Raw genomic sequence first — 57671 nt, 5'->3', positions numbered from 1 at the left:
CCAATAAAACGTGTTTCTTAAAGTGTATTTCTTTAGTTTTCTTATTCTTTACCTGCGCTATTGCATCGTTGCTAAACAATCCGATTCCGGCGAGCAAACATGCTATTAGGGGTTTATTAATATTCTTCATTTTTATATGTTTAAGATGGATAATTTAATATTTGGCCTTTATTCTTTTACGCTAAGCAAGTACTTAAGCAATGCATCAAATTCTTTCTTAGATATGGTTTTACTGAACTGATCTGGCATCAGTGTATATTTAGAAGGTTTTCTTTCCTTAATTTCATTCTTAGGAACAGAAAATTCTTGTCCACCAGGATTAGCAAATACCAATACTTCACCTTCCTCTCTACGATACAAACCTGTTAGTACCTTTCCATTTTTTAGCACAATGTTATAGGTTCTAAATGCTTGTGAAATATTACGATTCGGATCTAAAACCTTTTCAGTTAATGCCTTTTGTCCCCAGTTACCAATACCATCAAGCTGAGGCCCGATCATACCCCCATTTCCTTTAATCTGATGACACATGCTACAGTTTTGCGTAAACATTGCTTTGCCGGATTCAACAGAAACTGAAGCAGGATCAAAATCGGCTAACCTTGCGAGAATTAATGCCTTTCTGGTTTCGCTTTCTGATGCTTGTCCTAAACTCATTTGATCCAATTGCTTCTGCTGCTTAGCGCTTATATTTGCAGCCAATCGTTCTTTTACTGATAATTCAGATAGTAGATCAAACTTCACATCGCCTTGTTTAACTGATTCTAACAGATAACCAACTCCTTTTTCTGAAATAACCAGCAAACCTGCAATTACGATTTGCAGATTGCGTTGACTTCCTTCAAATCCTTTCTGCAATAAAGCATATTTATCTTCAGAATCATCTTGTGCTATTGCCTGAGCTATCTTTTCTTTCATAAGCTGGCTTTCGTCCAGGCTTAAAAACACGTCAGAAATCAATGCTTTGTTCTTTGCAGGATTTAGCGTCATTAAAGCCATTGCCGCAGCAGCCCTTGTTTTGTAATCAGCCCAGTCAGCGGTAAACAACTTCTTCATTTCAGGTTCCAAATCCTTTACTTTGTAGGCATTAACTATTTCGGCAGCAAGCGTATAACGAGATGCATTTTCCGCAGGCCCTTTATCAGGGATTTGTAGAACTGCAGGCTTTATACCTCCAATACCAACTGATCCTGTTTTAGTGCTATCTACAACTTCAATAAAGGCCTTTTGCCCTTCATATGCCTTCAGGTCAAATTTTACAGCATTCATAAGATCTTTATTCTCCATTTTGGTTTTAAACACCGCACGATAAGCGGCCACTATCTTTTTAGATTTAGCCAAACGAATTCGAACAGTATTTTTTGAAACCCCAACTTTAGATTCGGTATTGTGTACATCATTATCAAATACACTCAACTCTAATGATGATGGCAAAACAAAATCCGGAGAAACCAATATACCGGTTGGAGGATACCATTTTATTTCGCTCCAAATCATTTTAAGAGCGGGGATTTCGGCAACAATAGCACCATCCCTGGTAGCCCAAGGGTTTATTGGCTCACCTGTTTGTTCCAAAGGTTTATTGCTCCACATATTGCCAGTTGCTGAGATATTTTTCAGTGACTGTTCTGCTAAACTAATTCCCCAATTCTTCATTGGAGCCACCAATGTTCCACCTCTCTGCTGTAAACCTTGTTGCATGGTATTGAATAGCGTATACTGAACATCAAGGTTACCCGAAAACTTCTTCTGAATAAAATCTATCGGTTGCTTTAAGTTCGTAACGTCCATATAACGGCCTATAAATTCTAAACTCGAAAGCAATTCCGCATTGGATAAATCATGATTTTGCAAATATTTCATTGCAAATAATGCGGCCTCTTTAGATGGAACATCTCTTATCACCTTGATCAACACTTTTAATTGCTCTTCATCCCAGTTCTGAGCATTTACACTTTTCATAACCTCAGCATTCTTCAGATTCTCTCTAATGGCTAGCAAAGCAGTGTACTTTAAATGACTATCCTGCTCAGCTGCCCCGGTATGCAATGCGACCAAAGCTTTCACGACTCCAATTTTTGGATATTTACCCAAAACTTCAGCTGCAATGCGCTGTACATGAATACTGGTGTCTTTTAGTGATTTTAGAGCAATATCCTGTTGCTTTGATGAAACAACTGCTTGCTCTGTAAGTATCCTAAAGCCATGTACTCTAATCACAGCCTCTTTATGATTAAGCGCTTTATCTAACATTTCAGCACTTAAAGCTTTTAAACGGAACAGTACCCACAAAGCCTGCACATACGTTTTAGAATCAGTTTTTGATGATTTGAGCTTGCTGATTAACGGATCAACAGCCTTATCACCATATCCCTCTACAATTTGGTTAGCAATCATCATCCTTAAATTAAGCTGAGGATGATTTAAATTCTTGATGAGTTCATTAATGCTGGCCTTAGACCAATCTCTAGGCTTATTATCCTTATGCTTTTTATCGCCTTTATAGGTAATCTTCCAAATCCTTCCACTTTGACGATCGCGCAAAGGGTGATCTAAAGGCACTTCATAATGGCCTATTATACGGTTGTAAAAATCCGCTATATATAATGCCCCATCAGGTCCTGTTTTAATGTTGACTGGTCTAAACCATGGATCGGCGCTGATCAGAAAATCCTCCTGCCGCTTGGCTTCTGGAGACGAACCCGTAAACGACATTGTATTTCTGTTGATTCTGCAGGTAACTACATCTCCTGAGAAAAAGCTGTTCCTATATTCTTCCGGGAATTGTTCCCCTAAGTAATAAACCAAGCCAGAAAGAGCCGTAGAGCCCAATTCGTAACTCATCATTTCAGGTGCAAATCCCATTGCTGGAGATTTTTTACCAAAATGCGGATATTCGGCGCCTCTTATCAGTTGGTAAATAGGCTTAGAATGGCAGTCTACCGAATAAAGATAACCCCACTCATCAAATGTATAGCCGAAAGGATTTACACGGCCGTATGAGGTTTGTTCTACCCTGCTTCCATCAGATTTAAAACGGAATGTATTACCTGAAACCATAGTTATAGAATCACCATCTGTACCAGCTATTGTTGATGTGTTGGTAAAACCATGGCAAGCATATATCCATCCATCAAAACCTCTAATAAAATTATTAACCATTCCATGAGTATCCTGGTGGCCAAACTCGCCAAGAAGTACCTTTTTTTCATCAGATCTTCCATCCCCATCTGTATCAGTAAACTGGTAAACATTAGGAATACTAAATGCAATAGCACCTTTTTTTGAAGGTATTATACCTATTGGTATATTCAAATCTTGTGCAAAGGGAGTAAACTTATCTCCTTTACCGTCTCCATCGGTATCTTCAATAATAGTTATTTTATCATGCCCCTTTTTCGGAGCAGCTGCCATTGGGTACTCTGAAGATTGTGTTACCCATAATCTCCCCTTTTCATCAAACTCCATATTTATGGGTTTGCCTATGTCGGGTTCAGAAGCAAAAAGTGTTATTTCAAATCCTGGAGGGAGTTTAAATCCGGCTCGTTCTTGTTCAGGTGTCTGAAATTCGGTCGTACGGATATGCTCTGCAAACTGCTTTGGCTCTGGGTCGGTTAGCCCCTTCGCTGTTCCCTGACTTGTCTTTTTAGACATATTACAGCCGTAGGAAGTAAGCAGAAAGCAAAGCATCAAAATGCTCTGTTTCAATTTCATTTGTGTTTAGTTTCCATCAAATTACAATTATAAATCCATTTAGCAAAGACGACTAAAAAAATATGGCGGCGAGTTAATGTGGTAAAGTATTATTGAGTAGTTTTATCTTCAAATGAAAATTACGCTTGATTATTTCCTAGCCATTACCTAAATATTAGTCTAAAGAATGAAAAAAACCTATTTATTGCCTTTTGCTTTATTGGTATTACTTCAAAGCTGTCAAAACAATACCAAAGTAAATGAAACTAACTCCCCCTCAAATGACACGATTGAGAACATTGATTTTAAAGTAAAAAATGTGTTACCTCACGACAAAACATTATTTACTGAGGGTTTAATTGTACATAATGGAGACCTGATTGAAAGTACCGGCTCACCTGAAGAATTTAAAGATTCGAAATCACTAATTGTGAAAGTGGATTTGAAAACCGGTAAAATGGAGACTTTAGTAGAGTTGGATAAAACCAAATACTTTGGCGAAGGTATCACTATATTAAACAATCTTTTATATCAGCTTACTTATAAAAACCAGGTTGGTTTTGTTTACGATGCTAAAACCTTTAAAAAATTACGTGAGTTTACCTACTCTAACCTTGAGGGATGGGGCTTAACTAATGACGGCAAGTATCTTATTATGAGTGATGGGACTAGTCAGCTAACCTATCTTAGCCCTAATGATTTAAAGCCTATTAAAACCTTAAATGTTACTAAATATGGCGAGTCACTAGATATGCTAAATGAGCTGGAATTTATTGATGGCTATATTTATGCTAATATATGGCTCGCAAATTCAATAATTAAAATTGATCCTTCAAATGGTAAAGTTGTAGGCAGATTGGATTTGACCAGTGTTTACACCAACGAAAAACATACCAACCCTAATGGAGTAGAAATGAACGGCATTGCTTATGATGCCAAGACAAACAAAGTTTACATAACCGGTAAAATGTGGGAACACATATATGAAATAGAATTCCGTAAATAGATTGATTCCTATTCTGATAAACGAAAAAAGTTCCAAATTGCGATTGCATCTTTGGAACTTTTTTTGTTTATCGTTTTAATTATTAAAGTCTGAATGAAATACCCAGATTTATTGAATAATCTGCAAAAGCAGCATCACCATTTACAAATGTGGTGTTGGTTGATCTAGCTCTATCTGTAACACTTTGTGTTCTTTTTCTGTATATAGCTGCCGGTACAGAAGCATAGATATTTATTTTACTTAACTGATAGGTAAGACTTGGCTCAACAGATATTACATATCCTGGTCTACGAAAATCTCCACTACCACCTATAACATCATGGATTGGAATACCCTCAATACGGCCACCTGCAGAAATAACCAATTTATCTACGGCATAGTTTGCGCCCACTCTGGCCATAAACTGATCTGGAACACTACTTATTGCCTCATTGGCTAAACTAGGACTTACCAATTCGCGGTATGTTCTAACTCCATTATTTTGACGTGGATTGCTTAAGTAAAAAGCATTGGCATACAATCCTAGATTGTTTTTTATATTAACAAATGAATTAAGCTCAAGGGTAAGACCTGTGCCTCCATCACCTAATTGAATTGACTGATCAACAGTACGTAACTCTGGTCCACCACCAGGTCCTACGTTCTGCCAGTAATCTTTGTAGTCGTAATCTCCTGTTGCGAATTTTATTCCTAATCCGACCTGAACATTTGCCTTTGGACTTGTAGCAGGATTAAACAACCAACGATAAGCGGCAACACGAATGTCACCTAATCCAAAAGAATGCATGCTATGTCTTTCTTTCCTTCCATGCTCATACAATGATGATCTGGCATTTGATATAATAGGCACATCTACCATCATAGACCAACGGCTATTAAATATTCTTATTAAGGATAGATCAGTAGCAAACTGGTGGTTAATTACCTCAGTTCCTAGTTCAATACGTTCTTTTTGATAGACATCACCTTTAAAGTGTTTGTTTGATTTAAAATAACGGGTATTGGCATTAAAAACCCAGCTTCCACCATCAGAAGTCAGTGAGCTGTCTGGATGCTCAGTCATTGAGCAAACGCCTCCAGTACTGCGGATTGCTACGCAGCCCTGGGAAAAAACTTTAGCGGAAATTAACAGAATGGTGAGCGTGGTAAAGATTTTCTTCATAATTGATTTTTAGATTATATAATTTATTTGATTTGGTTTCTTTTTAAGACTGTTTTGCTTGTTTTGCTTTCAATTTGGAAACTATCCATTCTCCAACACCGTTACCAGTGGTCATACCATTATCTATTGCATCCATAAAATGGATACCTCCCCAATACCTACTAATAGCTCCTTCTTTTGCAGCTTCTTTAAATGAGGTAAATTTTCTAGCAGGCAAACCATATGCTTCCTCAACATTATCAGTATAATGATAATTATCACCAAAATAGTGAGTTAAGATAACCGAAGATGCTGCAGAGATAGAAGAATGTCCACTCAAATACTCTGGAAATGGAGGGGTCTGTAATAATGGTTTCCATTTAGGATCTATATAGCTTCTGATTGCTGTTTCCGGACGTATTCTATTGCTTCTGAATTTTTCATCCCAGCAACTGATAAAGCTATCTGTTAAGCCTGCAGCTACTATAGTATAGACTTCCATAGATTTAGAAAAATTAAACTTTGACTGTTGGCAGGCGATTCCTGCTATACCCATCCAATGAGCTCCCGGCGATATTTTTTTCATACCGGTTAACAGATGTCCATCACTTTTTAATGCAAAAGGATTACAATCCCAAAATGCAGCTATAGCCCTGCGTTCAGGAGTTAATCCCGCACCGCCATCGACATAGTTACCCAGCATTAATTTATAAAATGCTGAATTTTTATCCTTAGAAAAAGGAACAGGAGGTACCGGCTTAAATTGAGAACAAGAATCTAAAGCGAATGGACGGATTGTATTAAAATATGGTTCTACCGGTGCAAAATAGCCCGGAGGCGTAGGATACCAACTTCCTTCTTTTGTTAACGGAGTATAACGTGGATAATTGCTGATTCTATTATATCTGTCTGCTTTTGCATATGCCAGTATCTGCTTACTGATTTGCTGACCATACAGTTTAGAATTCTCCATAACATCATCAGAGAATCCTATTTTTTTGCAGGAATCTAAAAATACTTGTTCATACTTTTCAAATAAACTTCCTGAGGGTTGCATTTTCTTTGCAGTCGCGATCATCGCTAAAATGGCACTCAGTTGATAAGAATGCGGACCTGGAACAGATGGCTTAACAATATCAGGATAATCATTCAATACACCTTTCATTGAAATGCAATTCGAATCATTCTGCACTACAACCTCATAACCGGAAAGGCTGGCATAGGTAAAAAATCTAGCCGCTAAAGGTGGATTTGTTACGTCATGAATCATAAGTGCTGTCATTTCATCCAGAACTTTCGCGATGTCCTTGTTACTTAATTCAGGTGACTTTTCATGCTTGCTACATCCAATGAAGCACACTATGCATAAACTTAAGAATAGTAGTTTTCTCATACTAATTAACAGTAATTCTATTGTTGTTTTAACTGGTAGGCTTTTGCTCCTACTTGATTGATACCGAAGACTAGTGTGTGGTTAATCTCTATTGCACCTCTAACATCTCCTTGAAGCTTAAATCCGGATATGTATTGTGGGATATAATTAAATCCACCTTTTCCATTCCCCTTTAATAACAAGCCATAATTGGCATCATATTTTCCAAAACGAAGTCTGGCCTGATTCATATTGCCACACAATACCAAATCCTTATGGCCATCTCCATCATAATCAACTGTTGTTATGGTATAGACCGGAGACATTTGAACTTCTAATGGTAATGTTTTCTCTTGAAAACGACCGTTTGTACCACTTTGAAAATAGGTGGTCTTAAGACAATTAGCTTTCAGATATTTAGCTCCTTTTAATTCATCAGCAGTAAAAACATCTTTCAGAGTGGCGTCTGCATAGCTTTTATAATCAGGAAAGCGTGGCCGCATGATACTCATCTGATCCAATAATTCATCTCTTGTGATGTATGGATAGCTTTTACCCATAATGTAGAAACAAAGAATAGGATCTATAGCGCCATTATCATCAAAGTCTTTATAATGCATTTCTGCTGGCTCCGCATCACTAACCTTACATTGACTATTTAAGCCGAGATTTCCGACTATTAAATCTGGTTTTCCATCCTCATTAAAATCACCCACCTGTAGTTTACTCCACCAACCACTATACTCTTTATCAAAATAATCTTTGGTCTTATTGACCAATTTCCCATTCATATTAATGAAAGCACTTACAGGCATCCACTCTCCCACTACAACCAAATCTTGTTTTTTATCACCATTCAAATCAATCCAGGCGGCATCAGTAACCATCCCTAATTGACTCAATTCCGGAGAAATAAGATTTAGTTGATCTACAAAATGACCTTTACCATCATTTATTAAAAGATAACTCTTAGGCGCCTCGGGATATCTGCCTGGAACAACACGGCCACCAACAAAAATATCAGGATGGCCATCTCCATTAAAGTCAACTACACGTGCACAGCTTTTACTTTCGCGCATTTCCGGTAGCGAGTTGGCCGATTTTAAAAGATTTCCTTTGCCATCATTAATATACAAGCGATCTTGCAATAAAGGATCATTAACCGCAAAACTATGATAGCCACCACTTACGACATATAAATCAATAAACCCATCACCATTGGCATCAAAAAATACAGCGTCTGCATCCTCACTATCTTTATCACCTTCAAAAGGCTTCTGATTTTTTATAAACCTGCCGTTTTTTTGTTGAATGTATAATGCACCCGGCTCATTCTTACTCCCGCCTACATAAACATCTTCTAATCCATCTTTATTTACATCTCCTTTAGTTATACAAGGTCCTGCAAAAGACTGTGGATTGGTCATTAAAGGCTGGCGCTTGAAATCATTAATGTCATTTTTACTTTTAGCAAAATCTATAGGTGACTGCACTTCTTTAAAAAATGTAGGCTTAACTACTGGTTTCTGATTATTTAATACTGCATCCTTTTCATTTAACGCTAGCAATTGGTTGCTTTTAACTTTAGTTAAAACCTGTTTTTTACCACTTTGCCATACAATAGAAACCGAATCAATTGTGGTTGTCTTACCCAGACCGTAGTGTAAAATTGAAGAAACACTGGATAAATAGCCTTTAGAAGGCATTTGCTCTAAAGTCTGCTGCTTAGCACCTGAATAAACAGTGATTTTTGCGCCGATCCCTTCCGTATTCTGTTTTAATCCGGCTAGTTTTATTTTAAGATAATGAGCTGTTGAATCACCTTGATTCTGATAAATAAATGCTGGTCTATTGATATTATTAACGATCAGATCCAGGTCTCCATCATTATCGAGATCAGCATAGACAGCCCCATTGCTGTTAGAAGGTATATTTACTCCCCAATCAAAGCCTTTATTTGCAAAAGTAAGGTCTCCATTATTTTTATAGATATAGTTCTTTACATCAGAAGAAGGCAGCTTGCTTAACATATCTAAAATATGTCGAGGCTCTACCTCACCATTTATACTGTTAAAGTAATTTGCATTATACTTTACAACATCCATATTGGTGAAATCATGTAAGTATCCGTTGGTTACAAAAAGATCCTTCAAACCATCATTGTCAAAATCTGCAAATAAAGGCGCCCAGCTCCAATCGGTATTAGAAATACCGGCCAATTGCCCCATTTCGCTAAAAGTACCATTACCATTATTTACATGCAACATATTGCGCATGAACTGATAGTAAAGACCATTACGTAAATTAAGGTTAAAGGATTCATAATTATCAAAGCCCTGAAGCAATTTTTGGCGGCGGTTTTCTTCCGGGAGCATATCCAAAGTATAGATATCCATCAATCCATCATTATTGATATCTACTATATTATTGCCCATCGAAAAAATAGAAATATGCTGAACAGATGTCTTAAGTTGATCTGTAAATGTTCCGTCTCTATTATTTATATATAAATAATCTCTTACGGCATAATCATTTGAAACATATATATCAGGCCATCCATCTCCGTTAACATCTCCAATACCCGCCCCTAATCCATAAGATAATACAGAACTATGTAGTCCAGCTTTCAAAGTGACATCTTTAAAATGTCCGCCATCATTTCTAAAAAGTTTAGTTCCGGATATATTATCAGGAGTTCTTTGAAGCTCTTGAATAGTAACATCATCAAGATCAGTAAGCATTCTGATATTTTCATTTACCAGTAACATATCCAGATCTCCATCTCTATCATAGTCAAAGAAATAAGATTGAGTGCTATATGATGAATCTGCTAGTCCATAAATCTCAGCTTCTTCTTTAAACTGAGGTATCCCTTTATCACCTAGACCCTTATTAATGAACAATTGATTTTTTCTATTTTCACCTGGATAGCTACCCGAATAACATACGTACATATCCAGAAGCCCATCACCATTAACATCGGCCATATTAACACCATTCTTCCACCCCTCAGCTCTGCCTGAAACCCCTGCTACATCCGTGACATCCTCGAATTTCATATTGCCTTTATTTAAATAAAGCTTATTAGAGGTCATGTTACCTGAAAAATACAAATCTTCCAGCCCATCATTATTCAAATCTCCGACAGACACACCTGCACCATTATAAAAAGCAGGATAATTGAAAACATTTCGATCAAAATTCTCGACTATAGTATTTGCGAAAAAGATATTGGTCTGCGTTGTATCCAGTAATTTGAACAGTGGATTTTCAGCAACAGTATTTCCTATCTCTTTAGCAGGCTGTTTACAGGCCGACAGTGCTAAAAGGAAAATAACAGAATAGTAAAGTCTCTTCATATTTTCGTGATAAGGGTTAACCACGAAAGTCCTATGCATGCCATAGGCATGTAACAATTTACACAATTACACATGGTTCTAATTTGGTTTATTTTGGTTTGGTACTTAATAAAGTTAACTCACACTAACATGTTTTAGCAAGCGTGAATGTAACATTATCATGGTTTCAATAAAGTTATAACTTTTATGTATTACTTTGTAATAAAATTAATACTTTGTTTTAAACACCTATAAAACAGACAATTAAAATTTAATAGTGTAACAAATACACTAACATAGGATTATCAGGTGTATTATTCGTGAAAAAATGAGATCAACATACTTCTTAATCGGACACGTTTTCTTTAAGAAAAAAATATAAACATAAGACTACAAAAACAGAAAATTAACTTTTAATTAACTCTCTATCCAAACTTAATATGAATAACTCAATTGTCAATTAGACTTTTATCAAAAGGCCTTTATTTGGTGTTATGGAATCATTTTACTCCTGCATAGTTATTTAGTTTTACAACACCTATTAATAGCCAAATGAAAGGTAAAAAGAAATTGATCAGTAAATATTAAAACGTTCTAAATGAAAAAAACACTAAAAGTATTAGGTTTCCTTATTCTCTTTGTATTAATTATTGCACTTGCCGGAGGCACCTATATAAATCTGGCTTTACCAAATACCGGCAAGCCATTATCAATAAATATTGAAAGAACACCTGAAAGATTAAAAAGAGGAGAATATCTTGCCAACCATGTAGCAGCCTGTATGGATTGTCACAGCTCCAGAGACTGGAGTCTCTATTCTGGTCCTATGAAACCAGGAACCCTGGGTATGGGTGGAGAAATTTTCGACGAAAATACGGGTATGCCCGGTCAAATCTATTCTGCAAATATTACACCTCACTCACTTGCAAACTGGACAGATGGCGAAATACTAAGAGCAATAACTACTGGAGTTAACAAAGACGGTAAAGCTTTGTTTTCTTTAATGGGTTATTCCCGTTTCGGAAAAATGGACAAAGAAGATATCTATAGCATTATAGCTTATGTAAGATCTCTTAAACCTATAAAAAATCAGGTTCCTGAAACAAAACTAAACTTCCCTGTTAATTTGATAAACAAAACACTTCCAGAACCAGCAAATTTCCAAACAATTCCAAATGAAAAAGATAGCGTGAAGTACGGCGCATATATTGCAAACGCAGCTGGTTGCGTAGATTGCCATAGTAAGCGTGAAAAAGGAAATATTGTTGCTGGTTCAGAATTTGGAGGTGGAATGGAGTTTATACAACCATCAGGAACTTTAACCTCTCCAAATATTACAATGCATAAGCAAAATGGAATTGGTTCATGGTCCAAAGAGGCTTTCGTACAGAGATTTAAGCTATATACCGATAATACTTACAAACCTCAGCATATGGGTAAAAATGAATTAAATACTCCAATGCCCTGGACTATGTATGCAGGTATGAACACAAAGGATATTGAGTCAATCTATGTCTATCTGAAAAGTTTAAGACCTAATGCAAACAAAGTAGAAGTTAGGTCAAATAAGCACTAAAAGCATTATACACAAACGTTTGCGCAATTTTAAGTAACATCCAAAGATCGGGTTTCCCAATTTGTTTCTTTACCTTCAATTTATTAAGCCTATTGTTTTCTAATGAACAATAGGCTTAATAAATTATAAGAACAAACCAAAACACAACCCACACAATGAAAAAAAAATCTCTCTTATTTTTAGTGCTCCTTGTGCTAGCAAAATTATCTGTAGCCCAGCAAGGCATTACAACGCCTATCCCCTCTACCAAACCCGGAAAATACCAGTTAGAACAAATAAATCGCAAATATGGTATGTTCATCCATTTTGGAATTAATACTTTCCATGATGAAGAATGGACAGATGGAACTATGCCTCCAAGCTCCTATAATCCTTCGGCAATTGATGCAGAACAATGGGTTAAAACCGCCAAAGATGCCGGAATGAAATATGTAATTCTCATTACCAAACACCATGACGGTTTCTGCCTTTGGGATAGTAAGTACACAACTTACGATGTTAACAGCTCGCCTAATAAAACCAACGTTGTAGATGCAGTTGCTAAAGCATGCAAAAAATACAACATAGGCTTAGGCCTATATTACTCTCTATGGGACAGGCATGAAAATGGTAAAGTTCAAGATGCTACATTAGATAAAGCTTACAATGAGTATATGGTTAATCAAATCAATGAATTGATTGCCATCGCTCAAAAAAATAAAACTAAAATTGTAGAGTTTTGGTTTGATGGAGGCTGGGAGAAACCAAATACCAGATGGCCTGCAGCTGATCTTTACAAAGCGATTAAATCAAAAGAACCTCAATGCCAGGTAGGAATTAACTGGACGATAGGTGCACCCGGAAATTCTGACCAACATGCAGTACTCCCTGATCAGCAAAAAGAGGGATATCCTATTAGATATTTCCCAAGTGATTTTAGATTAGGCGATCCGTGCCTTCCGGCAACACCAGATCCTAAAGTATTTTCTCATGACAATGAGAGCTATTACATGCCCTGGGAGTCTACCATATGCGTAAGCTCAAAATGGTTTTACAATACCAAAGACACTACTTATAAATCTATTGAGAATTTGGTACAGGATTATAAAATAGCAACTGCCCAAAACAATATCTTAATATTAAATACTCCTCCTAACAGAGAAGGAAAAATAAGACAAAAGGATATTGATGTGTTAATGGAGCTTAAGAAAGAAATCTCCAAACCAAAACATAAGTCAAAATAATAGCAATCATATAAGATAAAGCAGTACTAAAGCTCTGGGAAGCTTTCAGTACTGCTTTTTTTGTTTTGAGTATCAATCAAAAACCACAACGGCCTTCACTAAACCATCTTCAGCGTCAATAAGGCTATCAAATTTATCCTTTACTTCCTGAAAATTTAATTTATGCGTGATGTAATCTAATGGTTTTATCTTTCCATTTTTGATACATGATATTACATGCTTAAAATCAGCAGGCAAAGCATTTCGGCTACTCATCAACGTTGCTTCTCTCTTATGAAATTCAGGATGGCTAAAGCTTATTTCCTGCTTTTGCAAACCTATTAATACAAAGCGAGCACCATGTGCCATGTATTGAAATGCATTGTTTATTGCTTTCAGATTACCAGTACAATCTATTACAACTGTAGGCATATCGCCATTGGTTATCAATTTCAATTGCTCAACAACATCATCGGAAACTGCATTTATAATATGTTTTACGCCTAATTTGTCTCTGCAAAACTCAAGTCTTTGAGTGTTAGTATCTAATGCAATAACCTCTGCCCCTGCTATTCTAGCGAAATCCATAGTCCCCAAACCTATAGGACCTGCACCTACAATCAAAACATATTCACCTTTACGAACATTTGCCCGACTAATTCCATGTGCACCAATCGCCAGTGGCTCTACAAGTACCAATTCATCCTCAGTCAGCCCTTCTCCGTTTATTAATGAATAATCAGGAACAAGAATGTATTCACTCATTGCACCATCTATATGCACACCACAAACCTTCATTGTTTCACAGCAGTTCGTTTTTCCATTACGGCATGCAATACAATTTCCACAATAAAAATATGGGCTAATTGTAACCTTTTCCCCTACGCTAAATTCACTTGTTAGCGTTGTTTCTACAATTTCAGCAGCAATTTCATGTCCCAATATTCTGGGATAGATAAAGAAAGGCTGAACACCTTTATATGCATGGTAATCCGTACCACAAATTCCAATTGCTTTAATCTTGAGTAAAGTATGCCCTGTTTTTAAAACCGGAAGCTCAGTCTCTTTATATTCAAACTCCCCAGGAGTACTACAAATTAATGTTTTCATCTAATAACAGGTATTGCGATCAATTGCTCTTCTTTCATGGCTTTCCAGAAATCTAATGGGATTTCTTTATTTACCATCATTACATTTTCTTTTATTTTTTCTGGCTTAGTTGTATTCAAAGCAATACTACTTACCCCTTCTACATTGAATCCAAAATTGAAACACACTTCGGCAGGCTTAACTTTAAATTTATGACATAACTTAAAAAAACTATCCCTCCATTCATAGAGCGCCTTACCATCCGAACTGTTTCTATCTACTTTCTGATAGTTATAGAAATCACTACCAATTAAAAAACCTCCATTAAATACAGCAGAATTAATAACAGTAATATTCTTTTTCTTTAAATCAGCAATAAAAGCCATTAAGTCTTCAGGATGCGACTTTACAGTCAAACTATTAGCAATCATTACCCAATCAAGTTCCACATCATTGACAATACGCTGAATTACCTTCCAATTCTTAGCACCGATACCAATTGAAGTTATTGCCTTTTGTTTTTTTAAATCAGCGAGCGCCCGGTAGGCCTCAAGAATATCATGATACTTTTGTTTTTCTTCGATTTCATTCGATGCAGTAGCCAAATATTCATCGGGATCATGAACAGATACCATTTTTGCAGAATAAATGCCTAATAACCGATTGCCTTGATTGAAACATTCTAAAATACCATCATAACTAATCTTCTGCACTGCATCATTTTTCAGATTCACCCAAACTCCTTTCTCAAAAGTCGGTTCCTGAGTAAGTAGTTCTGTTTGATACCAGCCTAGCTTATTACAAATGATCACATCATCTGGGTGAACACTTAAATCCGACAAACATTTACCCAGAGTTTCCAAAGCCATTCCTGCTCCATATTTACCTGCAGTATCAAATAATGGCTTATCAAATGAATGCTCGATGCATTCATTCACAATATCTCTCTTTATTTCATAGTCTATTGCCTGATACAAATTCCCTAAACTACTTGTACCAAAAATTACCGGGGGCATTAGATCTTTATTTTTCAATTCCTTTTTTACAGATAACATCAAATGACTATATAGTTGACATTATAAAGGACGCTTCTTTTGAGTAAAAAAAAGATTGTGTGTTTATCCATTCATTAAGCTATTTTAACATAATAACTATTAATATGATTTTTTAATGAGTATTTTAGCTATAATAGCTTAAATGAAACCTCAGCACCTGAAAATACCCAATAGTGCGGATCACTCTTTCAGTGTCAGAAAAGACATGATCCCCAACATCAATAACAGATGGCATTACCATACTGAAATTGAATTGATCTGTTTTCATAAAGGATCAGGAACTCAGTTTGTTGGTGACAATATCAAAAGATTTATGCCCGGTGACATTGTTTTGGTCGGAAGTGACCTTCCTCATTACTGGCGATACGACCCTCCATACTTTGATGATGCGAATTCAAATGAGCCATATTCAACAGTAATTCATTTTTACGATAACTTTATGGGTGAACGTTTTTTACACCTTCCTGAAACCAAGCCCATTAAAAATATTCTTGAAAAAGCGAAAAGAGGTATCCTGATAAAGGACCAGAATGCAAAAGAAATCGCCCCTTACATCGAAAAAATCTATCAAAGCAATGGAATAGCTAAAATAATAGGTCTGCTAGAGTGTTTAACCGCAATATCAAATCTATCGCAAATTGCACTGCTATCTTCTATAGGTTTTAAATACGATTACAGAGAATCTGAAAATGAGCGCATGAACAACATTTACAACTTTGCATTAAACAACTTCAGAAAGAAAATTCAATTGGAGGAAATTGCTTCAGTTGCTGATTTGGTTCCAAATTCCTTTTGTCGCTACTTTAAAACACGCACAGGAAAGACATTTTCTAAATTCCTTGTCGATATTAGAATCGGTTATTCATGCAAGTTAATCCTCGAAAATAAAATGGATATTAAGCAAATATGCTTTGAATCCGGCTTTCACAATTTCTCCTCATTTCACAAGAGCTTTAAAATGATTACAGGAAAAACACCTAAACTTTATCGTCAAAGCCACATGCTAACATAAATGATTAATAAGGTAGTACAAACATTGGAGTCTCCGTAACATTTAACAGAAGTTTCCCGTTGGTGACCTTTACATCTTCTACTTTCATCGAGTCCTGACCTGCTGTAGGATAGTAGATACGGGCATTACTAATTGTATTCAAATTTAGTGTGTACTTAATACTGCTGCCATTTTCAGAAGGTTTTACTAATACATAAGCCTGTTTTCCATTAAAACTATACTTATCAACTAAAGGGTTAGAGTTAATTGTGCCAGAATAGGAATAATTTCCAAGCAGCTTATTCACCTGATAGAGATAGTCCGCAGCGGGTTTTCTGGTATGATCTTTATTTAGCAATCCTGAAGAGCTGAATCGCCCACCGTTAGCGAAATCATAATCATAGGTTTGATAAAAGAATACACGAGAAATTCCATTTCTAACATACAAGAGAGCAGATCTCAATATCCAATCGGCCTGGGTTAAAAGAGCCGTTTTGTTTCCAATGGGGATGGCTTTTAGTGGACTTTGCTGGTTCACATCATATCCTGTTTCTGACATCCATACCGGCATATCTTTAGCGTATTTATGTGCGACTTGCATAAATGTTTGCGCAATTGAATCTGCTCCTGATAACTCTGGTGCAGAACCACGGGTAGCTTTATTCCCTTGAGATGAATTTTCATCATCTGAATATAAATGATAATTAATTACATCCCAGCACAAATTAACGGAGCCGTCAGCCCTATACCCACGATTATCTTTACACCATTTAATCATTTCTAACACATAATTTGCATCGGGCTTAGCCAGACCTGCCATAACAACCTTCATATTGGGGTCTGCGTTTTTAACACCCACTCCCGGCCCCATCGTATTCATATGCCCATCATAAAATGCAGAGAGATTTGCTGCATATTGTCTACCATTCTGATATGCTTTTTTCCCTTTCCACCATTTATCACGCTCATTATCACACTCAATATATTTTATAAGATTAAGCCCTTTTTTTACTTCATTTATTTTATCGTTATACCAACGTGGTTTTGTGTAAACACTCAAGAGGCTGGTATCTACATTTACATTGCTACCATATCTTGCAGCAAATTGAAAACCCACTTTAGCTTGCTCGATATATGAATGAGGGTCTGAAAAATCTTTTCCGTAGCGTACGGGAACATTTTCATTATCACGCTCTCCAACAGGATATGTTTCCTGCAACCATGCTGGAATTGTTTTAAGACATGCCAAGACATCAATTCCTTCAGATTTACATGTTTCATATAAGGCATCATAATTCCAGCCTCCACTAATTGTAGGATTAAAACTGTAGCTTCCTTCCTTATGCTCTAACTTTTCCCAATCCATATAATGACGAATTGCAGTAAAAGATTTCATACCAGCAAGCAGCTCATTATTTACAACAGTTGGATTATTACCATGCTGAAAATCCCATTCAAAGGCATTTACTCCAAGCACCTGCTTTAAAGGAGTGGATTTATTGAATTTAGAGGAAAACTTATAGGGCTTCAACGGAACTAAATTCTTTTTTACACAGCACAAATGAATAAGTAAGAAAAAAGAAAGAAAGAGTAACAGCTTGAATTTCATGATCATGATTTACTCCTAAAGTATAAAAATTTAATTATTAAATCGCACCAAAGAAGTAATTACCTATCTCTTAATGAAATAGTTTATCGGCCATGAAAACTATTAAGGGTTGGCGTTTTCCATCTGATATATCCAAGTAATGCACATTGATCTGCTACGATAGTTTCTATCCTAGCCGGCACATCATTTACAATTTTCCAGCGAATACTATACTTAGTGTTATAACCAATATAGATTACCAAATCTTCGAACATCGGCTCAATTGTCTCCAGTTCATTGAGGTGGATATCCCTCAATTCCATAGCCAAACGACGCAATCTCTCATTCATCACTTTGGCTAATGGCGCAGCAGGAACGGTTTCAGATTCTATAATTGGAAGCACAGTAACTTTCATAACACTAATTGAAATACTACAAATATTAGCAAATATAAGGATATTAAAATTGCCAAGTAGATTGAAATGTTCGGTTCATGTAATTTTTATAATTAAAGAAAATAATTAATTTAACCAGATGAAAAGAACCACTTTATATGTATTCCTGTGTAGTATAACCCTAAATTTATCGGCCCAGGAGAAACAAATAAACACAGTAACCGAATTAAGTAAACTCAGTTCTATAAAAGATTTACCCTCCTACTGGGAGAATACCGAAGTAAAACAGTTCTCATCATATGACACAACAGGTAACAATGATGATGGATTTAGTGGCAAATATTCCTTTATCCGTAAAAATGCAGACAGTTCATTAGTAATATTTGAGGCAAAAGGAAATGGTGTTATTAATAGGATTTGGACGCCAACTCCAAACAATGATATGCTCGACTTTTATTTTGGCGGGGAAACAAAACCAAGTTTTTCAATTCGTTTTTCAGATCTGTTTTCAGGAAAATCATTCCCTTTCATCTCTCCGCTAACAGGTAATGAACTTGGCGGTTATTTCAGTTACATTCCAATTACCTTTAAAAATGGGTGCAAGATAGTTTCAAGAGGAAAAAAAATGGAATTCTATCAAATTCAATACAGAAGCTATCCAAAAAACTATCAAGTTAAAAATTTCAATCCTAATTTAAATGAACAAGAAAAAGAAGCGCTTAAAGCACTTAGTCAGGATTGGAATAACATCACTAAACCACTTGGCAAATTAATTCATACCGAAGCCATTTTAACACCTACCAAATCGGTAACTATTGCAAATGTAAATCAAGGGGGAAGAATAACAGGGATAAAATTACATCATGCGGATTCTTTCAGGGGTTTAAATAAAGACGTTTTAATTAAGATGAGCTGGGATGATGAGCGCCCTGCCCTATTTATGCCTGTTGCTGACTTTTTTGGTTATGCATTTGGAAAAGAATCTATGCAAAGTCTATTAATAGGCTCGGCTGATAATATCAATTATTGCTACTTCCCAATGCCATTTCAACAAAAAGCAAAAATAGAGCTCATACAACTTGAATCAACCAATGGAGCCGTATCAACTCCAGTAAAAATAGAGGCAGAGGTTTACGTGGAGGATAGAAAGTATAACTCTTTAAAGGAAGGCAGATTCTATGCTTTTTGGAATCCCGAAAAAAACACTATCCCTGGCCAGCCTCATTTATTTCTTCAAGGAAAAGGAAAAGGACATTATGTGGGCACGATTCTCCAAGCCCAAGGCCTTAACCCTGGAATGACTTTATTCTTTGAGGGAGATGACGTAACTACAATAGATGGTGAAATGAGGATGCATGGAACAGGATCAGAAGATTATTTTAATGGAGGTTGGTATGCACTACTTGACCGTTGGGATAGAAAAATGAGTTTACCACTTCATGGCTCACTTGATTATTCTTTACCTTTTGCCAGAACCGGAGGCTACAGGCTCTTCATTTCGGATAAAATGCCATTTGAAAAAGAAATAAAACACACTATGGAACACGGGCCTGAGAATAATAACAAACCAGGAGATTATACCTCAGTGGCGTTCTATTACGCAGAAAAACCAATTAATGAAGGCTCTATTTTACCTACCCATACCTTAACAAAAGTATATATTCCAGATACACTTATGGTTTATCCGCAACTGATGCAATATACCATTGGAGGTGCAGTTAAAATAGATGGAAACGTTTTACACTCTACAAATGGCGGTCAAGTAAAAATAGATCTTAGTGAACTTCCTAAAGGTTCTTACAAACTGTATGCTGATGTTGAAAAATCGACTGATGGTGCAGAAATCACCGTATGGCAAAGACAAAAGCTAGTAAGTGAACCGTTTTCTTACTATGCTGAAAAACGCGAATCGTCTCCCAATTCGTACATCTGCGACATTAATCTAGACGACTTTAAGAATGCTATAACCCTACATTTTAAAGCCGATGATAAAAAATCAATTGTTAACATACATAGGTTAATATTAATCCGCCAGAAAAACTAGACTATTAAACTTAAGCACATTTCTATTATATTGGGCATTTCCCTAACACACAAAACGAACCAAATAACAATGAACATGAAAATTACACGTTTCAACATCCTGGCACTCCTCCTTACAGTTTCATCTTCTTATCTATCCGCACAAAACCTAACCTCTCATCCAAGCAATCTTTTTGCAGAAGATGATGTTAAACTTGTGTCTTCCGATTTCAGTTTTACAGAAGGCTGTTCAGTCGATAAAAACGGGAATGTGTTTTTTACAGATCAACCTAATGATAAGATATGGAAGTATGGCACAGATGGTAAACTTTCAATCTTTCTGGATAAAACCGGAAGAGCCAATGGAACCTATTTTGACAAAAAAGGAAATTTGGTCACCTGTGCTGATGAGTATGGCCAATTATGGTCAATAAGTCCCTCAGGTAAAGTAAAAATCATTTTAAAAGATCTTGATGGCAAACAACTAAATGGACCAAACGATATTTGGATCCATCCAAATGGAGATATGTATTTCACAGACCCATATTACCAGCGTGATTACTGGAAAAGAACTTCACCAGATCTTAAAAGTGACGACGTTTATTACCTTGCTAAGGGCAGTAAAAAAGTAAAAGTTGCAGCTGATGGCATAGTTAAACCAAATGGCATAGTGGGAACGCCTGATGGAAAATACTTATATGTATCTGACATCAATGCTGGAAAAACCTACAAATACGCCATTGAAAAAAATGGTGAGCTAACAGGGAAGCAATTGATCATTAATAAAGGATCTGATGGAATGACACTTGATGAAAAAGGAAATGTATACCTGACTTTAGGCCCGGGGGTCTATATATATAATCCTGAAGGCAAAATGATTGCTGAATTAAAAGTACCAGATGGACCAAGCAATGTTTGTTTCGGAGGTAAGGATAGAGACGTCTTATTCATTACAGCACACAAGACCATACACACTTTAAAGATGAAGGTAAAAGGAGTAGAATAATAAAAAAGAGAGGATGAATTTTAAAACATCCTCTCTTTTTTTTATTTACAAAACCGCTTTACTAATTTAAAAAGTACCACTTAAAGAAAATCCCATAGTATGCTGCTGATAAGATGGTGCAACAGTATAATTGAAATTCCCCTTTCCGGTAATCAATCTTTTCAGTTTAGGATAAAGAAGATATGATAATTTAGTTGATAGAATACCAAAGCCGGCACCAGCCACTACATCACTAACCCAGTGTTTATTGTTGTACAGCCTCAGGATACCAGTAGCTGTTGCAACAGTATATCCCGCATAACCATACCATGGCGAAACATCTTTATATTCCTGATTTAAAAATTCAGCTGCAGCAAACGCATTGGCTGTATGTCCTGAAGGAAAAGAGTTATACGCAGAACCATTAGGCCTTAACCTGTGTGTAGCTTTCTTTAACACAGATACACTGCCGCCCATAATTGCAGCAGATAAAACATATATCCCAGTAGCATCAAGTAAAGAATTTTTACCTTTTATGCCCATTAAATTAAGCCCATAAACTGCTACCGCCGGAGCAAACTGCATGTAATCATCAGCATGTGCTGCAAATAATGGATGGTCTTCCTGCAACTCATTTTTTGTGGTATAATCCAATCGCCTGATCACATTATCACCAGCTAGCGACACCACACCATAACCAATAAATACCGCTGGAATAATAAAGGCAGTAACTTTAGGCTTGTAATCATTTGTAACCCTTACTGTGCTATCTGATCTACTAATGACAGCTTTTTTTAGTGTATCTTGACTCTGGGCAAAGATAGCCCCTGGCATTATAAGCAGTGCCAGTACACTTAACAATTTCCTATACATCATTTAATTGTTTTAATCCCTTCTAAGAATTTCGTATTAAAGATGAGGGCTAATTTTGGAGAAATACTGTAGATAAAATTTAGAAATCATGGAATGTTTTCTATCTTTAACACAACCACCTATAAATTAAACCATTATGAAAAAGCACCTAATCTTGCTCCTATTTGCAATTTGCATTTCCTTTACAACTGTTCAGGCACAAACTAATTCTCTAAGCGGAGCATGGGAATTCAATGATGGATCAGATCAACATCAGCTTTTTTTTGAAGATGGCTATTTTATACATACAGTACATCAAGCCGACAAGTTTATAATGTCGCGTGGCGGCAGCTACGAAACAAGTAATGGCACTATTAAAGCTAAACTATATTTTAATAGTTCCGATTCATCCACTGTTGGAGAAGAGTTAAATATTCCCTTTGAAGTTTCTACCAATAAGCTATCTATGGATGTTCCAGCTGGCCATGTGAATTTTAACCGGGTAGATGATGGAAAAGCGCCATTAGCAGGTGTTTGGCGTATAACCGGCAGGATGCAAGAAGATGGAAAGGTAGCAGACATTCACCAAACAGGTTCCCGTCAAACCTACAAATTACTTACAGGAAAGAAATTTCAATGGGTTGCAATAGATCCTGATAAAAAGGAATTTTCCGGAACCGGAGGCGGTTCATACACTTTTAAAGATGGAAAATATACAGAACAAATTGAGTTTTTCTCAAGAGACAACAGCCGTGTAGGGGTTTCATTAGTGTTTGATGGAAAATTACAGGATGGCAAGTGGCACCATAGTGGATTGAGCAGCAAAGGCGCAAAAATCTATGAAATATGGAGCAAAGTAAGTGAATAAGTAAAATCTAACAATCATTATATGCAAAAGTACCTTGCCATTTTCCTCTTGGCATTTTTCTCATTACAAGTTAAAGCACAATCTAAATTAAATGTTGTATTAGCTGGCCTTAGTCACGATCACGTAAACCTAATTATGGACAGCTATCGTAAAGGCGAAGTAAACATCATAGGAATTGCAGAAGAGAATCCGGTTTTGGTTGAAAGGTATAAAACACGTTTTAAACTTGCTGATTCAGTCTTTTTTACCGACTTAAAAGAATTATTAAAACATCGTAAACCTGATGTAGTACTAGCCTACAATGCTATTGAAGACCATTTAATGGTGGTAGAAGCCGCAGCTCCTCTCGGAATTTCTGTGATGGTAGAAAAACCCTTAGCCGTATCTGTAAAACATGCAGAACGTATGGCTGCACTTGCCAGGCAATATAAGATACATTTACTAACCAACTACGAAACCACATGGTATCCGAGTAATCAGGAAGCATATAACCGAATTAAACAAAACAATACCATAGGTGATATTAGAAAAATAGTAGCCCACGATGGTCATCAAGGTCCTAAGGAGATTGGAGTAAGCAAAGAGTTTCTGAGCTGGCTTACAGACCCAAAGAAAAATGGTGGAGGTGCCATTATTGATTTTGGTTGTTATGGTGCAAATCTTATGACCTGGCTTATGAATGGAAAAGCTCCCATTTCAGTTACAGCAATAACACACCAGATTAAGAAAGATGTTTACCCAAATGTTGATGATGATGCAACCATATTACTTGAATACCCTACGGCTACAGGAATAATTGAAGGCTCCTGGAATTGGCCTTTTGGTATAAAAGACATGGAAGTATTTGGCAAAACCGGGTACATACAGGCCGTAAACTCCAATACTTTACGCACTAAAGAAAATGGAAAACCAGACTATCAACTTGAAGAGGCCAAAACCCTATCTCCTGTTTATAGCAATCACCTTAACTATCTATCTGCTATACTAAGAAATGAGATAAAACCAGATAATGATTTATCGTCATTAAGCAACAATTTAATTGTAGTAAAGATTTTGGAGGCGGCTAAACTTTCAGCGAAAGAAGGGCGCAAAGTCATCTTAGCAAAATAACATGATAGGTTATTTTACTGATTTAGCCAATTTTTAAACGCCTCAGCCCTTTCTTCACTTACCACTACTTCTACATCAGCAGGTTTTGGAGAAAGGATAATCCTAACCCTATTTCTGGAAAGCTTATACATTTCCTTAATGGAATTGATATGGATAATGAACTTGCGGTTGATTCTAAAAAAATCAGTAGCATTAAGATTAGGTTCTAAACTACTTATCGTCTCTTCTATGATGTAGTTTTGCTGATCTTTAGTTACCAGGAAAAGATATTTATCTTCAGCCATAAAGTATGCAACCTCATCTGCAGCTACTGTTTTAATCAGCTTGCCAACTTTAACCATAAAGCGGTTTCGAGTCTTCCCAAATAGTTCATCTATTTTCTGAGGTAATACATTTGGCTCTTTAGTTTTTAAAATACCATTCAGTTTAGTCAGTGCAGCTCGAACATCATCTTCATCAAAAGGTTTTAGAAGATAATCTATACCCTGATTTTTGAAAGCTTTAAGTGTGTATTGATCATAGGCTGTCGTAAAAATAACAGGACTATTAATAACTACCTCTTTAAATATTTGAAAACTTTCTCCATCTCCAAGATGAACATCCATAAAAAGAAGATCAACTGTATTGCTTTTAAGCCAGTTTACCGCATCCTCAATTGTACCTAAAATACCAAGAACCTGAAGCTTAGGGTCAATATGCTTAAGCATATTCTGCAACGTAGTTGCAGCCAGCTCTTCATCCTCAATAATCAGTACAGTCATGCTTAAATTATTAGGGAGTAAATGTAAAAAAAAACTCCGGCCTGTAAAAACAGACCAGAGTTTGAAGAAATTATTGAAATGCGATGTTATTATTTCAGTTCTGGGTTATTGGCCAAAGCTTCTCGTGGAAATTTAACCGTATACCTTGGGTCATTTTTAAGCAGTAAGTAATCTTTTCCGCTTACAGTATGTTTGATTTCTGGTTGTCCATAACGTCTTAAATCATACCATCTGTGACCTTCAATGGCAAATTCACGCTCGCGTTCTGCCAGGATTTCTTTCATTAAATCTTCGGGCGACAAAGCTGAGATCCGGCTTGCTTCCGTTTGGTAATATGCCGGTTTTAAGCGTTTTGCTTTCAGCGCAAGCAGGCGTTCTAATGCCAGGTCTTTATTGTTGGTATGCAATGCAGCTTCTGCAACAATCAGGTACATTTCTGCGTTACGGAAAGTGATTTTTAAAGCATTGGAATTGCCTTTTATAGAAACGTACTCTGAACCGGATTTGCTAAAGTACTTCGAGAAACGAAGATCGTCTGTCTGATTGTAGATACCAAGTAAATGGGCTGAGATAAATGATGCATTAGAAGTTCTGGAATCCATTACGTCTTCCATCGACATGATGTTTTCTTTAGACAGGTAGTTGTTTGGCAACAAACTTCCGGTAACATTGAGGTCTTCTAATGCGCTGTTTGTTTGCAGCACGCCTTGAGCAGCGGTAAGGGCTTTATCCCATTCTCCTCTGAATTCATATATCCTGGCATAAAGTGCTTGTGTAGCCGTTTTTCCGAAACGATAATTTGTTCCACTATCCCATTTATCTACATTTAGTAATTGCTCGCCAGCGGCTAGATCAGAGAAAATCTGTGTATAAACACCTTCTATAGTGGCTAAAGGGAATTTTTGTTCAATGTCTATGGTTGTTGCAAGCGGTACGCCACGGTCTGTAGCTGCAGTTGCTTTGTCATAAGGTTTGGCATATAAATTAAGTAATTCAAAATGCGAATATGCTCTTAAAATATAGGCTTCAGCTTTAATCTGACTGGCTACTGCCGTAACACCTACTTTATTGTCAATATCTGCAATGACCTGGTTGGTAAAAAAAATAGTTTTATAAAACTGAGCATATGGAAATGGAGCAGTTAGTCCATCCGGATTAGCATCCTGCCAGGTATAGATATCACCTACAGTTTGAAAATCCTGACTATATTCATCCAAGGTTAATTCGTCTGTACGTAAAGCAAGCAAGGCTTTGTGCTTAGGGAAGTTGGCATAAGCAGAGGTCATTAAACTTCTGAAATCTTCTGCAGTAGTTGGAATTACCTTGCCTGTAGGTTCTATTTCTAAGAATTTTTTACAGCTACTTACAGTTAGTGTAAGTAATGCTGCGCTTAATATGATTAATTTCTTCATTTGATTTAACATTAAAAAGTTGCATTTAAACCAATAGATACGCTTCTTGTGATGGGTTGAGCATAAATATTACCATAAGTTTCCGGATCGAAATAACCTTTGTAATCAGATCCGAATACGAACATATTTCTGCCCTCTACGCTGATTCTTAAAGTATTTGCTTTCACTTTTCCTGCTATTTTAGCTGGAAGGCTATAGCCCATACGGATGCTATTGATCCTGATGTAGCTCATTTTTTTAGCCCAGATGTCAAGGTTGTTATAAGAATAACCAGGGTCATTCCCATTTAACCAGCTGTAAGCCATCCAACGACTACCATCACCTGTATCGTTACCAATGATTGCCGGTAAGTTACTGCCGGTATTGGTTGGACTCCATGCGTTTAATACTTGTTTGTTGTAATTCTGACCGCGGTCTAATGATGCAGGATTGTAAGGTGGCGTTTCTATAACCCACTGACTTAAGTTAAAGTTTGCTGCAATAGCTAAGTCAAAGTTTTTGTAACGGAAACGGTTAACTAAACCTCCTGTGTATTTCGGGTCACGGTCTCCAACATAAGTAAATAAGTTCTGATATTCTTTATCACTCAGATTACTTTGTGCCAACTGGCCCGGGAAGAAATCTGCATATGGATCATACAGTTTGTAGAAATCCTCCAGGGAAACTACTTTGCCGTCTTTAACAAATTGAGGAATTCCATTGGCATCCAATCCTGCAGTTTTAATTACAAACAATGGATTGATAGAATAACCTTCTTTTGAAGGGGTTAGTGATTTTAAACTTACTTTTTCTCTGATCACCTTGCTCTTATTATGGGCAAAGTTAAAATCTGTCCACCACTGGAAGTTTTTGGAGCTGATGTTCCTGGTAGAAATGGTCAATTCAAAACCTCTGTTTCTAACTTGTGCCCAGTTTGCATTGGTAAAATCGAATCCATTTTCTAAAGATAGTTCCTGAACACCAATCAGGTCTTTACTAGATCTGTTGTAATATTCTCCAGTTACTTGTACCGCATTGTTAAATATACCAAGGTCTACAGCTGCATTAAACGTTGCTGTTTTTTCCCAACGCAGTTTTTGATTTGGCGGATTGCTTACATTGATAGTCGGTTCTGTATTTCCAGGTAAAATAGTGGTCTTGTCATATACACCAACTACATATGGAGAAGTGTTTTTATCAATATTCCCCTGAATACCATAAGATGATCTTACGCGTAAGTTCGAGATCCATTTTACATCCTTAACGAAATCTTCTTCTTTTGCATTCCATGCACCGGATACAGAATAAATAGGTAAGTATTTGTATTTAGGGTCTACGCCAAACAGGTCAGATCCATCATAACGTACGCTGCCATAAACTGTATATTTTCGATCATAGGTATAAGAAAGGGTACCGTAGAAAGAGGCATAGGCGTTTTCAAGCAAGTTCTTTTGGTAAGCCCTATATGGGCTGCTTAAACCATTAGTATAGTTTGAATTTGGAAATATAATCTCCTGGCTAGTTAAGGTACGGTCATTATAACCAAATCCCCTGGTCATAATTCCCTGATTCCTTGTTCTACGGAACTCAGCTCCTGCTAAGGCTTCAATCTCATGCTTTTCATTAATTACTTTATTAAATTCAAAGATGTTTTTCCAGTTGTATTGAAAGAAAGAAGTATTTTGGTTCTGAATTACACCACCTTGTGGCAAGAAATATTCGTATTTTTTAGTAGCAGAGTTATAATAGCGGGTACCTTCACGGAACTTTCTTACGTAATAGGTGTCCTGACTGCCATATTTTTCAGAACCGTTTTCTTCAAATTGCAAGCCCATTTCTGAACGGAAATTCAGTTCTTTAATGATTTTGTAGTTTACATCAAAAATTCCTTTAAAGCTTTTGCTGTTTAGGTTATACCTGGTGTTTTCACGCTCTTCGATAATATTAAAAGGAACAAAAACATCACCCGTTAAAGTTGATGACCCCTGGATATCCGGGTCATATACATAGGCACCATTTGCATCTTTGATGCTCAGGTATGGGTTTGCATTTCTTACATATCTTGATGGATTTGTGAATGCTCCGGCTTCTGTTAAGTAATTTTTTTGATTGGTTACTGATCCAAATAAGGCTGCGCCGAATTTTAGTTTCGGAGAGATTATAAAATCTGTTTTTAAGGTAGTATTGTACCTCCTTAAACCTGTACCAATAGTTGATCCTTTTTCATCATAAAAGCCACCTGAGAAATAGTAATTGGCCTGGTCTGTTCCGCCAGATATTCCCAGAGTGTATTGCTGGTTTACCGGAGATTGATACAATTCTTTACCCCAATCGGTATTTACATTTTTCAATGCATTGATCTGCTCTTGTGTGCTGGTTTTAAGACCTGAAAATCCACTGTTGCGGTAAGTTCCCAGTTCGCCTGTTTTGTTTAATATTCTCGCAACGGCACCCAGGTTATCTCTATAAGTTAGATCTGCTCTTGAAGCTAGTCCAAGTTCAAAATCAACTTTTTCTGCTGCATTCATCAGGTTCAGCTTACTGAAATCAGGACGTTCTCCAATAAAGGTATTGGCACTGAAATTTATAGTTGCAGGACCTTTTTTACCTTTTTTGGTCGTAATTACAATCACTCCATTTGCGGCTCTGGCACCATAAATAGCGGTTGCAGCGGCATCTTTTAAAATGGTGATGTCTTCGATGTCATCTGGATTTAAACCAGCGATCGGTAAATTACGAAGCTGATCGATATTTTCTTTGTCCATAATGTTCTTCGGAAGGTCGGTACCTTCTAATGGTAAACCATCCAATACCCACAATGGATCTTGTGAACCATTTAAAGATACAGTACCCCTGATGCGAATTTTAGGCGCAGATGAAGGTCCGCCGTTTAAACTGGTTACGGATACACCTGCAACCTGTCCTTGTAACATTTGGTCGATACCTGAAACACCGGTTTGGCGGATCTTATCGTAGTCCAACTTGGCTACTGAACTTGTGTTTTTACGTTTAGCAATATCGGTATATCCGTTTACTATAACTTCTCCAAGTATATTGTCACCATTTTCAAGCGTAATATTTACGTTGTTTTTACCTTTAATGCTAACCATCGCTGAGTTATATCCAAGATAACTTACGCGAATAGTTTCTGTTCCCTCAGGAACACTTAAAGTAAACTTACCATCCACATCAGTAACTGTACCGATAGCTGAATTCTGGATTTGGCCAGGTACTCCCGTTTGTTCTCCAATGGTCGATTTTTCCACGAAAACTGATGCTCCAGGTATTGGCAACCCATCGGAGCCAGTCACCTTTCCGGTAATTGTTTGCTTTTGCTGGCTAAATCCAGATAGACCAAAGCCGAGCAAAAGAAGTAATAAAAGTATTGGTTTGTTCATTATATATAGTTTGATTGAGTATACATTAGTTCATTTTAAGACTCTGGCGAATCCGAAGAATCAAATCCTGATAATGACCTTTTGTACCCTCATCACCAGTGTATTTGTATTTTTCCAATAAGGATAAAATTTGAACAAGCTCCCCGCGTTTTGCTGCTGCCACATCCGAAGTTCTACTCATAGAACTAACATAAATGGTCTTCAAAGCGGATGCAGTACTCACATCTGATGAAGGCGCAAAGTTCGGAATTTCTTTTTCTATTCCCAGATCACAACCTGCAGGAAGGTTCATGGTTGTGTCATCCTTTAGTGTTTTTTTAGTCACTTTTTCCAGCATTTTATCTGTGCTTACCAGCAACACATCAATATAGTTCTGCTGTAGCAACCTATCTGTAATTGAAAGCTTTAGCCCTTTAGTTGTTTTAGTAAAAACAGTAGTCCTGATTTCTTTTAGTAATTCTGAAGCAGTGAACACTTTTTCCTTTCCCTGAAGCAATTCCATTTCAAGCATTCTAAGCAAGCGTTCTTCACCTACCAGACTATAAAGCAAGCCATACTGAAACTCGCGTCTTAAGTTGTAAGGACCATACTCAAATGGTCCGTACGGAGTATCTTTAACAGGAAAAGTTTTGCTTAACAAAGCTTTATTAAATAACCAGTCTGGCATATTAAAAACTTCTTCTTTCAGGTAATTCAGAGATTGTTTCTGTATTGCAACAGGAACTGGTGTATAGGTATTTTTACCGTCACCACTTACTGTGTTTTCTAAATAGTAACCACCAATATTTCCTGCAACATGCTCTGCATAAGTTTGCCATTGACCTAAAGCAGCCATATATAGCTTACCGGCTTGATAATAATCTTCACCATCTGCTGCAGACCATTTAGCAATTTGAGGGATTAAGCGCTTTAGATTAGCTAACCCATAACGACTTGCTTTTACAGCATCATCACCCAGATCTTCAGACTGAGAACGTGGATCGACAATATTTAAACTGCTCTGTTGTTGACCGAAACGATACATTGGATCGTTCGCATGAGCTTTAATCCAACGGCTTAACGTAGGTAACTCATCATGAGCATCCTCAACATCCAGCCATCTGTAACCCCATGCAATTGCATACTTATCATAAACACCAATCTGAGGGGTAATATTGGTAACCTTATCTTCTGGCTGCGCTACATAATTAAAACGTGCATAATCCATAATAGAAGACGCTGTTCCCCCCATCCTATTCGTAAATGATGGCGATCTTAAAGAATCTACCGGATAAGATGCAGAAGCACTCATGTTGTGCTTTAAACCTAATGTATGACCGATTTCATGAGATGATACAAAACGAATTGCATGTCCCATACGCGCATCTGACAGTTTATTGCCTCTGGCTTCCTTATCGATAACACCCGTTTGAACGCGCATCCAATATTGCAGAGATGTCATTACATTATGCCACCAGATTACATCCGACTCCAGAATTTCACCAGAACGAGGATCAACAACCGCTGGGCCCATTGCATTTGATTTTGGTGACGCAGCATAGGTAATTTCTGAGTAACGAATATCGTCACCATCATAATCCGCTGTATCTGTAACTTCCTTAGCCAATATGGCATTTTTAAAACCCGCTTGCTCAAAAGCCTTTTGCCAATCAACAACCCCTGCAATAATTTCCTTTCTCCATTGCGGTGGAGTTGATGGGTCAATATAAAATACGATTGGCTTAACCGGTTCTACCAGTTCACCTTTCAAATAGCGTGCACGATCTTCAGGCTTAGGTTCCAATCTCCATCTCGTGATTAATTTTCTAACCTCCATTTTATGTTGCTTATCAGAAAAATACCATCTTGGAGTATCAAAAAAACCTACTCTATCATCAGAAAAACGAGGTTTCATAGGAGTTTCAGGAAGTAATAACAGGTTAGTCGTTACTGAAACACTAATTGGAATACTATTTTGACCTTCAGTAACTCTAGTACTTAATAATGCTCTTACTACAATGTTTTGAGGGAAACTTTTTATACGTTCAATAGCTGATAATGATGTTTTTGGTGCGGTACCTAGCCCTATATCAGTAAATACATCATTAAAGCTTTTCTCGGTGCCATCAAAAACTTTGTTCATTTTAATAACAACAGCCGATGAGTCAGGTGAATAAGCCTCTATTTTAAATGATTCAATTACGGACCCCGTAAAATTATCATTTACCGAACGGGTAATGGCATCACCCTTAACAGACTCTACCTGAGGAACTATGGTTTTAACCCATACTGTTCCTGCAAGTTTATTTCTGGAAAATCGGATTACCTTATTTTCAAAGTTCATTCCTTTGTTTAAACCTGATTCGTTAAGTGCCAAGGGCACAGAAGAGATCTTGTTAACCAACAAAAAGTCTTTGTTCATCAGGTTCAAAGGAACCTCAAAATAGTAATCAGACTCAACCTGGTGTACCTTAAACAAACCATTTACAGTAGTAGCTTTTTTAAGCAATTCAGCATAACTTTTCATGCTCTTGCTTTTGGTACTATCACTGTCCGACTTTTTCTTTAAAGAATCAGTAAGTGTTTTTTTTACAACGGGTTCAGCTTGTTTTTTAGGTTTTTGAGCGTAGATATTCGCTCCACATAAAATTAAAAAGAGTACTATTGAAACGAATTTCAAAGGTTTTTTATCCAAAATCATGCACCAAAATCCCTCTTAATTAGCAGATTATGAAATTATGAGGAGTGAGTGCGCAACTATAGGAAGTGAAAGCGCAGTTTTAAGGAGTGAATGAAATATTAATTAGAGGTAAGAAACACCTGTACTCATCTCCCACTATGCCATGCTTTAAACGGAGTTCACCAAAATGGGTATAAGCCTGCTGAAGATAGTTTAATCCCTGCTTGCTTGAATCCTTAACATCATTCCGTAATTGCAAATTATTAACAACCCAAATACCATCTGTATCACTCTGTATACTAATCTTTAATGGATTTGTTTTGGAAACAACATTATGTTTAACAGCGTTTTCTACCAGCGTTTGTAAACTCATGAAAGGTATATACCCATTAGCATGAGCATCAGAAATATGAATATCTAATGGTTCTAAAGCATCACCAAAGCGAATTTTTAATAAAAAGAAGTACTCTGTAGCAAAACGAACTTCTTGAGAAACTTGTGCTAGCCCATCAGGGGCAGGATCAAGCAAGTAACGATACACTCTTGAAAGTTTAACAACAAATGATTTTGCCAGGTTAGGTTGCTCTTCTATTAGTCCGTTCAGGGAACTTAAGGAATTAAAAAGGAAATGAGGATTCACCTTTTCCTTAAGCTTATCCAGTTGCAAAATTGCATTCTCCTTTTGCTGTCGTTCTGAAATAAGACTTAAAGCTTGTTTCTCCATCGACAATTCCTTTCTGTTCATTTCGGCCTGCTGGCGTAACATAAACTCTTTTTGCCATTTGGTTTGTGCCCAGGCAATAAGCAGTAAAATGATAAAAGCCGACGAAATAAACATAAACAAAACATACTTTTCAATCACCTTAACATCCTCATCTACGGCAAGAAAAGGAGTATCAACAACCATCACCCAGCTCATCCCTGAGATATGTAATGGAGTATAATATCGAACCACCGGAATTTGCAAATAATCAGAAGTTACCGTTTCGTAACTACTAATACTATCTCCTAAAACCGTTTTACCTGTTAAAGGCGTAACCGGTTCAGACATCTTTGTTCCGATTAACTTTTCTTCAGGATTTGTAATGTAGTAACCTTCCTTGCTTGCAATAAATGCGTATGCCCTACCTGTAGTATCAACACTCCACAAATAATGCTGCAGCTGCTTAAGATTAATATCTAACCCAAAAATCAGGACAGATGAGTCGGCCAGTTTATGCTTTGATCCAACAAGCCAATGCAATGAATCATCCTCATTAATCAGTTTTCCACTTCTTAGGGTGGTGTCTTTACTGGCCATCTCGCTTTTGATCCAGCTACGCTGATATTCCAAAACAGGTTTCTGTTTAAAAATATTCCCTGTTTTACTAATTGCTTTAAAAGTGGTATCACCATTATGTGCAATAGCATACCAACCATAATTCATCTTTGGATGACTCAATAATAATGATCCAAAAACCTGTTCTAAAGAATTAAAATCACTTGTAGAAGAAATCCTATTCATAATGGCTTCAGAGTTATTTAACCCCCTCATGAAGCCATTAAATTCATTACGAACAACGCTAGATTTCAGTTGATAAACCTTAGTCGCCATATCTATACTGATCTGTTCCGTGCGACTATTGAACTTTCCGGTCATAAAAAGCCCGATCAAGGTAAAGCATAGGAATATAAATATTCCTATTACTATAAAATACCTGGAACTGTATATGGCTAACTTCATCTAGGCAAAGATAGCAGTATAAAATTCATCCTATTTAAGCAATTTAACTTCATAAAGGTCATTACGCCTATCTTTAAGTATCCTAACGGTACCAAAATGATGTATTTCATCTAAAAGGTGAAGATCAACATCTACTACAAGCATCATTTCGGTATTAGGCGTAGCTTCTGCTTTAACTGCATTGGTTGGGAAAGCAAAATCAGAAGGCGTAAACACGGCCGATTGAGCAAACTGAATGTCCATATTATTTACCTTAGGTAAATTACCTACACATCCTGCAATTGCCACATAGCATTCGTTTTCTATAGCTCTAGCCTGAGCACATCTTCTTACGCGGGTATAACCATTTTGAGTATCAGTAAGGAATGGCACGAACAAGATTTGCATACCTTGATCTGCATAAATTCGACTCAATTCCGGGAATTCAACATCATAACATATCAAAATCCCGACCTTTCCACAGTCAGTATCAAATACCTGAATTTTATCACCTCCTACCATACCATAATACTTTTGCTCGTTTGGGGTGATATGAATCTTCCTGTATTCTTCTGTTTTACCATTTCTGTGGCATAAATAAGTAGCGTTGTATAGCTTATTATCTTCAAGGATTGGCATGCTGCCAGAAATGATATTTACATTGTAAGAAACGGCATATTCTTGGATTTTTACTACGATTTCTTCAGTAAGCTCTGCCAGCTTGCGCATTGCCTCCATTTCTGGCAAATCATTGTACGGCTGTAAAAGCGGCGTATTGAAAAACTCCGGAAACATAATAAAGTCAGATTTGTAGCCACTCACTGCATCTACAAAGAACTCCACCTGTTCATAAAAAGATTCCATGGTAGGAAAAAGACGCATCTGCCATTGAACCAAACCGATGCGGATGGTTTTTGCAGAACGCGCAGAAGCATCAACTCCTTGATAGTAAATATTATTCCACTCAATTAGAGTTGCAAATTCTTTAGACTCGTGGTCGCCGGGAAGGTAATTCTTTAGTACCTTTCTAACGTGAAAATCATTAGATAGTTGAAAAGTAAGCGTAGGATCATACAATTCTTTAGCTTTCACCTTATCGATATATTGTCTTGGGCTTAACGTATCGGCATGCTCATGATAACCTGGTATACGTCCACCGGCAATAATGCTCTTTAAATTTAAGCTTTCACAAAGCTCTTTTCTAGCCTCATAAAGCCTACGTCCTAAACGCAATCCACGATATTCCGGGGATACGAAAATCTCTATTCCATACAAGGTGTCGCCATTTGGATCATGGGTCGAAAACGTATACCTACCGGTTATCATCTGATAGGTGTGTTTGTCTCCATACTCATCATAGTCTACTATAATAGATAGTGAACAGGCCACTACCTTATCGTCAACCGCGATACATAACTGGCCCTCAGGAAATAGTTTCAACAGCTTTGCTATGGTTTGTTTGCTCCATATTTGGCCACCAAGGGTATCGTATGCCTGCTCCATAGACTCTTTGAGATCATTATAATCCTCAAGTGTCAGTTTTCTAGTTTCAATATTCATGAGTAAGTAGGGTTATAATTGCTAGTGCACATAAATAGTGCCTGAAATTGTATTGTACAACGGAATTTGGTAATAGCCAAAGCTATATTCCAAGAACTTCTTACTATCTTTAGCAAGATGCAGAAGGCTTAATTTCCAATCAGATTTAACGCTTCTAAACTATTCAACCAAATATTAAAATGCTAAAAATTAAAACATTAAGACTAATGTTCACTTTTTACCTAAGCTATTTCACTACAGCTTTTGTACTAACTCTGGCATCTGCATATATGTTATCTAAACTCGGAACAGAAGCTTTTACATTGATATTTTGGTTCAAAATGGCTACCTACGGTGTAATCATTTATTATATAAACAATTACAAAAGCAAAGAATTCTATTATTATCAAAATCTAGGTATACCAAAACTTACTTTATGGATTAGCACACTAACCTTTGACTTCCTCCTATTTATAACTCTTTTAATTTACGTAGCTTCTAAATGATACATAAACTTGAAGTTGATAGTGTTTTCCTTGAATTTGGTGAAAGACGAATTTTATCTGATGTATACTTAAAATGTGAAACGGGAAAAATAACCGGTTTACTAGGCAGAAACGGAAATGGCAAAACCTGCTTAATGAACATTATTTATGGGAACCTAAATCCCAATAGCAAATCTATTCGTTTTGATGACTTAACAGTTCCAGCAGCCTATAAAAGACCAGACCTTCTGTTGTATCTTCCGCAATTTAATTTTATACCTCAAACATTAAGTTTAAAAAGAGTATTTGCTGACTTTGAACTTGATTTCTCCGAATTTGAATCTCGTTTCCCGGAGTTTAAATCTAGAAGGAGCAGTTCATTAAAAAGCCTATCAGGGGGAAATAGAAGGTTGGTGGAAGTATATATTGTGCTAAAAGCAAAATCTAAGTTTGCCATGCTGGATGAGCCTTTCTCTCATTTAAGCCCTGTAATGATTGAGGCTGTTATGGAATTAATGAATGAGGAAAAGATGAATAAAGGACTGTTAATTACAGATCATATGTTCAGAAACATAATAGAGATCAGCGATAATCTTTACGTATTAACTGGAGGAAAAACCCATTTAACAAAAGCAATTGAAGAGCTTGAATTTCTAGGATACGCAAAAGTTTAACTTTCAAAATCAAGGATGCTACTCCTCCAGCTCCGTTATAAGAATGACATCACAAAAAAGGCAATCTTAACGGAGAGGAGTTTCGCATATCTAACTACAAACTGTACAATAAGGATTTAAAAAGTGTACTTAACACCGAGACCACCACTTTCAGCAGAGAAACCGCTGCTTCCGTAGGTGTCTTTTAACTGGAAACTAGGCTGCCAATCAGCGCTAATTGCTATTGGCAAACTGCCTATCTTATATTCCAGTCCTAAAACTCCGGCAAGGCCAAAATAAAAATTACTGCCCTCCCCATACTGATCCATATAATCAGAGATTTCGTCTTTAAAAGAGAAGGCCCCTGCATAAACGCCACCTCCAGCATACCATTTTAAGCCTTCTACACCCTTTATATCATTATGGTATTCATACAATACACCTAAACCTATATCCGCTCCTACACCTGTGTATCCTCTGTATTTAAAAATTGCTTCTACCGCATGCTTTTCTTTAAAAAAGTGTTTTCCTGTAAGGGCAATACCCCACAAAAACTTTAGCCCTAAAGCTGTTTTATAAGAAGTTTCTACTTTTTCTTCTTTTGCCGACGTACTCATTTTAACGCCTTTTTCTCCTGTTGAGGTCCCAACCGTTTTCACATCTTTTTCTGAGGTTCCAGCAGATTGGCTTTCTGCAATTTGTTTTGTTTGCGCAGTTGAAACTGTTTGTGTGGTCTCATTAACTTGCGCAGTTGACTTTGCTGTTCCTGCTTTTTTCTGTACTATAGTTTTATTTGGTTGCTTTTTGCCAGCTTGTTTTTTTGTCTGTGCCTGAACAGAAAGCCCCAAAAAAAGGATCAATAATAGAATAGGTAATTGTTTTCTTTTCATTTTAATTAGATTGTTTTTACTTGTTATAGATTGTTCTTACCCGCTAAAAAGTAACGGAGAGGTTGATTAAACTTATTTTTGTAATTGTGCACTTTAAATAAGGGCTTAAATAGAATAGACATTACAGTCAAAACACCAATAGGAATTTTGGCCAGACGAAAAGTTTGATTGTATTTTTTTAGTAGGAATACGAGTATTGGTAATGAGGGGACCCCTGCATCATTAGTTTTGCCAGTATTGGCCAATTGAGTTAATGTGGTAAGGAAATGCTCTGTATCCATTGCCGGATATACCTTCCAGTTCACAAGAGCATCCATGAGTCCCTCGTTCCACATACTATGCCTAACTCCAGGTTTTATTTTAATAGTAGCCCCGCTCCTGTATATGCGACTTTCATTTCCTATACGAACGGTAAGCTCTCCCTTAAGTACCTTGAAATATTCTTCCTGATGAGGATGGAAGTGTACGGGAGGCTCTTTAGAAAACAACGGATAAAGAGATTCCATCTCAAGTAACTCCCCGTTTGTATCTTTGGCAGTCTGTATAAACCTGATGACCTGTCCGGTAACTCGATTTGCTATTTCCTTGTTGTTGAGAGACATAGTTCTAAATATCTGTTTAGCAAAACAACAGATATTTCATCAACAAAAGTATTCGGATAACACCCGTTTTATTTAGAAGTCAAATTTCACTCTTGCGCGGATTCCCCATTCAGAAACCATTGGGTTATTAAGATAAGTGAAGCGTTTTACCATATCTACTCGCAGTATTTTAAAAATATTACCTACACCTACACTACCTTCAATATATGGTTCTTTACCTAAAGAATTTGTAATGGGTACACCATCCTGATTAAGTACAAACTGCATTGTGTTATTGTTAAATGCAGGGTTATTTTCATTTCTCAAGCCACCGTATAATGCCTTAAATGACATTACTTCTCTAAGCTTCAGTTTTTTTAATAATGGCACCTTATTAAAGAAGAATCCATTAAAGTTCTGATCAATATTGATACTTGTGTAATGATCACTAACAAACTCTAAAAAGTTCATTAAGTTATAGGATTGCAGCTGATATGCATAAGTTTGATTGGCTCTGTGAATGTCCAATAGCGGAAAAGGTACTTTACCTAAAATATAACCTCCCTCAAGTGTTACATCAGTATACCCAAGTTGTGATAAGTAAAAACGCTTATCAACACTCCCCATAAAGTTATGGTAGCTATAATCACCACCTAGCACACCTTTTAAGCCAGCGGTATACCTGAAGTTAAAAACAGGATACTTACTTACAAATGGAGTACGATAGATCTTACTTTGATAAAATTTCTCATTCGGTGCATATCTTAACTGAAGTGATATTTCTGAAGTATTGATCTGATTACTTTTAATCAAATTATTGTCGCTTGAAGTGGCAAAATATAATGATCCCGCAGGTGATTGATTCCATTTACGCAAACCAACACTATAAGAAAAGTGGTTTTCAAATTCATGTACATAATCTACTCTGTAAAAATCATTGTACAACATCATATCGTTTGTACCTCGCTTAAAGGACAACAAAAAGTTATCTTCTTGAACAAACTGTAATTCCTGACCAGGTATTTTTGTATCTCTTTGGAAACTTGCTCTTACATAATTCTGTGGAAATGAATAGATCGACTTATTGTTTAAAGAATAAGTTCCGCTCAGAAAATACTTCCATTTTGTATCATTAAACCCATAAGCGGCATAGGTTTCGAAATAATAGCGTTTACTAAGTGCAGGAGTAGTTCTTCCCCCTAAACGTAAACGAAACCCTTCTACACTGTTAAAGCTGTAAAAAGTGTTTACCGGCCCCATTTCAAAAGGCCCAAAATCTTTATAGCCTGCAAAGAAAAGTGTAACCACATCCATTGTTCTCTTAAATGATGGAATGGTTTGCAGTGTATCTAAATTATGATATACTTTTAAATTTGTCCCAGTAAGTGCCTCCGGGCGATTATCTGCCCAAAACTGCTCTGATCTGTTCCCTGCATCGGCAACTACAACAGGAATTGCTGAACCGTGATAGGTAGTATCAGGGTGTTCTTTATTAATCAAATAATCTTTAAAATTTACAGTTCTCTCACCGGTAAACCCTGTTCCTCCTTTTTTACTTAAACCAAAATCAACGATCAGATTACTTTTGCTAAGGTGATAGCGTTTATCCGGATTTTGCTCAAAATCAAGCTTAGCCTCTAACGCTCTAACAAAGTTCAAATTGATATCCTTATTTACAGTAAGGTATGCGTTCTGAACAGCATAATTACCATCTAAGGTGATGTAAAGCTTACCTTCAAACAATAAATCTGTATTGTTTCTTGGCATAAAAGAAAGCTCAACAAGTTTTGGATTATGGTTTTGAATCGTATCTGTAATGAAGAACTTATAAAAAGTAGGTGCCCCATCAGCAATTGGACTTAGCAATTGATTACTTACAACAGAAATATTATTATCATAGATATCTATATCCTGATACATTCTATCAAAATACGCTGTTAAGCCCTGATTATCAATAAACCGTTCATCAAAATTAACTCGTTTATCGGCAATTACAATGGTTTTTAGTTTCTCAGGACTTTTACGGAAGTAATTGTTTGAAAGCTTCTCTTGCTGAAATACCGGAAGCGTAGTTTTACCTCCTATTTTGGTAGAGTCTTGCTCTTGAAATAGGAATTTATAGTTACGGAATATCCTTTTGTTTTTAAACTTATCAGAAAGATTACTCATAGAAAACATCATTCTTTCGTATTTCTTATATTCTACGAAATCATAATGATCCATACGGTTCTTCGATTTATTGGCAATCACTTGCCTGATCAGCTCTACCGCAGGGTTATCTTTGTTTTTATATTTTGGTCTTTTGCCAGCTGTAATTACCACCTCATCCATTTGGGTGGTTTCGCTTTGCAACTGCACATTTATAGTTTGTGTTTTACCAGGAGTAATTGTTTTAATAACAGATTTATAACCGACATAGCTAAATTTAACCTGTGTATGGTTATCACTAATCGTGATACTATATTGTCCATCGGCATCCGTTCTGCCACCCTTTTCCGTTCCGGTAATTAAAAATGAAACATAAGGTAAAGTTTCTTTGGTTGTAGCATCAGTTACAATACCATTAACAACCGTTTGCTGGGCTTCTGAAGTAAAAGCAAATGTTAAGAGTAAAACAATTGACCCTATATATTTAAAAAATTGATGTTTCATTATGTAATTCATTTACCTTAATCCTGCTAACGCAATGGTATTTACCGGACATACTCATTCAGGATGTCGACAAAGGTACATCTCAACTTTTGAATATTATACTAAAATAGTCAGGATAAACTCTTAAGGTAAATGTTATGACATCAAAATGAAAAAGCAAAATAGAGAATACTGTAAATAACTGATTATCTGAGCTGAATAACAAAATCTGTTTGTCCAGGCAGTAAGGTTTTTAAGGAAAATACAAAACCGTGATTGAGCAATATCTCCCTAACCAGAGTAAGGCCAATACCCTGACCATCTTTCTTTGTACTAAAGAACGGGCTAAAAAGCTGCTCACTTAAGTCCTCTGATATTCCCCTTCCATTATCAGAGATTGTCAGTTTCTTTAATTTAGTATTTAAAGCAAAGCGAACAATACCCTCTTTTTCAATAGCTTCTACTGAATTTTTAACTATATTAATCAGTGCTTGTTCCATTTGCTGAGAATCAGCTGATATGTAAAACGGAGTATTTGGTAAGTCAAATTCAAAACTAGCACCATTTTCCTTTGCTTTGATATGCATAAAATCTGAAACTGAATAAATTAAGGCTACAAGGTCAACCTGAAGCTTATTTACCGGTGTCAACTTTACGAGGTCTGCAAAGTTTCTCATAAACAGATTTAGGTTCTGGTTTCTGGCCACAGCTACATGCATCGCATTCTTTAAAGATGATTTATCAGCAGAAGCCCAAATATCATTGGCATCTAAAGCCATGTTAATGATTGAATTTACTGGCCCAATTGTATTATTAACTTCGTGCGCCATCATCCTGATCACTTTACCATAAGCATTCTTTTCTGCTTCAAAAATCTCTGCGGTTACTTCTTCGATCATCACAAACATGCGAGGAAAACCTCTGTCTATAAAATGAGATTTCTGAACCTTGTAGGTATTTAAACTACCTATCCTTATAGTTTTAGACTCTCCAACCTGAAGTGGTTCAAACTGAGCTAAAAGTAGTTCAGGGTTTACACCTAGTATTTCTTCTGCTTTTGGGTTAATTTGCTTCACATGGTTATCATAATCAAGTATAACGATACCTGTGGGCGAAGTATGGATCAGTTTTTCAAGAAAAAAGTGCTGCGCTTCCTGCTTTGTCCTTTCTTCCCTTAAGGCATCCATCATTTCATTATATACATCTATCAGCTCATCTGTTTCTTGTTTTCCAGTGGGTAAAAACTTAACATTAAAATCACGGTCATTGATTGCACTTATCCCCTCTCTCAGGTAATTTAAAGGCTCTACAAGCTGTCTATAAAGACCAATCGAGATCACCACCGAAATGATAACCAAAACTTCAGAAACTATAAAAATCACCTTATTCTTTTCCAGAATAAGATAGCTAAGTCCTAAAAAGACAAGATGAAGAATGACAATAAAAAGGATATACTTAGTCTTTAGCTTCATTAAGTTTAATCTTCGGCTTCATTAAATGGAATCTGATACTTCTCAAGTCTGCGGTATAGTGAGTTTCTTGTTATTCCAAGAGAGGCAGCAGCTTTGGTAATCTTATTTTGATGAAAGCTCATTGCTCTCTTAACCATTTCAATTTCCATCTCCTCAAGTGTAATACTGCCTACACCAGGCATTTGTACACTTGCTTTTTTTGTTGGAGATAGTTCTAATTGTGCTTTAAAATCATCAATACCAAGTTCGTTATTTTTACATACTAAAATGGTTCGTTCTACCAGATTTTTTAATTGTCTTATATTACCTGGTAACTCTAATTGTTGCAGCCATTTCATTGCATTAGCCGATACCGATAACAATGGGCGATTGTAAATTTCTTTAAGGTTATCAATAAAGAAATTTACCAATAAAGGTATATCACCAGATCGTTCACGTAAAGGCGGTAAATTAATGGTGATCAGGTTGATGCGATACAACAAGTCTTCTCTGAAAGTGCCCGCACCGACCATTTCATTTAAGCTTTTATTAGTTGCGCACACCACCCTGACATCCACGACTTTACTACGGCTACTACCCAATACTTCATATGTTCTGTCTTGCAATACTCTTAATAGCTTAACCTGACTACCTGCCTCGAGCTCCCCTATTTCATCTAAAAAAATAGTTCCCTTATTTGACATTTCAAATCGTCCGGTTCTATCAAAACGGGCATCAGTAAATGCACCACGAACATGACCAAACATTTCACTTTCAAACAAAGAGGAAGATATACCTCCAAGATTAACCTTCACAAAGGGCTTATTCCTACGCAAACTGTTCTCATGGATTGCTTCGGCTATTAGTTCTTTCCCCGTTCCACTTTCTCCTAGAATTAGCACCGACGCATCAGTTGGTGCTACCTGACCTATGGTTTCCAGTATATCAAGCATTCGCGGATCCTCCGCAATAATCTGTTTAAAGTTATACTGCTTATCTAGTTGTTTACGACTGCTATTCTTTGTTTTAGTAGTGTTTAACTCAAGTAGTGTTTTAACTGATTGCAGAACGTGTTCATTATTCCAAGGCTTATTTATAAAATCGTTGGCTCCAAGTTTCATACCCTGAACAGCCAGCTGAATACTTGCCCAACCTGTAATTAGAATTACAGGAACACTAGCATCAATCTGTCTAATGCTACTCAGCAATTCCATCCCTTCCTTTCCGGTAGTATCAATGGAAAAGTTAAGATCAAGAATAATCAGTTCAGGTATTTGCTTTTTGATGATATTTAAAGCCCCTACAGCACTATCAGCTTCCTGAACTTTATTACCTCCGCTTTCAAGCAATAAAGTTAAAGAAGTCCTTACAGCAATATCGTCATCTACAATCAGTATCATATACAAAGTTAATATAGTTATTATTCTTCATGCAATGCAATTGCAGGATGTATAGCAGCAGCCTGCTTACCAGGATATAAAGAACAGAATATCACTAGCAAATAAATAAATGCAATCGAAAGCAGCAGCGCAATAATGTAAACAGCCGTAGGCACATTAAATACATTCAACAAAGGAAACTGCAAAGCAAAAAATGAACCTACGATAATGGATAATGTTGCCAACATCAATGACTCTGAAACAAGTTGAAATGATACAGAAGATCCCGTTGCACCAAGAGCCCTCCTTAAACCTATTTCTCCCCTGCGTTGGCTAATGTTATACCATAACACTCCAAACAGACCAAGAGCTACGTTAATGATAAGAAAGCCCGCTACAGTAATACAAATAATCATCGGAATAATTGTGTCTTCATTAGTTGAATCACGCATGTCTTCAAGATGCTGAATCTCCAAATTTGAATTCTGTATAGTTCTGGCCAGCAGTTTATGCAAACGGCTTTCGAAAGCAGCATCTGCATCGGGGCTCACTTTAATCAGAATAGTCCCTATCCAGCCAAAGGCTCCACTATCCAGTCTTTTGTAAAATCCTTTTCCAGCTGGCAAGAAGTCTCCACTGGCCTTTACATCCGCCACCACCCCAATAACTTTCCAGGTTTCCTTTTCATTGTCAGCTCCCACAACAGCACCTACTGCTTCTGCATCACCAAACATTGCTTGCTTTAAAGTCGAATTAATAACAACATTTCTCTTCTTACCAATTTTGTCTTCTTTATTAAACCACCTACCAGACAACAACCTCATGCCCAATACCTTATGATAATCATCCTCAATCATATAATTATCTATAGGAGACAATTCCTTGCCTTTATAGGTAAAGCCAGTAGTTGAATGGCTATTTGAATAAGGATAATTAGAAACTGAAAAGGACAACTCTTGAACTTGAGGTAATGCTTTTATTGTACGTCTTACGTTCTCATAAAAAGTTTCAAGAGAATCTACGTTAGAAGTTTTTAATGGGTTACTATATTGAATAGACCACACCTTTTCATATTCAATCCCGTTAGGCTTTATATAATTCAAATAATAAAACACCAATAGAGAGAATACCGCAAATATGACCATAAAGGACACCAGTATTTCCGACAGGAACAGAAAATTCTGCTTCCTTTTGTTCCAGATCAATTTAAATAAATGCTTAAACATGATAATTTCTTTTAAATAATGATTCCTTATTGTGCTTTCAAAGCACTAACTACATTTAATCTTGACATTCTCCATGCAGGATATACTCCCGAAAGCAATCCAAAAAACAGACAGACCACAAATCCAAAAAACAATACTGTAAAGTTTATTGATAAATTGAGATTGGGAATAATATTAGACTGATTAAAGAGGTAAATTGATATTACAGACAAGACAATACCGATGACACCCCCAAGGAGAGTTAAAATAACATTTTCAACAATAAACTGATATACAAGAGTTTTTGAGGACGCACCAAAAGCTTTACGTACACCAATTTCAGATGAGCGCTCCATTATTCTTGTGATGTTGATATTAACCAGATTTATAGTTGGAAGTAGCAAAAATAATAGAACAAGTAAACTGCCGTAAGTTAGTAACCTGCCTATACCTACATTTTCATTATTGCCTGCCAATGACCTCGCCAAATGCTCAATTGTATTATCTGCATGTGCATATAACATATCATACTCCTTATCGCCAGTAGGAACCTTTGCAAGCATTCGGTAATACTCCTCCTTCATTTTAGGAATATCTTTTTCTGATTTGGCTAATAATATTGCACCAAAACCTCCCGTTAAGCCCACATCTTTGTAACTCCCCTTGGAAACAGTATATGGCAAGTACAGATCTCCGTAAAAATTACGTATACTCCTAGGCATATCCTTTACCACTCCAATTACTCTATAATTTACATTATCTGCCTCAATGTACTTCCCTACAACAGATTTCTGATCACCAAAGTAATTCTTTCTGGTTGTTTCACTAATTACTGCCACACGCTCAGCGTTCTCCACCTGCTGCTTTGTGTAAGGTTTGCCTTCCATAAAAACATATTCAGCAATCTCCCAATAGGTAGCATTAGTATATTTACTCTCTATAACAAGCTTTTTATTGTTCACATAAGCATTAACCTTATTTGAATAAGTAAATATTCCAATTTTCTCAGGCACTTTTAACTTTGAAACATAACGATCCAGAAAATAAAAAGATGCCGAGCTACTGTTTATCCAATGCTGCTTAGAGCTTTCCAATGTTACTTTCGTTATATACAATGATCTATTCCTTTTTAAATCAGGATAGCTTGGACTAAGCGCTTTATCTAGAAATGCTGTTGCTACCATCAATATGGTAAGAGTAAAACTGATACCAAACAAGCTGATAAAAGTGAAGAACTTTCTTCTTTTTAGTACCACTATGGCTATTTTAAAGTAATTTTTAAGCATAACTATAAGGGTTATTGAACTTGAGAACCATCAAACAAACGTACCAATCGATGCGTTTTATGTGCCATATTTTCATCGTGGGTAACCATCACTATGGTTGTTCCATCGTTCTTATTAAGATTGATCAGGATATCCATAATTTCATTTCCCATTGCACTATCCAGATTTCCTGTTGGTTCATCTGCAAGAATGATTTGTGGCCGACCTACAATTGCTCTGGCAATAGCCACACGCTGACGCTGCCCTCCGCTAAGCTGGGTAGGAAAGTGTTTGATCCTATTGCTCAACCCAACTTTCGCAAGAGCTTCTGTAGCCAATTCTCTACGCTCTTTAGCAGAACCTGCACGATAAAGCAGTGGAAGCTCTACGTTATCCAACACTTGTAAATCGTTGATCAAGTGGTAACTCTGAAATATAAAGCCCAGCTTCTGATTCCTGAATTTTGCTAACTGCTGATCGGAAAACCTAGTAATATCCTGGTCAGCAATTTTAATACTCCCTTTGGATGGCTCATCCAGCAAGCCCATAATATTAAGCAGCGTACTTTTACCACAGCCCGAAGGTCCCATTATCGATAGGAACTCTCCTTTTGCAATATCTAAGCTAATGCCATTAATAGCCAGTGTTTCTACAGTATCGGTGCGATACACCTTTTCAATATTTTGTAAACGTATCATAATGTATAATTAGTGATTAAGATTTATTTATAAGTTATTTTTTCATTTTTTTCGAAATCATACAACGACAGGTACCTTAGCTGGTAGTAGGCTCCCCAAAAATCTCTTAATGAGGCTACATAATCCCTTTTAGCCCTATCACTTTCCTGAAATGCTATACTCAGATCTGTAATACTCAGATTACCTAAAACGTAGCGCTCACTTGCAATCTGATATTTTTCAGAAGCAATCCTATCAGCCTGAGCAGTTAACTCCAATTGTTCTTTCATCATATTAAAAAGCGTTACCTGGGTTACTATCTGCTGCTTAAAAGTTTGCTTATCCTGCTCTACCTCATAAATGGTAAACTGCTGATTAGCCTCTGCCGTTTTAGTCCTCGATTTAGATCTACCCCAATCAAGCACAGGGATAGCTAATTGCAACTGAACAGATTGTTGACTTTTAGGTGATCGGTAAACGTCTAATATATTACTGCCTGCACTAGAGAATCCCAAATTAGCCTTTAAAGTAGCTGTAAGCCCATTTTCCCCTTTAGCCTTTGCAACATCTCTTTTTGCCTCCGCAATCCGTCTTACAAAAGCTATAGCATCAGAACGGTTTTCAAATGCTTCTATCAGAACTCGTTCAGAAGATACCTCAACACGTTTTACCGCCTCTGGCATTGTCAACACAATTCTATCATCTCCTTCTATCCCTGCGTAACTTCTCAAATTGAGTGTTGCAATTTCCATATCTCGCTTTGCAGTCCCGACTGCTTTTTTAGCATTTACCTGTTCAAGCTGTAATTGCAGTATCTCATTTTTGGAGATTTTGCCTAATTCAAACTTCGTATTGGCTATGTTTAAGATGTTTCCTGTGTTCGTATAATTAGTCTCGGCAATATGAAGGTTCACTTGAGCAAGTAGCAAATCGAAAAAATACCCTGTCACTGTTACAGAAATTTGCTCCTGAGATTCTATGTAAGCTTGTTTACTCTCATTGTATTTTAGTGGTGCTATTCTTTTATCCCATTTAAGACTATTAAACTGCAACAAAGGTTGTATATACCCAATACCATATGGAGTACCATTATACAACACATTATCCCGGTCAAAATCAGTAAAACGTTGCAACTGGGTGGTACCATAAATAGTACCACCTGTTGCGGCCAAACTCTGACTAAAATCAAGCGTCAGTGAAGAGTTATCATTTCTTATCGGTTGAAAAGCTACCGTACCATTTGGTTGAAGTACTTGCGAGTATGTTTTATTATATCCTGGTAAAATACCACTTAATGCTAACTGAGGCTGATAATTAGACTTAAATGTTCTCCACTCCCAATATTTGGTTTCTTTAACAGTAGTAGCTTGCTTTGAGGCAATAGAATTGGCCTTAGCTTTTTCTACTACTTCATTTAAAGTTAGCCTTAAGGTATCCGACTCTACATGGGTATGTACACTACTCTTTTCGATGCTCAAGGCATTAAAACAACTTAAGATCATTAAAGCCGCTGTGAAAATGATTTTCATATGCTTATGATCAATTAGTGATTGAAATTTCTTTTGAATACTCGTACTTACTCATATCAGAAGTGATCACTGTCTCCCCTGCTTTTATACCACTTATTACTTCTACATAATCAAAGTTACTAAGGCCGGTTTTTACGCTTCTTCGTACAGCTTTCCCATTATTTAATACAAAAACCACTTGTTGATTTGAACCTTTAAAAGCTGCTCCATTAGCAACACGAATTACCTTGTTACGCGTTTCTGTAATCAGGAAAACATCAACTTTCATATTTGGTCTAAGCAATTTATTGTTCTTTTCATCCAGCTGAACTTCAAACGAAACAATTGAATTATTTACTGCCGGAGAAACACTGGAAACCGATCCTCTAAGTTGAGTATCATTTATTCTGATTATGGCAGACATGTTATTATGAAGCTGATCTAACATGTTATCAGATATACTGCCTGTAACCTTATAACTACTCAGATTTGCGATTCTAGCTAAAGACTCACCTTCCTTTATACTAGCCCCAATGTTTTTATTTACCCAGGTTACCACACCAGCTCGTGTGGCAATCACATTGGCCAGATCAAGTTTGCGCTTTAAGGCTTGCTGATCACTCTTTTGAATAGCCAAAGCAATTTCAGCCTCTCTGATCTCTATTTTCATAGTTTGCTGCTTGTTTTTAATCTCATTTTCAAGCTGCTGCTTTTCAAGCTCTGCTACTTTTAAATTTAACTGAGCCTGCTCAATGTCTTCTTTTGTGCCTCCGCCTGCTTTATACAGCCGTTGCGCACTTGCAACTGCATCTTTAAAATTTGCAATACGCAGTTGCTTGATGTTGTTATTGGAATTGATATCGTAAAAGGTTTTCTCGAGATCGAGCTTTAGTTTTTTGATTTCATTTTCTTTGGATTCGATCTGAAATTTTAGTTTATCGAACTCAGTTTCGGCCGATGACTTATCCAAAGTAAGGATAGATTCTCCCGCTTTAACCTTTGTACCTGCATCCATTAGAACATTTCGTACTGCAGCATTTATAGGGCTGGTTAGTACTTCTTCAAATTCAGGCAGTACTTCCCCAGTAGCATTTATCGTATTTTCTATGTTACCTGTTTCAGCCACCCCTGTCGTAAATTCAGCAGTTGCTATTGATGGTTTAATATAGGCGCGTAAAGTGAATACGCCTGCGACAATCACGCTCACTATTATCAATACAATTATCCTTGTCTTCTTCTTTCTTTTTGCGGTAACTTCTTCTTCAATTGGTTTGTCCATCTGTGGTTTATTTGAACAAACCATTACAAGCCGAATACCAAACTTAAAAAACTTAAAGACAGTCAGTTACAAAAAACAAGAACGCATAAAAACGCCCGATACCAAACTAAATGTTCGATATCGGGCATTTTTGTATAATACTCATTAAATACTATTTAAATAATTCTCAACTATAGGGATATCTGCTTCTGCCCAATCCTGATCTAACAGTTCCGATGGATTTAACCATTGATATGATGCATGTTCTCGCATCTCAATAGCACCTCCAATTATCTTGCAAACAAAAGGGATCAGATTAATTGAAAACTCAATATAATGGTGGATGTTGGAGGGCATTTCAAATAGAGTCATAATATCTAGATTTAACTCCTCCTTTATTTCCCGTACCAGGCAATCAGAAGCTGTTTCACCCGGTTCAATTTTTCCTCCTGGAAATTCAATCTTAAATGGCAATTTCATAGTAGCACTGCGCTGAGTAACAAGTACCCTACCGGTATCATCTACTATTATTGCACAAGTAACATTAATCATGATTAATTTATCGCCATTTCATTAAGTCCATTACTCTATTAAACTCATCGTGTAAAGGAGCCTTAAGGTGAATTTCTTCATTCGTTACGGGATGTTTAAATATAAGTTCAGAAGCATGTAATAACATCGTTGTCATTTCCCATTGCTCCTTAAACAGCTTATTTTGCTTATTGCAACCATGTTTGCGATCACCAATAATGGGGTAAAAAATATGCGCAAAGTGCTTTCTAAGCTGATGCATCCTTCCTGTTGTTGGAGTTGCTTCTACCAAAGAGTATCTTGAAGTTGAATGCTTTCCAAGAGCTACATCTAACTCAGCTCTTTTTAAAGTAACAAACGCAGTAAAAGCTTCCTGAATTGCTCCGTTTTCTTTTACTAATGGATAATCAATATCCTGACTATCGGGTGCATAGCCTCTAACAATTGCAAGGTACTTCTTTTGAACCAGACCGTTTTGGAACTGCTGATGCATGGCAATTTCAGCATCCTTTTCAAATGCAAATAATAGTAAACCACCTGTTTTCCTATCCAAACGATGAACCGGACTCACATACCTGTTTACCTGATCTCTTAAAAGCTGTAATGCAAATTCTTTTGCATCACTAGCAATTGAGGAACGATGTACAAGTAAGCCATGTGGTTTATTAATCGCAATTAAGTGGTCATCCTGATAAACAATCTCTAGCATTTAAACTTTTTTTCGCGAAGATAACCTTTTAAAGTTTCCCGTTCTATTTAGAAGTAATTTCCACAACTTCTATTAGCTCCGGACCATTTTCAACAGGATATCCATCAACCTTCGTTCCCTTTAAAGTAACCTCTTTATCTACATAGGTATTTAAATCAACTTTGCTGCTTCTCAGTGCATAGGTTTTGGAATCAACCTGTAAAGTATGTGTACCATACTGAAAGGTAGTCATACCTAACTTTTCAACCTTACCACTAAGTTTAATTAAGTTTTTGCCACCTGCCTGTTTTGCTGTGTTACAACTTACCATGGCAATTCCAACAAACAATAGGATTAATATCTTTTTCATAACCTTAAAACGATTAAATTTTTAATTACGCTACAAATAACAATAATTAAAGATAATGAAATGTTGCGATGTAACACCTTGCTACTTCCATTTGTAGCAAGTCTATAAAAGTTTAACATTTCTTAACATTTGCTTATTACTATCAACCTTACCTTTGAGGCATAAATATTTGGTTAGTATTTATAGTTTAGGTTTAGTTGATAAAAAAGAGCACCGATGGATTTCGGTGCTTTTTTGTTTAATGAAATCCTTAGATTTGCATCTTGATTCCCTCCCTTACCCATGAGCACCAATAAATTATTAAATATACCACCATTACCTGCCGTACTATTATCTATAATTAGCGTGCAAGGGGGCGCTGCTATAGCTAAAGGATTATTTCCTGCACTTGGTGCAACCGGTACCGCTTCGGTAAGAATTGGGTTGTCGGCAATTATTCTATTATTTGCTTATAGGCCAAATTTAAAGCTGTTGACCAAAAAACAATGGAAAGCTGTAATTCCATACGGTGTATCATTAGGGTTAATGAATGTTATTTTCTATATGGCAATAGAAAGAATTCCTTTAGGTTTAGGTGTAACCCTTGAATTTATTGGGCCGCTTTTATTAGCTGTTAGTGGATCTAAACGCTTGTTAGATTTCTTTTGGGTATTATTAGCTGCAATTGGAATAGCATTTATAGCCCCATGGACAGGAAAAGGAATTGATTTACTTGGAGCCGCTCTTGCATTACTTGCAGGAGGTTTTTGGGCAGGCTATATTCTTCTTGGTGGTCGGATAGCTAAGATAATGGATGGAGAACAAGCCGTTGCGGTGGGTATGATATTCGCTGCCATTGTGGTAGTTCCATTTGGTTTTGGAAGTGGTGGTTTAGCCAATTTCACGCCCTTAATGCTTTTAAGTGGTGGTGCGCTGGCATTGTTATCAAGTGCAATCCCTTTCACTTTAGAAATTGGGGCACTTAAAAAATTACCAGCACGTACTTTTAGCATCTTAATGAGCCTTGAGCCAGCTGCTGCAGCATTATGCGGAATAGTATTTTTAAGTGAGCACCTCTCCCTTTATCAATGGTTAGCCGTATTTTTTGTAATTATAGCAAGTCTAGGCGCTACCTTAACTAAAGGTAAAAAGAACCTTTAACTAGCCATAGGGATTCCATTCTTTGAAACTACCATCACAATAAGCGACCTTTGTTTCTCATCCCTGAAATTGATTATAAAGTTTTTATTCCCATTCTTTTTGATCAGACTAGTTAGCTTTGGAAACATGATAGCCAGTGATTCCACTTGCGCTATATCATCGCTATCAACAACAAGAAATCCTGAAGATGCATCATTCTTAATATGTTCTAAATTTTGGTGAAAAGGGTGTAATGAATCCATAATATGATTGGGTTGATCTGATTAATAAACTGCTATTTAATATATAACGAGATTAATTGCTATTATGCTACAATTAACCCCAACTATATTCCATTTATTTTTAGACAGTCAAATCTTTAAATTATTGATAATTTAAAGATTTAAAAAATGATATCTACGACAGTGCTTCAGATAAAAGAGAGGCAAAAAAGGAAATGAAAGAAGACCTTAAAGAACTAAAGGAAGATTTTAAAAGAGATCTAAAGGAACTTAAGAAAGAACTAAAAGAAAACAAAAGGGAAACTAAGAGGGATGCAAATGAACGCATGATCTAGTTTCCCCTATATCAAAATAAAATATCTAATTTAAAAGCTTATCAATTGCCTGATAAGTCATCGGATGATAGTTAGGCCTTGCTTTTTTGTAAATCTCCTTGGCCCTTTTTAGGCCTTCAAGGGTTTTCATCATTTCTTTATACAAAGGAATAATGTGCCACATTCTTCCATTTTCTATTAAATAATCTTCTATTCTTTTATCAGCAACTGCATAGTGGTTACGAATAGCCAAAGTGTACCAAGCTAACTGAATATCAGTATTATTAGATCCGGTAAAATTAAACTGACGATCTAAATCTGCCATCTGCTTTACAGTCATTTCTTGAGGCAACATATTGATAAAGAACTTCTTCTCATTACTTGTTACAATTTCTTTAGTTAAAATCGAAGTATCTGTCAGTTTCCCTTTATTCCATGCTGACGCTAAACTATCAATTTTAGAGAACTTACCTCCTTTAGCCCACAGACCTTTAGCATATGCAATATTTGATGGAATGCCAGGCCCGTAAACCCAATCATTTACACGAATCTTTTTCTCAAAATCAGCATTACCTTTAATTAGATTTTCATTCAAATAAGCAAGGAACTGTTCTGTAGAAACAGACTGGAATGCATGACTATCAAAATAGCCTCTTAAAAATGCATCAAATTTCGGTCTACCTACTGCTTCCTCAATAGTACGTAAAAAGAAATAACCTTTTTCATATGCTATATCATTAGTCCCGTCGTCAGGATTTCTGCCAGTATAGTCAGTTTTCAAATAGGTATCCTTACTTGTATCGCCCATCTCTTTTACTGCATCTTCTAATGCTTTTTTGGCGAACTCTTCTTGCATTTCGGCTTCCTGTTTACCAAAAATCTCTTCATCTATTCTGCGTTCAAAATAATTAGTAAATCCTTCGTTAAGCCAAAAATCATTCCATGTAGCATTTGTAACCAGATTACCACTCCAACTATGTGCCAATTCGTGCGAAATTATACTTACTAAAGATCGGTCACCGGCAATAACAGTTGGAGTAATAAAAGTTAGATTAGGATTTTCCATACCGCCGAAAGGAAAGCTTGGTGGCAGTACTAATAGATCATACCTTCCCCATCTATACGGACCGTATAATTTCTCTGCAGCATGTACCATTTTTCCCATATCAGCAAACTCATATACTGCTTTTGCTAATACAGATGGCTCAGCATACACTCCTGTACGTTCATCTACAGCTTTAAATGCAATATCACCTACAGCCAACGCCAATAAATATGAAGGAATAGGATGAACTTGTTTGAAATGATAAACACCTGTAGTGTTTTTCACCTCCGGATTTTCTGCACTCATTAAAGCCAGTAAATCTGCTGGAACATTAACAGTTGCATTGTATGTAAATCTGATACCGGGACTATCCTGACAAGGTATCCAGCTCCTGGCAGCGATACTTTCTGACTGTGTAAATAAATACGGACGCTTCTTACCTGCTGTTTGGTGTGGATTTAACCATTGTAAAGCACTTGCATCTTTATTAGTCGTATAATAAATAGTTATCAATTTTGTTTCAGGCGTAATTGCTACTTTTAATGCTCTTCCAATGTATTCCTTCTCCTCGCCGTAAGCAAACGTTGTTTCCTTTTCTTCGGCACCCAGTGTAATTTTAGAAATGTTAAGCTTACTATCATCAAAAATAATCTCATTCGATTTAGCCTTGTTGTTTATTGTCCAAACAGCCTTTCCACTAATTTGCTGATCTTCAAAATTCACTTTTATATCTAAATCCAAATGCTCTACAACAGCTATAGATGGTTTAGAAAAGGAATGAGGATCGTTAACCGACTGACCGGCAACTTCTTTCTTTTGTTTGCAGGATATGATCATTAGAAATGGAATGAAAAATATTAGATTCCTCATCACGATAGTTTTTTTAAGCATAAACAATAATAAGTTTAGTATTCAAGTTACAATAAGTCGTTTGCCAGATTTGCCAATTCACTACGCTCGCCCTTATCTAAGGTAATGTGCGCATACAGCGGATGGTTCTTTGCATTTTCTATCAGATAAGATAAGCCGTTACTTTCGGCATCAAGATAAGGCGTATCTATTTGATAAATATCGCCAGTAAATACAATCTTGGTATCTTCTCCTGCACGCGAAATTATCGTTTTAATTTCATGTGGAGTTAAGTTTTGTGCTTCGTCTACAATAAAAAAGATTTTGGCAAGTGTTCTCCCTCTAATATAGGCCAGAGGGGTAATCACAATTTTACCTGTGGTTACAAACTCATCTATCCTACTCTGCATTTTTAAATCATGATTATACTGCTCTTTTATAAATCTTAGGTTATCCCAAATGGGTGCCATATAAGGATCAATCTTTGATTTAGCATCACCAGGTAAAAAACCTATATCCTTATTACTTAACGGAATAATCGGCCTTGTTACATAAATCTGTCTGTAATCCTTTCGTTGTTCTAGCGCACTCGCAATGGCCAAAAGCGTTTTTCCGGTACCTGCCTTGCCTTGAATAGTTACCAGTTTAATTTCGGGATTTAGTAAAGCATGTACCGCAAAAGATTGCTCGTGATTTCTTGGTGCTATATTGAATATTTTCTTTGAAGCTACCGGATACAAACGCTGTGTTTTGGAATCAAACCAGGTTGTTGCAGTTTTTCGGCTGTTTTTCAGTATGCAGAAATGATTTGGAGATTGAGGAGCAATGTCAAGAAGTTCCGTGCTAATACTCCCTTCAGTTTTGAGTTCAGCCAAAAGTTCTTCAGGAACTTTAGTAAGGACAGTTTTACCAGTGTACAGTTCATCTACATTTTTGATCTTTCCAGTTTCATAATCTTCGGCATAAAGCTCTAGAGATTTCGCTTTTAAACGCAAACAAATATCTTTCGATACCAGTACTACTTTCTTTTCAGGAAATTCCTGCCTTAAACTTAATGCAGCATTTAAAATACGATGATCAAATTTCCCTGCACCAAAAATGACTTCAGCGTCAGCATGGTCAGGTTTATTATCCATTACCACTTTAAATCTTCCGCTTTTACTCCCATTTAATGGAATCCATTGGTTCATTATTTTATTCCCAGATGCATTATCCATCAAACGAATAAAACTCCTGGCTTCTGCATTTCGAGTTTCATTGCCGTTTTTCATGTTATCAAGCTCTTCAAGAACCTGAATAGGAATCGCTACATCATGCTCCTGAAAATTGTTAAAAGCATTATGGTCGTATAAAATAACAGAGGTATCAAGAACAAAAATCTTCTTTTGGGAGGAGGGATATTTAGCAGATTTACTCATAACACTTAAATTTAGCGAATTTTATGCTCGATACGAAATTGAATAACTAGCCAATAGGTAGTTAAAAATCTCAATATGGCAGTTAAAAATGTACTATAACAACAAAGCACCTCAAATTAAGGTGCTTTGTTGTTGATATTATTTTGACATAAAAGTTAAGCTTTAGAATAGCAAGTATATTTTAAAACCGAGGTTATTGAAAGCTCCACCACTGCTCATATTAAAATAGGTATATTTATTTTTATAACTACCCAGACCCTCTGAATTATTTCCATTTTGTTTATCTACGCTGTAGGCTGCACTTGCTGATAACAAACTAGATTCAATAGCGAATCTTTTAGAAAAAAACCAAGCTACGCCACCATTTACTGCAGCCGAATATTGATCAGATCTTCTATCCTCAGAATAAGGGCTACCATTATCAGTTTTCGTATAACCATAACCTAGTGACCCGCCAGCAAAGGCGTATAACTTTTTAACTATTGGATAATACTGCTGATAATTAACATTAGCTCCATAAGTTTTTCCTTTTGAACCTGACGCATTAGCTACATAATGATATTCTTGATTCCCAAAACTTACATCAAGACCTAATTTGCTGTTGTCATTTATAAATAATCCATAGCTTAAAGTGAAATTGTTCGTCTTTGATTCGTTAATCTCTGTAGTTCCAGTTTCACTTCTATACTCAGATTTACTTGTTTGTGAGTAAATACCAAAACCTAAAGCATTGGTACCTTTCGTTTGAGCATACCCGCATAGGGAAGCCAATACTGCTACTGCAGTTAATAGTTTCTTTTTCATGTTGTGTGTTTTTGTGTATAACTTAAACTTAGTCATATACATTGTCATTATGAAATATTTATTTTCATAATTTGTAACATAATTAAGGTAATAGCGAATAATATATTGATGGCTGTGACAGTTTTAAGAACTTATATAGTTCGTATCAATTCATAATAGCTATAAGGTAAAATTGTCATGCTGAGACTCTAGCATTGGAATAAATGCGAAAAAGAGATAATGACAATCTTATAAAGGTTCGTCATTATTTAATCGATCGTCATCCTGAATTCGTCATGCCGGCGAAGGCCGGTATCAGGCCCCCTCAAGAGAAAGGAAGCCTTACTAGTGCGAGGTCCTGAACTAAATTCAGGATGACGATGGGCATAATTATAAGACCAAACTGTTTATAAACAAATAGCTTAGGAATAGCTATAAACAAGAAAACCCTGTAGTGTTAACTACAGGGTTACTTTAAGATTTGGCACCGACCTACTCTCCCACGTGTTACCGCAGTACCATCGGCTCTGGTGGGCTTGACTTCTCTGTTCGGAATGGGAAGAGGTAGACACCACCGATATAGGCACCTAAATATT

At 36.5% G+C, this 57671-nt stretch carries 43 protein-coding genes and 1 rRNA gene (1 of these 44 running past the window's edge); 10 read left to right on the top strand and 34 right to left on the bottom strand.

The annotated features are described in order from the left end of the window. Positions 1 to 130: the 5' portion of an FG-GAP repeat domain-containing protein gene (locus tag HQN83_RS00220; RefSeq protein ID WP_173087405.1), read on the bottom strand. 1061 nt of this gene lie to the left of the window's left edge; 130 of the gene's 1191 nt are visible here — the first part of the coding sequence; the start codon lies at positions 128 to 130; the stop codon falls past the left edge of the window. A 38-nt stretch (positions 131 to 168) separates the two neighbouring features. Then, the gene (locus tag HQN83_RS00215; RefSeq protein WP_173087403.1) at positions 169 to 3714 is read right to left on the bottom strand and encodes a PVC-type heme-binding CxxCH protein; all 3546 of its coding nucleotides are present in this window, start codon (positions 3712 to 3714) and stop codon (positions 169 to 171) included. A gap of 166 nt (positions 3715 to 3880) precedes the next feature. On the opposite strand from HQN83_RS00215, the gene HQN83_RS00210 reads away from it, so the two are divergent. Further along, positions 3881 to 4699, top strand: a complete 819-nt coding sequence (locus HQN83_RS00210) for a glutaminyl-peptide cyclotransferase (RefSeq protein ID WP_173087401.1) — start codon at positions 3881 to 3883, stop codon at positions 4697 to 4699. 82 nt (positions 4700 to 4781) lie between these two features. On the opposite strand, the gene HQN83_RS00205 is transcribed toward HQN83_RS00210, so the two are convergent. From HQN83_RS00205 to HQN83_RS00195, 3 genes are read right to left on the bottom strand one after another with little or no spacing between them, the layout of a single operon-like run. Beyond that, positions 4782 to 5861: a hypothetical protein gene (locus tag HQN83_RS00205; protein WP_173087399.1), complete on the bottom strand. Its 1080-nt coding sequence runs from the start codon at positions 5859 to 5861 to the stop codon at positions 4782 to 4784. A 43-nt stretch (positions 5862 to 5904) separates the two neighbouring features. Beyond that, entirely contained in the window at positions 5905 to 7233 is a 1329-nt protein-coding gene (locus HQN83_RS00200) for a vanadium-dependent haloperoxidase (protein WP_173087397.1), read from the bottom strand. Positions 7234 to 7250: 17 nt separating this feature from the next. Further along, positions 7251 to 10571 carry a VCBS repeat-containing protein gene (locus HQN83_RS00195; protein ID WP_173087395.1) on the bottom strand — a complete coding sequence of 1107 codons (3321 nt, stop codon included), beginning with the start codon at positions 10569 to 10571 and terminating at the stop codon, positions 7251 to 7253. A gap of 577 nt (positions 10572 to 11148) precedes the next feature. Here HQN83_RS00195 and HQN83_RS00190 point away from each other — a divergent pair. Beyond that, positions 11149 to 12126, top strand: a complete 978-nt coding sequence (locus tag HQN83_RS00190; RefSeq protein WP_173087393.1) for a c-type cytochrome — start codon at positions 11149 to 11151, stop codon at positions 12124 to 12126. A 155-nt stretch (positions 12127 to 12281) separates the two neighbouring features. Then, positions 12282 to 13349 (top strand): alpha-L-fucosidase, encoded by a 1068-nt coding sequence (locus HQN83_RS00185; RefSeq protein ID WP_173087391.1) that lies wholly within the window; start codon positions 12282 to 12284, stop codon positions 13347 to 13349. A 72-nt stretch (positions 13350 to 13421) separates the two neighbouring features. Here HQN83_RS00185 and HQN83_RS00180 read toward each other — a convergent pair whose 3' ends face one another. Further along, positions 13422 to 14438 carry a zinc-binding alcohol dehydrogenase family protein gene (locus tag HQN83_RS00180; protein WP_173087389.1) on the bottom strand — a complete coding sequence of 339 codons (1017 nt, stop codon included), beginning with the start codon at positions 14436 to 14438 and terminating at the stop codon, positions 13422 to 13424. Continuing rightward, a complete protein-coding gene (locus tag HQN83_RS00175) occupies positions 14435 to 15472 on the bottom strand; it encodes an aldo/keto reductase (protein ID WP_173087387.1) in 1038 nt (345 codons plus the stop codon). Before HQN83_RS00175 ends, HQN83_RS00180 begins: the two co-directional genes overlap by 4 nt. A 142-nt stretch (positions 15473 to 15614) precedes the next feature. Between HQN83_RS00175 and HQN83_RS00170 the strand changes: the two genes are divergently transcribed. Beyond that, positions 15615 to 16484 (top strand): AraC family transcriptional regulator, encoded by an 870-nt coding sequence (locus tag HQN83_RS00170; RefSeq protein WP_173087385.1) that lies wholly within the window; start codon positions 15615 to 15617, stop codon positions 16482 to 16484. Between the two features lie 4 nt (positions 16485 to 16488). Here the strand turns inward: HQN83_RS00170 and HQN83_RS00165 are convergent, their stop codons facing one another. Beyond that, positions 16489 to 18072, bottom strand: coding sequence for a hypothetical protein (locus tag HQN83_RS00165; RefSeq protein WP_173087383.1), 1584 nt, complete (start codon positions 18070 to 18072; stop codon positions 16489 to 16491). An 83-nt stretch (positions 18073 to 18155) separates the two neighbouring features. Next, a complete protein-coding gene (locus HQN83_RS00160) occupies positions 18156 to 18467 on the bottom strand; it encodes a hypothetical protein (protein WP_173087381.1) in 312 nt (103 codons plus the stop codon). Between the two features lie 118 nt (positions 18468 to 18585). Here HQN83_RS00160 and HQN83_RS00155 point away from each other — a divergent pair, with 118 nt between their 5' ends. Together HQN83_RS00155 and HQN83_RS00150 are read left to right on the top strand one after the other, a co-directional pair. Then, positions 18586 to 20490: a glycoside hydrolase family 172 protein gene (locus tag HQN83_RS00155; RefSeq protein ID WP_173087379.1), complete on the top strand. Its 1905-nt coding sequence runs from the start codon at positions 18586 to 18588 to the stop codon at positions 20488 to 20490. Between the two features lie 75 nt (positions 20491 to 20565). Next, positions 20566 to 21474 (top strand): SMP-30/gluconolactonase/LRE family protein, encoded by a 909-nt coding sequence (locus HQN83_RS00150; RefSeq protein WP_246254120.1) that lies wholly within the window; start codon positions 20566 to 20568, stop codon positions 21472 to 21474. Positions 21475 to 21540: 66 nt separating this feature from the next. Here HQN83_RS00150 and HQN83_RS00145 read toward each other — a convergent pair whose 3' ends face one another. Continuing rightward, complete coding sequence (locus HQN83_RS00145) at positions 21541 to 22329, bottom strand: phosphatase PAP2 family protein (protein ID WP_246254117.1); 789 nt, start codon at positions 22327 to 22329, stop codon at positions 21541 to 21543. 133 nt (positions 22330 to 22462) lie between these two features. Here HQN83_RS00145 and HQN83_RS00140 point away from each other — a divergent pair, with 133 nt between their 5' ends. Together HQN83_RS00140 and HQN83_RS00135 are read left to right on the top strand one after the other, a co-directional pair. After that, positions 22463 to 23173 (top strand): membrane or secreted protein, encoded by a 711-nt coding sequence (locus tag HQN83_RS00140; RefSeq protein ID WP_173087375.1) that lies wholly within the window; start codon positions 22463 to 22465, stop codon positions 23171 to 23173. Between the two features lie 21 nt (positions 23174 to 23194). Further along, on the top strand, positions 23195 to 24283 hold the full coding sequence (locus tag HQN83_RS00135) for a Gfo/Idh/MocA family protein (RefSeq protein ID WP_173087373.1): 1089 nt from the start codon (positions 23195 to 23197) through the stop codon (positions 24281 to 24283). Between the two features lie 14 nt (positions 24284 to 24297). Here the strand turns inward: HQN83_RS00135 and HQN83_RS00130 are convergent, their stop codons facing one another. The 6 genes from HQN83_RS00130 to HQN83_RS00105 all read right to left on the bottom strand — a co-directional run bounded on the left by HQN83_RS00130 (position 24298) and on the right by HQN83_RS00105 (position 35754). After that, positions 24298 to 25044: a LytR/AlgR family response regulator transcription factor gene (locus HQN83_RS00130; protein WP_173087371.1), complete on the bottom strand. Its 747-nt coding sequence runs from the start codon at positions 25042 to 25044 to the stop codon at positions 24298 to 24300. Between the two features lie 89 nt (positions 25045 to 25133). After that, positions 25134 to 26456: a RagB/SusD family nutrient uptake outer membrane protein gene (locus tag HQN83_RS00125; protein ID WP_173087369.1), complete on the bottom strand. Its 1323-nt coding sequence runs from the start codon at positions 26454 to 26456 to the stop codon at positions 25134 to 25136. Between the two features lie 11 nt (positions 26457 to 26467). Next, a complete protein-coding gene (locus HQN83_RS00120) occupies positions 26468 to 29833 on the bottom strand; it encodes a SusC/RagA family TonB-linked outer membrane protein (RefSeq protein WP_173087367.1) in 3366 nt (1121 codons plus the stop codon). Positions 29834 to 29858: 25 nt separating this feature from the next. Further along, the gene (locus HQN83_RS00115; protein WP_173087365.1) at positions 29859 to 32513 is read right to left on the bottom strand and encodes a zinc-dependent metalloprotease; all 2655 of its coding nucleotides are present in this window, start codon (positions 32511 to 32513) and stop codon (positions 29859 to 29861) included. A gap of 79 nt (positions 32514 to 32592) precedes the next feature. Continuing rightward, positions 32593 to 34215, bottom strand: coding sequence for a histidine kinase (locus tag HQN83_RS00110; protein ID WP_173087363.1), 1623 nt, complete (start codon positions 34213 to 34215; stop codon positions 32593 to 32595). A 30-nt stretch (positions 34216 to 34245) separates the two neighbouring features. Further along, on the bottom strand, positions 34246 to 35754 hold the full coding sequence (locus HQN83_RS00105) for a bifunctional GNAT family N-acetyltransferase/carbon-nitrogen hydrolase family protein (RefSeq protein ID WP_173087361.1): 1509 nt from the start codon (positions 35752 to 35754) through the stop codon (positions 34246 to 34248). 481 nt (positions 35755 to 36235) lie between these two features. Here HQN83_RS00105 and HQN83_RS00100 point away from each other — a divergent pair, with 481 nt between their 5' ends. Beyond that, positions 36236 to 36892 (top strand): ATP-binding cassette domain-containing protein, encoded by a 657-nt coding sequence (locus HQN83_RS00100; protein WP_173087358.1) that lies wholly within the window; start codon positions 36236 to 36238, stop codon positions 36890 to 36892. Positions 36893 to 37008: 116 nt separating this feature from the next. Here the strand turns inward: HQN83_RS00100 and HQN83_RS00095 are convergent, their stop codons facing one another. The 13 genes from HQN83_RS00095 to HQN83_RS00035 form a co-directional block, all read right to left on the bottom strand. Next, entirely contained in the window at positions 37009 to 37761 is a 753-nt protein-coding gene (locus tag HQN83_RS00095) for a hypothetical protein (protein ID WP_173087356.1), read from the bottom strand. 23 nt (positions 37762 to 37784) lie between these two features. Further along, complete coding sequence (locus tag HQN83_RS00090; protein WP_173087354.1) at positions 37785 to 38363, bottom strand: cupin domain-containing protein; 579 nt, start codon at positions 38361 to 38363, stop codon at positions 37785 to 37787. A gap of 72 nt (positions 38364 to 38435) precedes the next feature. Further along, on the bottom strand, positions 38436 to 40994 hold the full coding sequence (locus HQN83_RS00085; protein WP_173087352.1) for a DUF5686 and carboxypeptidase-like regulatory domain-containing protein: 2559 nt from the start codon (positions 40992 to 40994) through the stop codon (positions 38436 to 38438). Positions 40995 to 41179: 185 nt separating this feature from the next. Further along, positions 41180 to 42445: a sensor histidine kinase gene (locus HQN83_RS00080; RefSeq protein WP_173087350.1), complete on the bottom strand. Its 1266-nt coding sequence runs from the start codon at positions 42443 to 42445 to the stop codon at positions 41180 to 41182. Positions 42446 to 42450: 5 nt separating this feature from the next. Beyond that, the gene (locus HQN83_RS00075; RefSeq protein ID WP_173087348.1) at positions 42451 to 43824 is read right to left on the bottom strand and encodes a sigma-54-dependent transcriptional regulator; all 1374 of its coding nucleotides are present in this window, start codon (positions 43822 to 43824) and stop codon (positions 42451 to 42453) included. A 20-nt stretch (positions 43825 to 43844) separates the two neighbouring features. Continuing rightward, positions 43845 to 45029 carry an ABC transporter permease gene (locus tag HQN83_RS00070; RefSeq protein ID WP_173087346.1) on the bottom strand — a complete coding sequence of 395 codons (1185 nt, stop codon included), beginning with the start codon at positions 45027 to 45029 and terminating at the stop codon, positions 43845 to 43847. Positions 45030 to 45055: 26 nt separating this feature from the next. Next, a complete protein-coding gene (locus HQN83_RS00065; RefSeq protein ID WP_173087343.1) occupies positions 45056 to 46294 on the bottom strand; it encodes an ABC transporter permease in 1239 nt (412 codons plus the stop codon). Between the two features lie 11 nt (positions 46295 to 46305). Next, positions 46306 to 46971 (bottom strand): ABC transporter ATP-binding protein, encoded by a 666-nt coding sequence (locus HQN83_RS00060; protein WP_173087341.1) that lies wholly within the window; start codon positions 46969 to 46971, stop codon positions 46306 to 46308. 23 nt (positions 46972 to 46994) lie between these two features. Next, a complete protein-coding gene (locus HQN83_RS00055) occupies positions 46995 to 48479 on the bottom strand; it encodes a TolC family protein (protein ID WP_217277280.1) in 1485 nt (494 codons plus the stop codon). A 10-nt stretch (positions 48480 to 48489) separates the two neighbouring features. Next, positions 48490 to 49737: an efflux RND transporter periplasmic adaptor subunit gene (locus tag HQN83_RS00050; protein ID WP_173087339.1), complete on the bottom strand. Its 1248-nt coding sequence runs from the start codon at positions 49735 to 49737 to the stop codon at positions 48490 to 48492. A gap of 144 nt (positions 49738 to 49881) precedes the next feature. Further along, positions 49882 to 50268, bottom strand: a complete 387-nt coding sequence (locus HQN83_RS00045) for a (deoxy)nucleoside triphosphate pyrophosphohydrolase (protein ID WP_173087337.1) — start codon at positions 50266 to 50268, stop codon at positions 49882 to 49884. A gap of 7 nt (positions 50269 to 50275) precedes the next feature. Continuing rightward, entirely contained in the window at positions 50276 to 50956 is a 681-nt protein-coding gene (locus HQN83_RS00040) for a pseudouridine synthase (RefSeq protein ID WP_173087335.1), read from the bottom strand. Positions 50957 to 50999: 43 nt separating this feature from the next. Beyond that, the gene (locus tag HQN83_RS00035; protein ID WP_173087333.1) at positions 51000 to 51305 is read right to left on the bottom strand and encodes a hypothetical protein; all 306 of its coding nucleotides are present in this window, start codon (positions 51303 to 51305) and stop codon (positions 51000 to 51002) included. A 282-nt stretch (positions 51306 to 51587) separates the two neighbouring features. Here HQN83_RS00035 and HQN83_RS00030 point away from each other — a divergent pair, with 282 nt between their 5' ends. Continuing rightward, positions 51588 to 52445 carry an EamA family transporter gene (locus HQN83_RS00030; RefSeq protein ID WP_173087331.1) on the top strand — a complete coding sequence of 286 codons (858 nt, stop codon included), beginning with the start codon at positions 51588 to 51590 and terminating at the stop codon, positions 52443 to 52445. Here HQN83_RS00030 and HQN83_RS00025 read toward each other — a convergent pair. The 5 genes from HQN83_RS00025 to rrf all read right to left on the bottom strand — a co-directional run bounded on the left by HQN83_RS00025 (position 52442) and on the right by rrf (position 57666). After that, positions 52442 to 52687, bottom strand: a complete 246-nt coding sequence (locus HQN83_RS00025; RefSeq protein ID WP_173087329.1) for a hypothetical protein — start codon at positions 52685 to 52687, stop codon at positions 52442 to 52444. The genes HQN83_RS00030 and HQN83_RS00025 overlap by 4 nt on opposite strands. A 339-nt stretch (positions 52688 to 53026) precedes the next feature. Next, a complete protein-coding gene (locus HQN83_RS00020; RefSeq protein WP_173087327.1) occupies positions 53027 to 54895 on the bottom strand; it encodes a M1 family metallopeptidase in 1869 nt (622 codons plus the stop codon). Between the two features lie 47 nt (positions 54896 to 54942). Next, the gene (locus HQN83_RS00015) at positions 54943 to 56292 is read right to left on the bottom strand and encodes a PhoH family protein (protein ID WP_173087324.1); all 1350 of its coding nucleotides are present in this window, start codon (positions 56290 to 56292) and stop codon (positions 54943 to 54945) included. Between the two features lie 162 nt (positions 56293 to 56454). Then, entirely contained in the window at positions 56455 to 57096 is a 642-nt protein-coding gene (locus HQN83_RS00010) for an outer membrane beta-barrel protein (RefSeq protein WP_173087322.1), read from the bottom strand. Between the two features lie 458 nt (positions 57097 to 57554). After that, positions 57555 to 57666: ribosomal RNA gene (gene rrf, locus HQN83_RS00005) — 5S ribosomal RNA — on the bottom strand. Between the last annotated feature and the right edge of the window lie 5 nt (positions 57667 to 57671).

The sequence above is a fragment of the Pedobacter foliorum genome (genome assembly GCF_013266735.1).
Taxonomy (GTDB): Bacteria; Bacteroidota; Bacteroidia; order Sphingobacteriales; family Sphingobacteriaceae; genus Pedobacter; species Pedobacter foliorum.
Note: the sequence above shows the minus strand (reverse complement) of the source record. Positions and strands in the feature narration are given on the sequence as shown.

Coding starts and splice junctions, on each gene's coding strand:
- HQN83_RS00215 (WP_173087403.1), bottom strand. CDS start 3,714: ATGAAATTGAAACAGAGCATTTTGATGCTTTGCTTTCTGCTTACTTCC.
- HQN83_RS00210 (WP_173087401.1), top strand. CDS start 3,881: ATGAAAAAAACCTATTTATTGCCTTTTGCTTTATTGGTATTACTTCAA.
- HQN83_RS00205 (WP_173087399.1), bottom strand. CDS start 5,861: ATGAAGAAAATCTTTACCACGCTCACCATTCTGTTAATTTCCGCTAAA.
- HQN83_RS00200 (WP_173087397.1), bottom strand. CDS start 7,233: ATGAGAAAACTACTATTCTTAAGTTTATGCATAGTGTGCTTCATTGGA.
- HQN83_RS00195 (WP_173087395.1), bottom strand. CDS start 10,571: ATGAAGAGACTTTACTATTCTGTTATTTTCCTTTTAGCACTGTCGGCC.
- HQN83_RS00190 (WP_173087393.1), top strand. CDS start 11,149: ATGAAAAAAACACTAAAAGTATTAGGTTTCCTTATTCTCTTTGTATTA.
- HQN83_RS00185 (WP_173087391.1), top strand. CDS start 12,282: ATGAAAAAAAAATCTCTCTTATTTTTAGTGCTCCTTGTGCTAGCAAAA.
- HQN83_RS00180 (WP_173087389.1), bottom strand. CDS start 14,438: ATGAAAACATTAATTTGTAGTACTCCTGGGGAGTTTGAATATAAAGAG.
- HQN83_RS00175 (WP_173087387.1), bottom strand. CDS start 15,472: ATGTTATCTGTAAAAAAGGAATTGAAAAATAAAGATCTAATGCCCCCG.
- HQN83_RS00170 (WP_173087385.1), top strand. CDS start 15,615: ATGAAACCTCAGCACCTGAAAATACCCAATAGTGCGGATCACTCTTTC.
- HQN83_RS00165 (WP_173087383.1), bottom strand. CDS start 18,072: ATGAAATTCAAGCTGTTACTCTTTCTTTCTTTTTTCTTACTTATTCAT.
- HQN83_RS00160 (WP_173087381.1), bottom strand. CDS start 18,467: ATGAAAGTTACTGTGCTTCCAATTATAGAATCTGAAACCGTTCCTGCT.
- HQN83_RS00155 (WP_173087379.1), top strand. CDS start 18,586: ATGAAAAGAACCACTTTATATGTATTCCTGTGTAGTATAACCCTAAAT.
- HQN83_RS00150 (WP_246254120.1), top strand. CDS start 20,566: ATGAAAATTACACGTTTCAACATCCTGGCACTCCTCCTTACAGTTTCA.
- HQN83_RS00145 (WP_246254117.1), bottom strand. CDS start 22,329: ATGATGTATAGGAAATTGTTAAGTGTACTGGCACTGCTTATAATGCCA.
- HQN83_RS00140 (WP_173087375.1), top strand. CDS start 22,463: ATGAAAAAGCACCTAATCTTGCTCCTATTTGCAATTTGCATTTCCTTT.
- HQN83_RS00135 (WP_173087373.1), top strand. CDS start 23,195: ATGCAAAAGTACCTTGCCATTTTCCTCTTGGCATTTTTCTCATTACAA.
- HQN83_RS00130 (WP_173087371.1), bottom strand. CDS start 25,044: ATGACTGTACTGATTATTGAGGATGAAGAGCTGGCTGCAACTACGTTG.
- HQN83_RS00125 (WP_173087369.1), bottom strand. CDS start 26,456: ATGAAGAAATTAATCATATTAAGCGCAGCATTACTTACACTAACTGTA.
- HQN83_RS00120 (WP_173087367.1), bottom strand. CDS start 29,833: ATGAACAAACCAATACTTTTATTACTTCTTTTGCTCGGCTTTGGTCTA.
- HQN83_RS00115 (WP_173087365.1), bottom strand. CDS start 32,513: ATGATTTTGGATAAAAAACCTTTGAAATTCGTTTCAATAGTACTCTTT.
- HQN83_RS00110 (WP_173087363.1), bottom strand. CDS start 34,215: ATGAAGTTAGCCATATACAGTTCCAGGTATTTTATAGTAATAGGAATA.
- HQN83_RS00105 (WP_173087361.1), bottom strand. CDS start 35,754: ATGAATATTGAAACTAGAAAACTGACACTTGAGGATTATAATGATCTC.
- HQN83_RS00100 (WP_173087358.1), top strand. CDS start 36,236: ATGATACATAAACTTGAAGTTGATAGTGTTTTCCTTGAATTTGGTGAA.
- HQN83_RS00095 (WP_173087356.1), bottom strand. CDS start 37,761: ATGAAAAGAAAACAATTACCTATTCTATTATTGATCCTTTTTTTGGGG.
- HQN83_RS00090 (WP_173087354.1), bottom strand. CDS start 38,363: ATGTCTCTCAACAACAAGGAAATAGCAAATCGAGTTACCGGACAGGTC.
- HQN83_RS00085 (WP_173087352.1), bottom strand. CDS start 40,994: ATGAAACATCAATTTTTTAAATATATAGGGTCAATTGTTTTACTCTTA.
- HQN83_RS00080 (WP_173087350.1), bottom strand. CDS start 42,445: ATGAAGCTAAAGACTAAGTATATCCTTTTTATTGTCATTCTTCATCTT.
- HQN83_RS00075 (WP_173087348.1), bottom strand. CDS start 43,824: ATGATACTGATTGTAGATGACGATATTGCTGTAAGGACTTCTTTAACT.
- HQN83_RS00070 (WP_173087346.1), bottom strand. CDS start 45,029: ATGTTTAAGCATTTATTTAAATTGATCTGGAACAAAAGGAAGCAGAAT.
- HQN83_RS00065 (WP_173087343.1), bottom strand. CDS start 46,294: ATGCTTAAAAATTACTTTAAAATAGCCATAGTGGTACTAAAAAGAAGA.
- HQN83_RS00060 (WP_173087341.1), bottom strand. CDS start 46,971: ATGATACGTTTACAAAATATTGAAAAGGTGTATCGCACCGATACTGTA.
- HQN83_RS00055 (WP_217277280.1), bottom strand. CDS start 48,479: ATGAAAATCATTTTCACAGCGGCTTTAATGATCTTAAGTTGTTTTAAT.
- HQN83_RS00050 (WP_173087339.1), bottom strand. CDS start 49,737: ATGGACAAACCAATTGAAGAAGAAGTTACCGCAAAAAGAAAGAAGAAG.
- HQN83_RS00045 (WP_173087337.1), bottom strand. CDS start 50,268: ATGATTAATGTTACTTGTGCAATAATAGTAGATGATACCGGTAGGGTA.
- HQN83_RS00040 (WP_173087335.1), bottom strand. CDS start 50,956: ATGCTAGAGATTGTTTATCAGGATGACCACTTAATTGCGATTAATAAA.
- HQN83_RS00035 (WP_173087333.1), bottom strand. CDS start 51,305: ATGAAAAAGATATTAATCCTATTGTTTGTTGGAATTGCCATGGTAAGT.
- HQN83_RS00030 (WP_173087331.1), top strand. CDS start 51,588: ATGAGCACCAATAAATTATTAAATATACCACCATTACCTGCCGTACTA.
- HQN83_RS00025 (WP_173087329.1), bottom strand. CDS start 52,687: ATGGATTCATTACACCCTTTTCACCAAAATTTAGAACATATTAAGAAT.
- HQN83_RS00020 (WP_173087327.1), bottom strand. CDS start 54,895: ATGAGGAATCTAATATTTTTCATTCCATTTCTAATGATCATATCCTGC.
- HQN83_RS00015 (WP_173087324.1), bottom strand. CDS start 56,292: ATGAGTAAATCTGCTAAATATCCCTCCTCCCAAAAGAAGATTTTTGTT.
- HQN83_RS00010 (WP_173087322.1), bottom strand. CDS start 57,096: ATGAAAAAGAAACTATTAACTGCAGTAGCAGTATTGGCTTCCCTATGC.